The following is a 55,947-nucleotide window of genomic DNA, read 5'->3' on the forward strand; positions in this document are numbered from 1 at the left end:
CGGCACCTGCCAGCCGCCGACGAACGTGCCGAGCACGGCGCCGATCACCGTCGCGAGGATGCAGGTCCAAGTGGCCACACCGAGCACACCAAGGCGCCGTACGACACCCACGGCGAACAGCGTGAAGCAGACCTCGCCGGCCATCGTGAGCAACGCCAGCACAAGGCCGGGACCGTGCCACGAGCCACCACCGGACAACAGCACGATGCCTGCCGCCACCACCACGGCACCCACCACGGCAGATGTGGTGCGTTTGCGGGAGAGCAGCGCCAGTGCGACGGGCGAACCGCCCATGACGGCGGCCACGAAACCCGGTTCCGCGTACTGCTGAGCGGCGATGAGCAGGGCGTTGAAGCCGAGCATGCCCGTGACGACCACGCCGAGCAGTGGCGGCAGATCGCGCCACGACGGCATCGGCAGACGGCGTGCCACCAGCAGCAACACGGCCGCGCCGAGGGCGTAGCGCATGGCCTGACCGGTCAGCACCGGGTAGCCCTCCAGCATCCCCGTGACGGGTACCGACGCTCCGACGATCGTTGCCGCTGTCGCTCCCGCGGCCACCCCGAGTTTCATGCCTGGAAGCCTTGCGTCGAACTGGTCCAGGTTTAAGCTCCACTTCGATGACCACGAACTGGTCCACTTTCCGCGAGCTGCTGCTGCCGGGACACCAGCGGCGCCGAGGCGTGGAGGCCGAACTGCGCCGGGCGATCCGGGACGGGCGGCTCCCGCCCGGCACGCGGCTGCCGTCGAGCCGGGACCTGGCCGCGCAGCTCGACGTGGCGCGCGGCACCGTGACGTCGGCGTACACGCAGCTCGTCGCGGAGGGGTACCTGACCACGCGGCGCGGGTCGGGGACGACGGTCGCGAGCCTCGGCCCGGCCGGGGACAGCGGCGTGCCCGAACCGCCGCCGCGGTGGCGGTACAACCTGCGGCCCGGCCTGCCCGCGCTGGGCGCGTTCCCCCGCGCCGAGTGGGTGGCGGCCCACCGGGCGGCGCTCGCCGAGCTCCCCGACGACGACCTCGCCTACCCCGACCCCGCCGGTTTCGCGGGGCTGCGCAAGGAGGTCGTCGACTACCTGGCGCGGGTGCGGGCGGTGGTCGCGAAGGACGCCGTGATCACCAACGGCTCCGCGGACGGGCTGCAACTCACCGCGAGGGTCCTGGGCGGCAGCATCGCGATCGAGGAGCCGAGCCACTTCGGCGGTGAGAACATGCTGCGCTCGCACGGCCTCGACACCGTGCCGATCCCGGTGGACGACAAGGGGATCCGCGTCGATCTGCTGTCCACAACGGACTGCAAGGCGGTGCTGGTCACCGCCGCACACCAGTTCCCGCTGGGTGTGGTGCTGCACCCGGAGCGGCGGCGGGCCCTCGTCGACTGGGCGCGCGAGCGGGACGCGTTGATCATCGAGGACGACTACGACGCCGAGCACCGCTACGACCGGCCGGCACTGGGGGCGTTGCAGGCGCTCGCACCCGAGCACGTCGTGTACCAGGGCACGACGAGCAAGGTGCTGGCGCCCGCGCTCAGGCTGGGCTGGCTAGTGGTGCCCGAACGCCTGCGCGAGAGCATCGTGCAACGCAAGCAGTACAACGACATGGGCACGGGCACGATCCCTCAAGCCGCGTTCGCACACCTGCTGCGGACAGGCGGCTATGACCGGCATCTACGCCGTACGCGCGCGCTCTACCGCAAGAGGCGTGACGCGCTGCTGGACGCCGTTGCGGAGCATCTGCCCGCGTGGCAGCCCATCGGTGTCGCGGCCGGGCTGCACGTCGTGCTGCGCATGCCGGACGGGACCGACGACCTCGCGTTGAAGAGCAGGCTTGCGGACCGTGGCGTGAACGTCTGGGCGTTGGCGCAATACACGCGCACGCCCACATGGCCGGGCCTCGTGGTGGGATACGCGGCGCTCACCCCCGACCGCCTGCGGGAGGCGGTCAGGGAGATCGCTGCCGCGTCCGTCGCCTAGAGGATGTGCTCGCGGTCGGTGCCCATGATGTGCTCGCGGGGCTCGCTCATGATGTGCTCGCGGTCGGTGCCGGACGCGGCCCCGTTCAGGGCCGTCACGGCGACGGCGGCGAACAGCAGAGCGGCGGCAGCGATCTTGATTGCGTTCACGGTTCGGTAAACCCCCAGGTAGAGCGGTTGACCGAGGCAGCCTAACCCGCTCCTCCAGAAATTGTCAGTGCGCGGGTGCACCATGAACACGTGCTCCTATCCGAAGTGGTCGACACGTCAGCCGCCGTGGCGGCGACCCGGTCGCGCCTGGCCAAGGTCAAGGCGCTGTCGGCGTTGCTGCGCTCGGCGACGGCGGATGTGGTGGTCGCGGTCGTGTCGTTCCTCATAGGCACACCGCGGCAGGGTCGCATCGGCACGGGCTGGCGCACCGTCGTCGACCTGGCCGTGCCGCCCGCCGCCCACGCCGAGCTGACGATCGCCGAGGTCGACGCCGCGCTCGCCGAGGTGGCCACGACGTCCGGCAAGGGCTCGGCGCAACGCCGGGTCGACCTGCTGACGGCGCTGTTCAAGCGCTCGACCGAGGCGGAGCAGGACTTCTTACGCCGGTTGCTCACCGGCGAGCTCCGTCAAGGCGCCCTCGAGGGCGTGATGCTGGACGCCATCGCCTCCGCCGCGGACGTGCCGGGCGAGGTGGTGCGGCGGGCGTTCATGCTGTCCGGCCGCCTGCCGGAGACGGCGGTGGCCGCGCTGGACGGCGGCGCGACGGCCCTGGAGGCGATCCGGCTGGAGGTCGGCCGCCCCCTGCGACCGATGCTCGCCTCCCCGGCGGAGTCGCTGGACGAGGCACTCACCGAACTCGGCAGCTGCGTGGTCGAGCACAAGCTCGACGGCGCCCGCATCCAGGTGCACCGCGCCGGCGACGAGGTCCACGTCTACACGCGCACGCTGCGCGAGATCACCAAGACGGTGCCCGAACTCGTCGAACTGGTCCGCGGCCTGCCGTGCACCTCCGTGGTGCTCGACGGCGAGACGCTGGCGCTGACCGACGAGGGCAGACCCCGCCCGTTCCAGGAGACGATGAGCCGCTTCGGCGCGCAGGACGAACGCGAGCTGCTCCTGCACCCGTACTTCTTCGACTGCCTGCACCTCGACGGCCAGGACCTGCTCGACGACCCGCTCCGCGACCGCCTCACCGCCCTGCGCCGGGTGGCGGGCGAGCACGTCATCCCCGGCGTCCAGGACCCGACACCGGAGCAGGCGGCGGACGTGGTGACGGCGTCGCTGTCCGCGGGCCACGAGGGCGTGATGGTGAAGTCACTGGCCTCGCCCTACGCCGCAGGCCGCCGAGGCCGCGCCTGGCAGAAGGTGAAGCCCGTCCACACCCTCGACCTGGTGGTGCTCGGCGTCGAATGGGGCAGCGGCCGCCGCCGCGGCTGGCTGTCGAACCTGCACCTGGGCGCCCGCGACCCGGACGGCGGCCCGCCCGTGATGGTCGGCAAGACCTTCAAGGGCCTCACCGACGACCTGCTCAAGTGGCAGACCGAGGCCCTCCAGCAGATCGCCACCGAGCAGAACGACTGGGTGGTGACGGTCCGCCCGGAACTGGTCATCGAGATCGAGCTCGACGGCGTCCAGGTCTCCCCGCGCTACCCCGGCGGCGTGGCGCTGCGGTTCGCCCGCGTCGTGCGCTACCGCCCGGACAAGGACCCGTCGGAGGCGACGACGATCGAGGAGGTGAGGGCGCTCCTGCCGACCGCCCAACCGAAGCCGGAGGCCTGACCCGCCGCCTGTGCGCCCCGGGAGGCGGCTGGCGCACGTCTGTCTGAGCCGAATCCGGAGGGGCTCACGCACCTGCGGCGGGACGAGCGGAATCCGGACCCGCCTCGGTCCAGGGCCGCCTGCCCACCACGCGACTGCCCGCCGGCCCACCACGAACCGGGCCTCCGCTGGCTGCCCACCACAAGACCGAGCCCGTCGCCGCGTGCTCACCGCGCGAACGAGCCCATTGCTGTGTGCTCACCGCACCAACGAGCCCGTTGCTGCGTGCGCGCCACACGACCGAGCCCCCGGTGCTGCCCACCGCACCACCAATCCAGTCGCCTGACCTCCACATGGCCAAACCCCCGGCCACCTGGCCCCACCGACAGCTCTGCGCCTCCCCGCACCGCCTCGAACGGCGCAAATCCGCGTGCGGCCGACCCGCCCACACCACTAGCGTCGCCCGGTGCCCGACGCCTCCGCGCTGCTCAGCGCCTTCGACGCCCAAGCCCGCTCCGCCGAGTGGACGTTCCCCGAGCCCGACGCCGTCGTCCACCGCGACGGCCCCGTGTTCCGGGTGACCTGGCCGCAGCGGCGGGGGTTCGTGGCGGGCCCGCCCGACCTGGGCGTCAGCGGCTCCGACCTCGACGACCTCATCGCCCGGCAACGCGACTTCTTCACGGAGCGCGGGCAGAGCGTCGAGTGGAAGACGTGGGGCCACGACACCCCCGCCGACCTGCCCGGACGTCTCGAGGCGGCCGGGTTCGAGTCCGAGGGGCGTGAGACCGTGCTGGTCGGCCTGGCCGAGGAGATGGCGCGGCCGGTCGAGCTCGACGGCATCGTCGTGCGGGAGGCGAGAGGCGTGGCCGACGTGCACCGGCTCGCGCTCACGGCCACGACGGTGTTCGGGCGCGGGCACGACTGGCTGATCGACCGCCTGCTCGAGAAGGCGGACGACCCGAACGTCGTCGCGGTGCTCGCGGAGGCGAACAACCTGATCGTGTCGTCCTCGCGCATCGAGGTCGTGGCGGGCACGGAGTTCGCCGGTCTGTGGGGTGGCGGCACGCTGCCCGAGTGGCGCGGCAAGGGCGTCTACCGCGCTCTGGTGGCGTACCGGGCCCGGCTGGCCGTCGAGCGCGGCGTCAAGTACCTGCAGGTCGACGCCACCGAGGACAGCAGGCCGATCCTGGAGCGACTCGGCTTCGTGCCGGTCACGACGACCACCGGCTACGTCTGGAACCCCCGGTGAGCTCGCGCGCGAGCGGCTCGGCGGACCGCGGGCGCTGACGACAAGCGGACGACGAGCGTCGCAAGATCGCGAGTTGTCCACAGGTTGTGAGCGTTCTGACCTGCGGAGACGTCCAGACAGATAGGCTGTGGACAGACGGGAACCAAAACCGGATTTCCTTCGTTCCGCAAGGTGAGGAAGCGCGGGGGCGGGCGGGCTCAGTGCCCAGATGAGACGCTGCGGGTAGCGTGGAAGCACGTGCGGTTCATCGAAGGGCATCGACCCTCTTACGACCTGACCTACGACGACGTGTTCCTCGTGCCCGGCCGGAGTGCCGTGGAGTCGCGGTTCGGCGTCGACCTCTCCACCTCGGACGGCACCGGGGCCACGATCCCGATCGTCGTCGCGAACATGACGGCCGTGGCCGGGCGGCGGATGGCCGAGACCATCGCGCGGCGCGGCGGGCTCGTCGTCATCCCGCAGGACGTGCCCACGGAGGCCGTCGCGGAGATCATCTCGTGGGTCAAGGAGCGGCACCCCGTGTGGGACACGCCGTTGACGCTCACCACGGGTGACGCGGTCGCGGACGCGTGGAACCTGCTGCACAAGCGGGCGCACGGGGCCGTCGTGGTCGTGGACGACGGCGGGCGGCCGCTCGGGGTCGTCGACGAGGCGGCGCTCACCGGGGTCGACCGGTTCGCGCGGCTCGGCGACGTGATGAACACCGACGTGCTGAAGCTGTCGCTCGACTCGCGGCCGCAGGACGTGTTCGACGAGCTGCACCACAGCGCGCACAAGGTCGCGCTCGGTGTGGACGAGGCGCACCGGCTGCGGGGCGTGCTGACCGAGCTGACGGCGTTGCGGGCCGAGGTCTACAAGCCGGCCACGGACGACGACGGGAAGTTGCGGGTCGCGGCGGCCGTCGGGGTCAACGGGGACGTGCGGGCCAAGGCCGAGGCGTTGGTCAAGGCCGGGGTGGACGTGCTCGTCGTCGACACCGCGCACGGGCACCAGGAGAAGATGATCGCGGCTCTCAGGGCCGTCAAGGACGCGAACCCCGGTGTGCCGGTGGCGGCGGGCAACGTCGTGACCGCCGGGGGCGTGCGGGACCTGGTCGAGGCCGGGGCGGACATCATCAAGGTCGGTGTCGGGCCCGGCGCGATGTGCACCACGCGGATGATGACCGGTGTCGGCAGGCCGCAGTTCAGCGCGGTGGCCGAGTGCGCTGCGGAGGCGCGCAGGCTCGGCAAGCACGTGTGGGCCGATGGCGGCGTGCGGCACCCTCGCGACGTGGCCCTGGCCCTCGCCGCCGGTGCCAGCAGCGTGATGGTCGGCAGCTGGTTCGCGGGGACGTACGAGTCTCCAGGCGATCTGCAGCGGGACGAGCGCGGGAACCTCTACAAAGAATCCTTCGGAATGGCGTCGAAGCGTGCCGTGACGGCGCGGACGCGAGGGGACAACGCGTTCGAACGGGCCAAGAAGGGGCTGTTCGAAGAAGGCATCTCGACGTCGAAGATGCGCTTGGACCCGGTGCGTCCGAGCGTGGAGGATCTGCTGGATGCGATAACGTCCGGCGTTCGCTCGGCCTGCACGTATGCCGGTGCGACCTCGCTGGAGGAATTCCACGACAAGTCTGTGCTCGGCATCCAGTCCGCCGCCGGATTCGCGGAAGGAAGGCCGTTGCCAGGGGGATGGTGAGAAAGTGGACGAAGCGGTCTCGGTGAGAGATCTCCGCAAAGTCTATAAAACAGGACAAAAACCTGCGGTGGACGGATTGAGCTTCGACGTCCGCCGCGGTGAGGTCTTCGGACTGCTCGGGCCCAACGGCGCGGGCAAGACGACCACGGTCGGCGTCCTCACCACGCGCGTCCGCCCCACCTCGGGGCAGGCGCTCGTGGAGGGCGTCGACGTGGTGGCCGACTCGAAGCGCGCGCGGCAGCTGCTCGCCGTCGTGCCGCAGCGCAACAACCTCGACCGGTCGCTCAACGCGCGGCAGAACCTGTTGTTCCACGCGGCCTACCACGGCATCGGGCCGAAGGAGCGCCAGCGGCTCGCCGACGACATCATCGAGCGGATGGGCCTCAAGGACCACCAGAACGCGCTCGTCGACACGTTGTCCGGCGGCCAGGCGCAGCGGCTGATGATCGCTCGCGCGCTGATGCACCGGCCCAGGGTCCTGTTCCTCGACGAGCCGAGCACCGGGCTCGACCCGCAGGCCCGGCTCTTCGTCCACGAACGCGTCGCGGCACTGCACGCGGACGGCGTCACGGTCGTGCTCACCACGCACGACATGGACGAGGCCACCAAGCTGTGCGACCGCGTCGGCATCGTCGACCACGGCAAGCTGCTCACCCTCGACACCCCGGACGAGCTCACCAGGAACCTGCCGGGCAGCAACACGGTCAGCGTCTCGGTGAGCCCGAACGGCCACGACTCCGCCAAGATCACCCAGGTGCTGTCCGAAGTGGACGGAGCGCAGCGGGTCGAGGAGGTCGGGAACATGTTCCGGGTCTACACCGACGCCGACACCGCGATCACGCTGCCGGCCGTGCTGAACGTCCTGCGGGACCTCGACGTCACGGTCAGCGACGTCGCGATCGGCAAGCCCAGCCTCGAGGACGTCTTCATCCACCTGACCGGGAGGGAGCTCCGGTGAGCCAGCTGACGACGTTCCGGGCGATCCTGTGGCGCGACGTCTTCGTCACGGGCCGCGAACTGCCGAGCTTCCTCGCGCAGGTGATCATCCAGCCGTTCTTCATCCTCTTCATCTTCGCGAAGGTGCTGGGGGACATCGGGTACGTGCAGGACGACTTCGCGCAGGTGTTGTTACCGGGCATCATCGCGATGAACGGGTTCCTGGGCGCGCTGCAGAACACGACGCTGCCGCTGGTGCTCGACTTCTCCTGGACGCGCGAGATCGAGGACCGGCTGCTCGCGCCGATCTCCATCCCGCTCGTCGCCGTGGAGAAGATCGTGTTCGGCGCGATCCGCGGCTTCTTCGCGGCCGTGCTGATGGTGCCCGTCGGGTTCGTCATGCTCGACGTCTCCTGGGCGTGGTCGGGGATTCCCGGCGCTCTGCTGGTGATCGTCCTCGGCTGTCTCGCGGGCGGCAGCGTCGGCCTGGTCATCGGCACGTCGGTGCCCGCGCGCCGGGTGAACGTGATGTTCGCGGTGATCCTCACGCCGATCCTGTTCACCGGGTCCGCGCAGTTCCCGTGGCGGTCGCTGAGCGACGACCTGTTGTGGTTCAAGGTGGTCTGCGCGCTCAACCCGCTGACGTACGTGAGCGAGGGCATGCGCGCGGAGCTGGTGCCGGACGTCCCGCACATCCCGTTGCCGATCGTGCTGCTGGTGCTCGTCGTCGCGATCGCGGGCTTCGGCGGGCTCGGGCTGCGCGGGTTCATGAAACGCGCGCTCGACTAGAGAGAAAACGGCCCCGCGCAACGAAAGCGCGGGGCCGTTCCTCGTTCAGGACACTAGGAGGCGTAGTCCTCCAGCATCTCGGTGACGAGGGCCGCGATCGGCGAACGCTCCGAGCGCGTCAGGGTGACGTGGGCGAAGAGCGGGTGGCCCTTCAGCTTCTCGATCACCGCCGCCACACCGTCGTGCCGGCCGACCCGCAGGTTGTCGCGCTGCGCCACGTCGTGCGTCAGCACCACCCGCGAGTTGCTGCCCAGACGCGACAGCACGGTCAGCAACACGTTGCGCTCCAACGACTGCGCCTCGTCGACGATCACGAAGGAGTCGTGCAGCGAGCGGCCGCGGATGTGGGTGAGGGGCAGGACCTCGAGCATCCCGCGGTCCATCACCTCTTCCACGACCGCCTGGCTCACCAGCGCGCCGAGGGTGTCGAACACCGCCTGCGCCCACGGCCCCATCTTCTCGTTCTCACTGCCCGGCAGGTAACCGAGCTCCTGGCCGCCGACCGCGTACAACGGCCGGAACACCACGACCTTGCGGTGCTGCCTGCGCTCCATCACGGCTTCGAGACCGGCGCACAGCGCCAGTGCCGACTTGCCGGTGCCCGCACGTCCGCCCAGCGAGACGATGCCGACTTCGGAGTCCAGCAGCAGGTCCAGGGCGATCCGCTGCTCCGCGGACCTCCCGTGCAGTCCGAACGCCTCCCGATCTCCGCGCACCAGCCTGATCTGCTTGTCCGCGGTCACCCGGCCCAGAGCGCTCGACGTGCCCGCCAGCAACCGGATCCCGGTGTGGCAGGGCAGTTCGGCGATGTGCTCCAGGTCCTCGTACTGGGTGGGGTCGACGACGCCTTCCTTGAACAGGCCGTCCACGAGGGACTGGGGAACGTCCAGATCGGACATCCCCGTCCAGCCGGACAGGGTGACGTCGTGCGCCCGGTACTCCTCCGCCGGCAGGCCGACCGATCCGGCCTTGACCCGCAGCGGCATGTCCTTCGTCACCAGGGTGACGTTGCGCCCCTCAGCAGCGAGGTTGAGGGAGCACGCGAGGATTCGGGCGTCGTTGGAGTCCGTTCGGAAACCTGATGGCAACACCTCCGGGTCGGAGTGGTTGAGCTCGACGTGCAAGGTGCCTCCCAGATCCCCGATGGGGATCGGCGAGTCGAGGCGACCATGCCGCAAGCGCAGGTCGTCGAGGAGGCGCAGGGCTTCCCTCGCGAACCAGCCCAGTTCGGGGTGGTGGCGCTTGCCCTCCAGCTCGCTGATCACCACGAGCGGGAGCACGACCTCGTGCTCCGCGAACCGGGTGGGGGCGAGAGGGTCGGACAGCAGTACCGACGTGTCCAGCACATATGTCGTGATGGCTGGGGCGGCGGACTTGCGCCGGGAGGAAGAACTGCGCGATGAGCCTGAGGTACGGCTCGCGGGACGTCGTGCGTTCACGGCAACTCCCTCACGAACGCGGCACCCGCGTCCGCTCCTCGCTGGGCCAGGCACCACCCTGATCGGTCGTCTCGCCTTCCGCCGGTGTGGCGTCAGGCAGGTCGACCACGAGGGCCGGGTGCCGGCCCCCTCGCGACGTTTTCTGCCACGATCAGAGCCTCCCTGCGCGGTCCGCAGTGGTCGCGTCCCGCCGCTTTCGAAGTTACCTGTGGAAGTGCCCCAACGGCACGAAGCCACACAGGTGAATCCGAATTTGTCATCTTCCGGACAACAACCCGAAACGTGACCGCTTCCGTGTTTCAGCTGGTCAGATGGTGTTCTCGTGGGCGTTGCGCGCGAGCCACGACACTCCGTCCCTCACCTGGGATTCGAGTGATTTCGGCGTGAGGGGCTCGTCGAGAAGTCTCAGGTACCGGGAGTCGAGCGATTCGCCGGGCGCCCGGACGTCGAGCCACGCCCGCACGAGACGCACCCCTTCGACGTATGTCGTCGTGTACGCGCGCCACAGCGGATCCGCCAGAAAACGAACCATCTGCCGTGCGCGGCGGTCCGGAACTAGCAGCCACCTGCGCAGATGCGCAACCACGTCATCCTGGTCCGCACCACGATCGTGTAGCAGCAGGGCGGCGTCCTGCCGCACCGTGAGCAGGCCCGATGCCGCCGCCTCGACCTTTTCGGACAGTTCGCCGTCCATTCGCAACCCCAGGTCGCCGAAGATCTGCTCCGTCCACCGGCCCCAGCCGGGTCCGACGGCGGCGTGCAGGCCGAGGTCCGCCATGCCCTCGGCCATCAGGCACTGCGGCGTGTTGATCAGGAAGATGGACTGCTCCGCGTGGCCGCGCTTCGCGACCAGGCCCGCGTCCTTGCGGCAGTGCTCGGTGTGGTGACCGGGGTAGGACTCGTGCGCGACCAGGTGCGGCAGGTTCGACATGCGGTGGCCGAGGTCGGCGTTGACGGCGACGCGGCTGCGGTAGCCGCCCAGGTAGTAGTTGAAGCCGCTCCACGGCTTGTTCGTCACGACCTGGTACTCGACGATCTCCTGCTCGGGCAGCGCGTACTTCTGGCGCACGCGGTCCCGCAGGGCGCTGGAGAGGGCCTGCACGGCGCCCTGGAGCCTGCGCGCGGGCACCTCGTCGGCCGTGCGGAACGCCGTGAGGCGGTCGGTGAGCGTGCCGGGGCCTTCGAGGACCGCGTCGAGCTCGCGGTGGGCCTGCGCGTACGCGTCCTCGTCGCCGGGCCGGATGCGCACCTGGAAGTACTGCTGCACCTCGTCGACGAACGAGACGCGCTGCCCGTCGAGCTTGCGCGCCGTGCAGTCCAGGGCCCTCAGGTGCCCGTCGAGGAACTGTTTGCGCTGGTCGGCCAGGTCGGTGCCGGGGAGTTCCCTGAGCAGCAGGCGAGCGTGCTCGCCCAGCGCCCTCGGATGAAGGCGCGGTTCGTTGTCGACGGAGCGGCTCAGCGCCGGGTCGCCGGTGAACGAGTCGACGAACCCGGGAACCAGGCGCCCGAGCCGCAGCCCCAGCACCAGATATCCGCGTACGAGCTCGTCAGCGTCCATGAGTCGGAGAGCTTAGGGCGTCTACCACAGCGTCTTACCCGCGACCGAACCGTGAATCGACGACCACCTGATCGGGGAATGTTGTTGATCTTGCCGTCACACAATGGTGTCACTCGTGCGGCCGATTGCGATCAACACCTATAGCGTTTCCGCCCGGAGACCCCACCGCTCCGGAGATCCCCGAAGACTCCGGAAATGACGGGGATAACCCGACATGAAGGAGAATCACATGAAGAAGGCTTGTGCCGTGGTTGCCGCCGCAGCCGCGCTGTCGCTCGCGTTCGCCCCGGCCGCCATGGCCGGCGAGGGCCACGAGGGCCACGGCCACGGTTACCACTGGTCGAACGGCCCCCTGCTGGTCCTCCTGAACGGCAACAACGTCAACGGCACCGTCGGCGCCTGCGGCAACAACGTCGGCGTCCTCGGCGCCGCCGTGCCGATCAACTCCCCGTCGATCACCGGCACCTGCGCTGCCGGCGGCATCGTCGACGAGGGCTGATCTCCCTCTTCGTTCTGCATTTGGGGGCGTCATTCTTGGCGCCCCCAGATCGTTTTACCTCAAGTTAAACCTTCATGAGGAGAAAATCGTGCTGAAGCAGACCGGCGCAGCTCTCGCTGTCGCTGCCGCTTTCCTTGCCGTTGGTTCGCCCGCGATGGCCGACCCGGGCTACCACTGGAACAACGCTCCGCTGCTCGTCGCGGGCAACTCCAACAACCTGAACGTGACCGCCGGCGTGTGCGGCAACAACGTCGGTGTGCTGGGCGCGGCGGTTCCGGTGAACTCGCCCTCCATCACCGAGACCTGCGCGGCCGGCGGCATCGTCGACGGTGACGACTGGAACTGGGGCTGGGACGACTGATCCCGCCTTCCGGCAGTTGAAGGGGCGCTCACCTCGCGGTGGGCGCCCCTTCGGCGTCTCAGCTGCCGTAACGGCGGTGGCGCTTGGCGTACTCGCGCATGGCCCGCAGGAAGTCGGTGCGCCGGAAACCGGGCCAGTAGGCCTCGCAGAACCAGAACTCCGAGTGCGCCGACTGCCAGAGCATGAAACCGGAGAGCCGCTGCTCACCGGACGTGCGGATGATCAGGTCGGGATCGGGCTGCCCGGACGTGTAGAGGTGCTCGGCGATGTGGTCGACGTCGAGGACCTCGGCCAGTTCCTCGATGGTGCCGCCCCGCTCCGCGTGCGCCTGCAGCAGCTTGCGGACCGCGTCCGCGATCTCCTGCCGCCCGCCGTACGCGACGGCGACGTTGACCTGGATGCCCGTGCGGTTCTTGGTGCGCGCGGCGGCGTTCGTGAGGCGCTCGGCGTGCTCCTTGGGCAGCATGTCGAGCGCGCCGACGTGCCGGATCCGGAACGGCTTGTCGTCCTCGGCCAGCTCGTCGGTGATGTCGGCGATGATGTCGAGCAACGGCGCGAGCTCGTCGTTGTCGCGGTTCAGGTTGTCGGTGCTCAGCATCCAGAGGGTGACGACCTCCACTTTGGCGTCACCGCACCAGTCGAGCAGCTCGAGGATCTTGCGCGCGCCGGCCCTGTGCCCGTGCGCCACGTCGGTGAACCCGGCCTCCCTGGCCCACCTGCGGTTGCCGTCGAGGACCACGCCCACGTGCTTGGGGGCCTGTGGCGTCGCGCTCAGCTCGCGACGGAGAATCCACTCGTAGAAGTGGATAGCGACGTCTTTCACACGGGTGCGGAGTGCCACGTCCGAACAGCGTACGCCGTGCGGAGTTCATCACTGAGGCGTGGTGGGAAACCTACGGTCGCGTAACCTAGGGTCCTGTGACCACTGCGACCGTTCCTCCCCAGCCCGGACTGCGGCCGCGCCTGCGTGGATGGCTGCACCTCTGGTCGTTCATCGCCTCGGTGGCGACAGGCGCGACCCTCATCGCTCTCGCAGCGTCCACAGTCTCCGCGCGCGCTGCCCTGGCCACCTCCGTCTACGGCCTGACCGTCCTGGGCCTCTTCGGCGTCTCGGCGCTGTACCACCGCGTCACGTGGAAGTCCGACCGCGTGCGCACGTGGATGAAGCGCATGGACCACTCGATGATCTTCGTGTTCATCGCCGGCACCTACACCCCGTTCGCGTTGCTGGCGATGGATCCCGACACCGGTTCCACCGTGCTGTGGGTGGTGTGGATCGGGGCCCTGCTCGGCGTGACGCTGAAGCTGGCCTGGCCGCACGCGCCGCGGTGGCTCGGGGTGCCGATCTACATCGCGCTCGGGTGGGTCGCGGTGTTCGTGCTGCCCGAGCTGCTGCACCACGCCGGGGTTGCCGCGTTGGTGTTGCTGCTGGTGGGTGGGGCTTTGTACACCGTTGGCGCTGTCTTCTACGCGACTCGGTGGCCGAACCCGTGGCCGCAGGTGTTCGGGTACCACGAGTTCTTCCACGCGGCGACCGTGGTGGCGGCGATCTGCCACTACATCGCCATTTGGCTCGCGATGTACTCCTGACGACCTGGACCGCACGAGTTCGCAAAGGGGAGCGCCTCCACGGGGAGGAGCTCCCCTTTTTGGCAGTCAGCGGCCTCCCCGGGCCATGTGCAGCACATCCAGAGCGGCGTCCAGCTGCTCCTCGGTGAGCTTCGAAGGCACGTGCCCGCGCTCCAGCACCACCTCGCGGATCGTCTTGCGCTCCTTCAGCGACTGCTTGGCGATCGACGCCGCCTCCTCGTACCCGATGTACCGGTTCAGGGGCGTGACGATCGACGGCGACGACTCGGCGTACTCCCGCATCCGCGAGGCCTGGGCCTCGGTGCCGGTGAGCACCTTGTCCGCGAGCAGGCGGGCGACGGCGGCGAGCAGGCGCGAGGACTCCAGGACGTTGCGGGCGATGACCGGCAGCATCACGTTGAGCTGGAAGTTGCCCTGCGAGCCGGCGAACGCGACGGTGGCGTCGTTGCCGATGACCTGGGCGACGACCATCATCGTGGCCTCGGAGATCACCGGGTTGACCTTGCCCGGCATGATCGACGAGCCCGGCTGGAGGTCTGGCAGGGCCAGTTCGCCGAGGCCTGTGCGGGGGCCCGAGCCCAGCCAGCGGAGGTCGTTGGCGATCTTGAACAGCGCCACGGCCGAGGCCCTCAACTGGCCCGAGATCTCGACCACGCCGTCCTGGGTGGCCTGGGCCTCGAAGTGGTCGCGGGCCTCGACCAGCGGGAGGTCGGTCGCGGAGGCCAGTTCGGCCGCTACCAGGGCACCGAACTCGGCGGGCGCGTTGAGGCCGCTCCCGACCGCCGTGCCGCCGATCGGGAGTTCCGCGAGGCGCGGGATCGACGCCTGCAGGCGCTCCACCGAGTAGCGGACCTGCGCCGCCCAGGCGCCCGCCTCCTGGCCCAGCGTGATCGGGACGGCGTCCATGAGGTGCGTGCGACCCGACTTGACCAGGTCGGCCCACTCCGACGCGCGGGACTCCAGCACTTCCAGCAGGTGCCGCAACGACGGGATCACGTCGGTGACGACGGCCTCGGTGGCGGCCACGCGCAGGGTCGTCGGGAACGTGTCGTTGGACGACTGCGAGGCGTTGACGTGGTCGTTCGGGTGCACGTCGCGGCCCAGCGCCTTCGTGGCGAGGGTGGCGATGACCTCGTTGGCGTTCATGTTCGACGACGTGCCGGAGCCCGTCTGGAAGACGTCGACCGGGAAGTGGGCGTCCCACCGGCCGGCGGCCACCTCGTCGGCCGCGGTGGCGATGGCGGAGGCCACGTCTTCGGGGAGGACGCCGAGCTGGGCGTTGACCCGCGCCGCCGCTGCCTTGAGCAGGCCCAGTGCTCGGATCTGGGCGCGTTCCAGGCCTCGACCGGAAATCGGGAAGTTCTCGACCGCGCGTTGTGTTTGGGCGCGCCACAATGCGTCGACCGGCACGCGGACCTCGCCCATCGTGTCGTGCTCGACGCGGTACTCCTGTTCAGACATGCCATCGAGTCTCTATGGTCGATCACAGCACTGCCACCCACCACTGGCAGAAGGGCACCCTCATGGAGCGTGACGTCGACCTCCTCATCGTGGGCGCTGGTCCCACGGGGTTGTTCGCCGCTTACTACGCAGGCTTCCGGGAGATGAACGTCGCGGTCGTGGACGCCCTGCCCGAACCGGGCGGCCAGGTCACGGCGATGTACCCGGAGAAGATGATCTTCGACGTCGCCGGCTTTCCCGCCGTGCGGGGTCGTGACCTCGTCAACGGACTGGTTGAGCAGGCGGCGCAGTTCAAGCCCGCCTACCTGCTCGGGCGCCAGGCGCGCACCTGCGAGTCCACTGAGGACGGTCTGCGGGTCGGGCTGGCGGACGGGTCGGTGATCAACGCGAAGGCCGTGCTGATCACGGCCGGCATGGGCGAGTTCAACCCGCGTCCGCTGCCCGCGGGCGACGGGTGGCTGGGACGCGGCATGGTGCACTTCGTACCGGTGCTGGCCGAGCACGCGGGGCAGCACGTCGTGATCGTCGGCGGAGGCGACTCGGCGTTCGACTGGGCGCTCGCGCTGCACCCGATCGCCGCGAGCGTCAAGATAGTGCACCGCAGGGCCAACTTCCGCGCGCACGCGGCCACCGTGCGGCAGGTGCGGGAGCTCGGGGTGGAGATCATCACCGACGCGGAGGTGCTCGCGTTGCGCGGCGAGCCGCTGTCCGAAGTGGACGTCAAGGTCAAGGGCGGGGACGCGCGGACGTTGCCCGCGCAGACCGTCGTCGCCGCGCTCGGGTTCACCGCCGACCTCGGGCCGATCGAGTCGTGGGGGCTCGAGCTCGACCACCGCGCGGTCCTCGTCGACACCACGATGAAGACGAAGCTGGACCGGATCTACGCGGCGGGCGACGTCGCGCAGTACCCCGGCAAGGTCAAGCTCATCGCGACCGGGTTCGGAGAGGCGGCGACCGCGGTCAACAACATCGCGGTGGCGCTCAACCCGTCGGCCCACCTGTTCCCCGGCCACTCGAGCGACGGCACCTGACTCAGGCCAGCGGAGCCGGGTCGTGCTTCGCCAGGTGCTGGAAGATGATCGACGTGCGAAAGCCGACGATCTCCTTGCGGTGACTCAGCCTGTCGACCAGGAACGCGTGCAGGCGGTCGTTGTCCTGCGCGCTCACGTGGATCACGAAGTCGTCGTTGCCCGCCATCACGAACACCGCCGTCACCTCCGGCAGACCGTGGGCGTACGCCTTGAAGGCGTCGATCACGGCCCGGCTGAGCGGCCGGACCTGCACCGACACCAACGCCTGCACGCCCCGGTTCAGCGCCGCCGGGGCGATGTCGGCGTGGTAACCCCGGATCACGCCCCGTTCACGCAGCAGCCGGGTCCGCTCCAGGCACGTCGACGGGGCGATGCCCACCTTGCGCGCGATGTCGCGGTTCGACTGCCGGGCATCGCGCTGCAGTTCCCGCACGATCGCCGAATCAAGTTCGTCCATGTCGCTTCCCAGCTCGTCGCACCGAACGAAGTTCGGCGCAGCGCCCACAACGGTGACGATCACCCTAGCTTCGACATCGAGAGTTGGTCGAAGTTCGAGAGGGGACGTACATGTGGGAGCACGAACGGCTCGTCGTCCGCACGGGGAAGCGGTCCGGGGTGACCACCATGGTCGCCCTGCACTCGACCGCGGCGGGCCCGGCGGTCGGCGGGTGCCGGATGAAGCCGTACGCGCGGATCACCGACGCCGTCGAGGACGTGCTGCGGCTGTCGAAGGCCATGACCCTGAAGTGCGAGGCGGCCGGGATTCCGCACGGGGGTGCCAAGAGCGTGATCGTGGCCGACCGCGAGCTCACGCCTGAGCTCCGGCGTGCGGTGCTGCTCGACCACGCCGACCTGATCAACGAGTTCGGCGGCGCCTACCTCTCCGGTCCCGACGTAGGCACAGGACCGGACGACATGGCGGTGTTGCGGGAACTGACGCCGCACGCCTACTGCCTGCCCGAGGAACAGGGTGGCACGGGCTCGTCGAGCGGCCCCACGGCGCGCGGCGTGCTGGCGGCGTTGAAGGCCGCGGCACGGCACACGTTCGGCACGAGCGACCTGACCGGCAGGAAGGTCGTGGTCAGCGGGTTCGGTTCGGTCGGTGAGCTGATCGCCAGGGGGCTCGAAGGCGCGAACGTCGTGGTGTCCGATGTGGACGGGAGCAGGCGCACGGACGAGTTCGGCTGGGTGGAACCCGGCGAGGCGTACCGGACCAGGGCCGACGTGCTGGTCCCCGCCGCCGTGGGCGGGGTGCTGAGCCCGGAGGTCGTGCGGGACCTCGACGTGCGGCTGGTCGTCGGGCCCGCCAACAACCAGCTCACCGACGACGGCGTCGCCGCGTTGCTGGAGGAGCGCGGCATCGTCTGGGTGCCCGACCACGTCGCGAGCGCCGGCGGGGTGATCTACACGCTCGCCAGGGAGGACGACGGGGACGACCACGAGACCGCGCTGAAGAGGGTCGACCGCATCGAGGCGACGGTGGAGAAGCTGCTCCGGACGAGTCGGCACGACCTGCCCATCGGGATGTGAATCCCCGGCGGGCAGGTCGTCCGGTGAACGGTCAGGGCAGGACCTGGACCTGCTCGCCGACCATCAGGTTGTCGTAGAACACGAGTGACGCATCCATGGGCATCCGGATGCAGCCGTGCGACTGGACCGCCGTGTCACCCTGGTGGAACGCGATACCGGTCGTGGTGAAGTACACCGCGTTCGGCATCGGGCCGTTGTAGGGGACGCTCCAGTCGTTCTTCACCTTGCGCAGCACCGAGAACGTGCCCACCGGGGTCTCGTACCCCGGTTTGCCGTGGCTGACGGTCACCGGCCCGTAGCTCATCTGGCCGTTGAACACCAGCCACGCCTTGTTGGTGTGCTTTTCCAGGCACGCTCCGTTGTGGACGGTGCATCCCGCCTGAGCCTGTGCGGGAACAGCGAAGCCGAGGATCAGGAGCACCGTCGCGATCAGAACTCGCATCTCACATCACCCCTCAGTAGTGGAGTTGCCACTATGGGGTGATCTCAATCATAGCATTATGGAAGTACCTGGACGCGCTCGCCGGGGAAGAGGTTGTTGTAGAAGACCTCGGAGTCGTTCCACGAGAGGCGCACGCAGCCGTGCGACTGGGAGTTCAGGTCACCCTGGTGGAACGCGATGCCGTCGTCGGTGAAGTAGACGGCGTTGGGCATCGGGCCGTTGTAGGGGACGCTCCAGTCGTTCTTCACCTTGCGCAGCACGGGGAAGGTGCCCACCGGTGTGCCGAATCCGGGCTTGCCGTGGCTGATCCGCACCGGTCCGTAGCTCGTCACGCCGTTGGTGACGAGCCAGGCCAGGTTCGTGTGCTTCTGCACGCACGCTCCGTTGTGGACGGTGCAGCCGGAGGCGTGCGCGGGTGCCGGGAAGCTAAGCAGCAGCAAGGCCGTGACGGCCAGGAGTCTCATGGTCGATGATCATGAGACCACCTGCACGGTCTCGCCAATCGAGAGGTTCTCGAAGTAGTACCGGGCGGCCTGCGGGTCGAGATGGATGCAGCCGTGCGACGGGTCGGTCAGCGAGCCCTCGTGGAACGCGATGCCGCTCTCGGTGAAGTACGTCGACCACGGCATCGGCGCGTTGTACGGCCGGCTCCACTCGTTCTTCACCTTGCGCAGCACCGGGAAGTCGCCGAGCGGCGTCTCGAAGCCGCGACGTCCGTGCGTGATCTTCGACGGGCCGTGGACGATCTTGTCGCCCCGCACGACCCACGACTGGTTCGTCGAGAGCTGGATGCACGCACCGTCGCTGATGCTGCACGGCGTCGGCTTCACGACGGCCGGGGGAGGAGGCGGCGGAGGGGTCTCCGAGGTCGTCTTGGGAGGAGCCGACACGGAGGAGGTCGCCGTGGGGGACCCGGTCGCCTCGGGGATCTCGCCCTGTGCCGCCACCTGCGTGCACCCGGCCAGCGACATCAACGCGACCGCCACGACCAGCATCCTCATCGCGCACCCCCATGCTCGTTCCATCCCTTGCCGAAGTAGACGGCGGGACGACCACGGGGGTTGCAACGCGAAGGCCCGCCTCCCGTAACGGTTGGGAGACGGGCCTCGGAACGCGCTTACCGATCTGCGTCAGAACCTCAGACGGTGCCGGCGTACTGGCTGATCCACGAGCGGAAGTACGGGACGTCCACGTAGATCGACGGGGCCTGGGCGCAGTTCGCGCCACCGCCGGAACGGCTGGTCGCGCCGATGAGCTCCCAGCGGCCGTTGACGGACTTCACCTCGGGGCCACCCGAGTCGCCGTAGCAGGCGCCCTTGTTGCCGTCGGTGTTGTTGGTGCAGATCTCCGACGCCGCGTAGATGCCGGAGCACCGGCTGTCCGACACGATCGACGTGTTGAGCTCCTGCAGGGTGACCGGAGCGCCACAGGCACCGCGGACGGGGCAGGTCTGGCCCCAGCCGATGATGCGCGTGGCCGTGCCGACCGCGCCCGACGACGCCGCCACGGGGGCGGGCGCCTGGCTGACGGACGTGTTGAGCTGCACGAGCGCCAGGTCGGCGGACGGGTGCGTGATGATGCGGGACGCCCCGGTGGTGGTGCCGCCGCTGGTGCGGTTGGTCGTGCCGATCCGGGTGCGGATCGACGACGCGGACGAGCCCTGGACGCAGTGCTTCGCCGTCACGACCCAGTTGGCCTTGATCAGGGTGCCGCCGCAGAAGTGGCTGCCGGAGGTGCTCTGCAGGGAGACCATCCAGGAGTAGACCTGCGTGGCGTTGCCGCCGCCGACGATCATCGGCGAGACGTCGCCGTCGGTGGTCGGAGCCGGAGCCGCGGTGGCCGCGACGGCCGAGGCGAGCAGGGCGCCAGCGGCCACGACGACTGCGGAGAACAACGAACGTGCCCTCATCGTTGAGTGTCCTTTCCTGAACCCGGCGCAGGGTTGCCGGGGTCAGGACGAAAACTAAGGACGAAGGTCACACCGTCACTAGGGTCACTCGTCTGGTCACCGAGCGTTCACAGTTCACAGTGAATGGGACATTTACGGCAGCGGCTGCTGTGCGCCCTCGGGCAGGTCGAAGTCGACCGAGGAGTATTCGCGCAGCTTGTGCAGGCTGTGGAAGCCGTCGATCATGCGCACGGTGCCGGACTTGGACCGCATCACGATCGACTGCGTGGTGCAGCCGCCCGCGCGGTAGTGCACACCGCGCAGAAGGTCACCATCGGTCACACCCGTCGCGCAGAAGAAGACGTTGTCGCCGCTGACGAGGTCGTTCGTCGTCAGCACACGCGACAGGTCGTGGCCCGCGCCGATCGCCTTCTCGCGCTCCTCGTCGTCCTTGGGCCACAACCGGCCCTGGATGGCGCCACCGACGCACTTGAGCGCCGCCGCCGCGATGATGCCCTCGGGCGTGCCGCCGATGCCCACGAGCATGTCCACGCCCGACGTGGGCCGCGCCGCCGCGATCGCACCCGCCACGTCGCCGTCGGAGATGAAGTGGATGCGCGCGCCCGCCTGCCGGACCTCCTGCACGATGCCCTCGTGCCGCGGCCGGTCGAGGATGCACACGTTCACGTCGGAGACGTCGCTGTGCTTGGCCTTCGCGACGCGCCGGATGTTCTCGGCGAGCGGCGCGGTGATGTCGATGACGTCGGCCGCCTCCGGGCCCACGGCGAGCTTCTCCATGTAGAACACGGCGGACGGGTCGAACATCGCCCCGCGCTCGGCCACGGCCAGCACCGCCAGCGCGTTCGGCATGCCCTTCGACATCAGCGTGGTGCCGTCGATCGGGTCGACCGCGACGTCGCACTCGGGGCCCTCGCCGTTGCCGACCTCTTCGCCGTTGAACAGCATGGGCGCCTCGTCCTTCTCGCCCTCGCCGATCACCACGACGCCTCTCATCGAGACGGTGTGGATGAGCTTGCGCATCGCGTCGACGGCCGCGCCGTCACCGCCGTTCTTGTCGCCCCGGCCCACCCAGCGGCCCGCGGCCATCGCCGCGGCCTCGGTGACGCGCACGAGCTCCAATGCCAGGTTCCGGTCGGGGGCTTCGCGACGTCGTTCCGCGGGGGTGTTCACCATTGCGCGCCTCCATGCGACTACTCAGCGTGCCGGATTTTGTGATCGGCAGCTGAATCCTTGCACGGGATCACGCGTCGGAAACGTCCTCCTCGACGACAGCGAGAGCTGCATCGATTCGCTCACGTGCACCGGCGAGATGCTGCTCACACGTCTTGGCGAGCGCCTCCCCGCGTTCCCACAGCGCGAGGGAGTCCTCCAGCGACAGGCCACCGGCCTCCAGCTTGCGGACCACCTCGACCAGTTCGTCACGGGCGGCTTCGTAACCGAGTGTTTCCGAACTCACGCGGATTGGCTCCTCAGACGGCTCAGCACGGTCGCGACGGCCAGGTCGTAGCCGACCAGCGCCTCCGCGAACTCCTCGCCGTCACCCTCTCGCACCGCCTCGTCGATGAGCGCCTCGGCCTCCGCGACGCGCCGGTACTGGACCGTGCCGGCGGTGGCCTCGCTCAGGTCGTGCAACGTCAGGATCAGCGTGCGGCGGCCCGTGGTGTCGCAGTCGCCCACCATCGCCGTCCAGCACTCGGCCGCGGCGCGGTTCGCCGCCTCCGCCTTCGTGCGCAGCCCCGTCGCGCACTCGCCGGCCGCCTCCATGGTCAGGGGCAGGAACACGGCATCACGCATCATCGGTACCTCCCCCTTCCGCAGTGGTGACAGTGGCGTGCACTGCTCCGTCAACGACGCGTACCCGCAGTTGTGTTCCGCTCGGCGCGTCCGTCACAGATCGCAGCACGCCGTCCGGACCGTCAGGTGTGACCAGTTGCACAACGGCGTATCCGCGGGCCAGCGTGGCGGCTGGTCCGAGGGTCGTCAAGCGGGCCTTGGTCCCCGACAGGTGGACGTCCTCGCGGTCGAGTCGTTGCGTGACCGCCCGGCGGCCCTGGTCGCGAAAGCGCTTCACTTCCTCTGACCTGCGCTCCAGCGGGCCGTGGGGGTCCGAAAGCACTGGTCGGGACCTCAGCGCGTCGAGCAGCTTGCGCTCCCGGTCGACCCAGCCGTGCAGCGCGCGCCGGCCGCGGTCGCGCATCTGGCGGACGCGTTCACTCTCTTCGGCGACATCGGGAACCACCCGTTTGCCAGCGTCGGTGGGCGTCGAACACCGCACGTCAGCGACGTGGTCGAGCAGCGGGGTGTCCGGTTCGTGGCCGATCGCGGACATGACCGGCGTGCGGCACTGGGAGACCGCGCGGCACAGCGCCTCGTCGGAGAACGGCAGCAGGTCCTCCACGCTGCCGCCGCCGCGGGCGATGATGATCACGTCGCACTCCGGATCGCGTTCCAGAGTGGACAGTGCGGTCATCACCTGCGTGACGGCGGTGGGGCCCTGCACGGCGACGTTGATGACGCGGAAGTGCGCGCCGGGCCACCGGTTCCGGGCGTTCGTGAGCACGTCCCGCTCGGCCGCCGACGCGCGACCGGTGATGAGCCCGATCTTGTTCGGCAGGAACGGCGGGCGGCGCTTGCGGCGCGGGTCGAACAGGCCCTCGGCGTGCAGCAGCTTGCGCAGCCGTTCCATGCGCGCCAGCAACTCGCCGATGCCGACGGCGCGGATGTCGTCCGCTCGCAGGCTCAGCGTGCCGCGGTTCGGGTAGAAGCTGATCTTGCCGTGCGCGATCACCCTGCTGCCCTCGGTGAGCTGCAGCTCGCGGACCATCGACGCGTTGGCCGTGATCGACATGGACATGTCGACGCTCGGGTCGCGCAGCGTCAGGAACGCCGTCGAGCTGCGCGCGTTGAGCTGCGTGACCTGGCCCTCGACCCAGACGTCGCCGAGCCGGTTGATCCAGTCGAGCAGCTTGCGGGCGACCGTCCGCACCGGCCACGGGTTCTCCGGCGTGGATTTCGCTTCAGTCACGACTGCGCTTTCACCGTCGCGATCCGGCGGTTGAGCATCCCGACGAACTCAGGCCGCGACTCGTGCGCCTTCTCGTAGCGCAGGAGCTCCTCGAGCTGCTCGGCGTCGAGGTTGCGCAGCCGCGCGCGGAGCTGGGCAATCGACAGCTCGTCGTAGGACGGCAGGAACACGGGCACGTCGGCGATGGCGCGTTCCTCCTCCTCCCACGGGTCGTCGGCGGGAGTTTCCTGAGAAGTCGTGACGGGCGTCTCGTCCTCGTCGAAGGTCGCCCACTCCGGTTCTTCCTCGGCGGGGCGCAGTCCGGAGAGGACGTCGTCGCCCTTGATGGCGAGTTCGGTCACATGCTGCTGCACGCGCATCGAGAGCTGCATCGCCTCGCTGACCACCGTCAACGGGAGTCCGGCGAGCTGCTGGGGCAGCCTGCGGGCCTGTTCGAGGGCGGTCACGGCGAGGCCGGCGGCGACGCGGACACCCAGTGGCAGTGGCTTCATGGTCCTAAGCCTGCCGCAACCGCGTCTGAAATGCCTAGGACCGGGCCTGGGTACCCTGAGGGCATGCCCAAGCGAGTCCTGTTGGCGAAGCCGCGTGGTTACTGCGCGGGCGTTGATCGTGCCGTCGAGACGGTCGAGCTCGCCCTCGAGAAGTACGGCGCACCTGTCTACGTGCGCAAGGAGATCGTCCACAACAAGTACGTCGTGGAGACGCTGTCCGACCGCGGTGCCATCTTCGTCAACGAGACGGACGAGGTGCCCGAGGGCGCGCTCGTGGTGTTCTCGGCGCACGGCGTGTCGCCCGCCGTCCACGCGGAGGCCGAGCAGCGCTCGCTGCGCACGATCGACGCCACCTGCCCGCTGGTGACGAAGGTCCACAAGGAAGCGGTGCGGTTCGCCAAGGAGGACTACGACATCCTCCTGATCGGCCACGAGGGCCACGAGGAGGTCGAGGGCACCGCCGGTGAGGCGCCGGACCACGTCCAGCTCGTCGACACCGCCGAGGACGCCGCCACCGTCGAGGTGCGCGACCCCTCCAAGGTCATCTGGCTGTCGCAGACGACGCTCTCGGTCGACGAGACCATGGTGCGCGTGCGCCAGCTCAAGGACCGCTTCCCCGAGCTGCAGGACCCGCCGTCCGACGACATCTGCTACGCCACCTCGAACCGCCAGACCGCGGTGAAGACGATGGCGCCGTCGTGCGACCTCGTGCTCGTGGTGGGCTCGAAGAACTCCTCCAACTCCGTGCGGCTGGTCGAGGTGGCGCTGCAGCACGGCGCCAAGGCCTCGTACCTCATCGACTACGCCAAGGAGGTCGACCCGGCGTGGCTCGAGGGCGTCGAGACCGTCGGCGTGACGTCCGGTGCGTCGGTGCCGGACCTGCTGGTGATGGAGCTGCTGAAGTACCTGGAGACGCAGGGGTACGGCGAGGTCGAGGAGATCACCACGGCCAACGAGAAGATCGCGTTCTCGTTGCCGCGTGAGCTCCGCAAGGACCTCGTGCGCTAGAGCGGAGATGTGCGAAGGGCCGCCACCGGGATCGGTGGCGGCCCTTCGGGCGTTCCGGGGCTTGTCAGCGGTCGTCGCGCGGCGGGCGGGGCCTGCGCTGGCCGGCCGGGCGTTCGCCGCGGGCACCGTCCGGGCGCGGGCGGCGGGCGGGCGCGCCCTCGGGACGCGGGCGACGCGCAGGGGCCCCCTCAGCGCGTTCCGGGCGGGGACGGCGCGGGCGCTCCTCTTCCTCCACCGGCTCCTCGCGGGGCCTGCGGACGGGCTTGGCGCGCCCCTTGACCTCCGCCTTGGCCTCGCGGACCTCGTCCTTGGACGGCCGGTTCGGGTTCTTCTGCAGGAAGATCCGCAGGATTCCGAGGCCGACCGTGACGGCGGTGGTGACGGCCATGACCGGGAAGCTGTCGATGAGCGGCTTGCCCAGGCCCAGCGCCATGGCGGACAGGCCCGCCTTCTGCACGCCGCCGGTGAGCAGCACGAGGATCGGCACCGTGGCGGCGAGGACCAGCGGCGGCTGCACCATCGGCCCGAACAGGCTGCGGCGCTGCACCAGCAGGATCGCGGCCAGCGCGCCGAGGAAGAACACGACGTTGAACGTCCAGCCGACCGTCTTGCTGGAGTTGATGTCGATGAACGCGCCGATGAACGCCGGGACCAGGGCAGCGAGGATCGCGGCCCACCACGGGATGCCCTTGAACTCGCCGAAGATGGCCCGGTAGTTCCACGGAACCGCGTCGTAGTCTTCGAGGTCGTCGTCGAAGGCTGCTGAACGCTCGCGCAACTCACTCACGACGCACACGGTAGCCGTTCGGCCATTCGGTGTTCGTCAGTCCGCAGCTTTCTCACCCAGAAGCAACCTGCGGGCACGCTGAGTGCGTTCTATGCGGACTGTTCGTCCGCCCTTCGGACCAACGGGAGGGGTGTAGGAGTGGCGGAAGCGTCCGTCAAGGGCTCCACGCTCGCCCGGAAACCCTCCAGCGCCTCCAGTTCCCGGCGCCGCGCGCTCAGGAAGCGCTGCAGGTGCGTGGTGGAGAGGTTGACGGCCTCGATGGCGCTGTCGGCCGCCCGGTTCGCGCGGCCCGCGGACAGCCTGACCTGCTCGACGTCCTCGGCCAGCGCGCGTTCGGTGACCGCGAACATGGCGCTGGAGGCGATCACGGCGAACCCCGTCGGGCCGCACAGGAACACGCGGCGGTCGAGCAGCCAGCGCAGCAGTTCGGGGTCGGTGTCGAGGGCGGCGACGACCGCGCCGTCGTTGGGGACGAACATGATCGTGCCGTAGATGGCGTCGGCCCAGCGCTGGTAGCCCTTGCCGGCCAGTTCGGCGGCGCGCGAACGGATGTTGCGGACGTGCACGCGCAACGCGTCCTGGCGTTCCTGCGGGTCGTCCGTCTCGACGGCCTCGGCCCAGGTGGCCATGGACATCTTCGAGTCGACCGGGACCGCGCGGCCGCCGCCGACGTTCAGCACCATGTCCGGCCGGACCGCGCCGCCGCCCGCCACGTCCGTCTGGAGCGTGTAGTGGAGGTTTTCCCTCAGACCGAGGGCGCGCGCCGTTTCGACGAGCACCTGTTCGCCGAGTTCACCACGACCTGAGACGCTGGAGAACGCCACTTCGTAGCGTTGCAAAGCTTGCTGCTGCGTGTCGTAGCGCGCGCGTTCGACGTTGATGGCGGCCAGCGCCTCGTCGGTGCGCCGGACGCTGTCCTGGTACAGGCGCCAGACGAACAGCAGCGCCCCGGCGCTGACGAGCGCCAGGACGATCAGGGCGGTGATGATCACTGCGGTCACGGCACCGATGATGCTCCGTTACTCGAAATGCAGGCAAACGCAAGCCTGCTCTGTTCAAGTAGCCGTCACCTTGCGGTGTCGGCGTTGGCCCGGACCGGCGGGGTCGGGTCTTCCCGTGGCGATACCCGCTGCCCGCACGTGACGGGTCTGACATGGGTTTCCATCGGGCTCGTTTACCGTCGCCCCGCAACTCGGGGAGGACGTACCGCCGGTGGCCTCGTCCACGAGCTGGGCGAGGTTGCGGGCGGCGTTGAGATCACGATCGAGCACCAGTGGGCACTTGTCGCAGTGGAACGTCCGTTCGGACAGGCGCAGTTTGGCTTTCACCGAGCCACATGCCGAACAGGTCTTCGAGGACGGATACCAGCGGTCCGCGATGTGCACCGTGCCACCGGTCCAAGCGGCTTTGTACTTGGTCTGGCGTAGAAGTTCACCCATACCGATGTCGGCAACGTGCCGGGCCAGTCGTCGGTTCTTGACCATCCCCGCGATGTGTAGATTCTCGACCACGATCGTGCCGTGGGTAGCGGCGAGGACCCTGGTGAGCTTGTGCAGGCCATCCCGCCGAGCGTTTGCGACGGCGGTGTGCAGCTTCGCGATGCGGGCCAGGGTGCGCCGCCACCGCCGCGAGGGCTGCCGCTGGACACGGCGGTCTGCGCCGATGCGGCGTGCGGCCTGGCGTTGCAGGCGGCGCAGCTCTCGTCGCATTCCGTCGAAATGACGCGGGTTGGCGATGACCTCGCCGGTCGACAACACTGCAAGAGCCTTGATTCCCAGGTCGACGCCCACTACGGAGGCAGGTCGGGTCGGCGGTGGGTCGGCCCTTCGAATCTCGACCGAGAACGAGCAGAACCAGCGTCCGCTTTGATGGGTGACCGTGACAGAACGGATCCGGGCAGTGCCACGCTCGACGTGGCGAGCCAGCTTTCGGGTCGACTCGTGCGTGCGCACCGCGCCGATGCGCGGCAGCTTCACATGTCGCCGGTCGCCGTTGACCAGACCGAAGGCGCCGGTTGTGAACCGGCAGGACAACGCTCGCCGTTTGCCCTTGAACCTCGGGAATCGCATCCTCGGACCGCGCCTGGCGCCGTTCTTCGAACCGTTCCAGTTGCCCAATGCCGTCGCCAGGTTCGCCAGCCCGGACGCATAGGCCTCTTTTGAGTTTTCGCCCCACCATGGCGCGATTTCGTCCTTCGCGTCGTTCCACAACTTTCGCAGGCCGTACGCAGACCACTGAACCGATGGCGTCAGCTCGGAATCCGGGATGCCGTACGAGGCTTCGGCCTTGCGTTGACCGAGCACAGCCTTCACCAGGGCCAGACCCCAGTTGTAAGCGAAGCGCTGCCCGCCACAGTGCGATTGCAACGCCGCGACCTGTTCTGGAGCAGGGTCGAGTGCGAACCGGAATGCTTGGATCACGCTGCTCACCGGGCGACCTCATAGAGGTTCCCGTACTCCATAAGAATCTTGGCAACCTCGGCGTTGCGGAGACGAGGGGTCAGTGTGGGACGTCGCCCGGGCAATGCCACCTGGTTTCTCCATCTGACACTCTGCGCGCTCGCCAGCCATGCTCGCGGCTCCGCACTCGGCTGCAGCGCCCACTCGGCGAGCTTCACCCGCTCAGTCAAACACATGTTCGATCGCGGTGCTTGCGGTTCCGGGACTGTTCTTGGTCGCCGTGGAATGTTGAACTCGATCGGGTGACACGCCGGGAACCCTCCCGGAGATTTGTCGGACCCCGTCTCTACGGTTGGGGCCATGCGGATCCTGCACACCTCCGACTGGCACGTGGGGCGCACCTTCCACGGCCGCGACCTGCTCGTGGAGCAGGAGTCGGTGCTGAGCGGCCTCGCTGACCTGGTGTCCACCGAGAAGGTCGACGTCGTGGTCATCTCCGGCGACCTGTACGACCGGGCGGTGCCCTCGGCCGACGCGGTGGCGTTGTGCGCGCGGGTGCTGATGTGGATCAGGGCGGCCGGGGCGCGGATCGTGATCACGCCCGGCAACCACGACTCGGCGGCCCGCATCGGCGTGTTCGGGGAGTTCGCGGCGGCGGGCGGGCTGTACCTGCGCACGCAGATCTCGTTGCTGGACAAGCCGGTCGAGCTGGAGGACGAGCACGGGCCGGTCGCGGTGTACGGGATTCCCTTCCTGGAGCCCGAACCGGCGCGGCACGCGCTGGGCGTGGCGGACAAGGGTCACGCGCCCGTGCTCGGCGAGGCGATGCGGCGGATTCGCGCCGACCTGGCATCGCGCGAGGCGCGGTCCGTGGTGCTGGCGCACGCCTTCGTGACGGGCGGGGCCCCTTCGGAGTCCGAGCGCACCATCGCGGTGGGCGGTGTGCAGGACGTGTCGATGCAGGTGTTCGCGGGCGTCGACTACGTGGCACTGGGGCACCTGCACGGGCCGCAGACGCTGGCGGAGAACCTGAGGTACTCGGGATCGCCGCTGGCGTACTCGTTCTCCGAGGCGCGGCATCGCAAGTCGGTGTGGCTGGTGGAGTTGGACGAAGGTGGCCTCGTCGGCGTGGAGCGGCGCGACCTGCCGGTGCCGCGGCAGCTCGCGGTGGTGTCCGGGACACTGGCGGACGTGCTGGAGGACCCGGCGCACAAGCCGCTGGAAGACCACTTCCTGTCGGTCGTGCTGACGGACCAGGTGCGGCCGATGGACGCGTTGCGGCAGCTGCAGAAGCGGTTCGAGCACGCGGTGCACGTCGAGTGGCGGCCGGAGCAGGGCCCGCAGCACGACATGACGTACGCGGAACGGGTGCGCGGTCGCACGGACGAGGAAGTGGCCTGCTGCTTCGTGTCCGACACGCGCGGCTCCGAACCGACGGTCGCGGAGATGGCGTTGTTGCGTGAGGCTTTCGCGTCGGTGGCGAGGGAGCAGGAGCAATGAGACTGCACCGCCTGGAGCTCACGGCGTTCGGGCCCTACCCGTCGCCCGAGGCCGTCGACTTCGACGAGCTGGGCGCGGACGGGTTGTTCCTGCTGCACGGCGACACGGGCGCGGGCAAGACGACGTTGCTCGACGCGGTGGCGTTCGCGCTGTTCGGCCGGGTGCCCGGCGCGCGTGGTGACGTGAAGAAGCTGCGGTGCGAGTACGCCGATCCCGACGTGCCGACGGAGGTGTCGCTGGAGCTGACCGTGCAGTCGCGGCGGTTCCGGATCGTGCGCTCGCCGGAGTTCGACCGCCCGAAGAAGCGCGGCGGCGGCTTCACCACCCAGCCCGCGAAGTGCTCGCTGACCTGGCTCGAGGGCTGGGACGGCGAGGGCATCACCCGCATCGACGACGTGGCGCGCGCGGTCGAGGACATGCTGGGCATGTCGTACGAGCAGTTCTTCCAGGTCGTGCTGCTGCCGCAGGGGGAGTTCGCGAAGTTCCTGCGCTCGGACACGGCCGAGCGCGAGGTGTTGCTGGAGAAGCTCTTCGGCACCGAGCGGTTCCTCGACGTCGAGAAGTGGTTCCGCGACAGGCGCGTGGCCGCCTGGCGCGTGCTGGAAGAGCGCCGCCAGGGCGCCTCGCGGCTCGTGCAGCGCGTGGCGGAGGCGGCCGGCGAGGAACCCTCCGACGAGCCGGGCTGGCTGGAGTCGGTGCTGGAGCGGCTGTCCCTGGCCGTGGGGGAGGCCGAGGCGCTGTCGGAGGAGACGGCGGGCGTGGCCGACGGCGCGCAGGTCCTGCTGGACCAGGCGCGCGTGCAGGCCGACCAGCTGCGCCGCGTGCGCGAGGCCCGCGAGCTGCTGGCCCGCGTCGAGGCGGCCGACTCGGCGTCGTGGTTCGCCGAACGCGACGCGGCCCGGCGCGCGATCCCCGTCGTGCCGGCCCACGCCGAGATCGCGAAGCTCCAGCAGTCCTACGAGTTCGCGGTGCGCGACGAGACACGGGCCGCGGAAGCGTTGGCGCGCTTGGGGTACGAGGGTTCGTCGTTGCGCGAGGACGCCGAACGCCACCGCGAGGAGGCGGGTGGGCTGGGCGAGCTGGCGGCCGAGGCCGAACGCCAGCAGGCCGACGTGCGCCGGCTGTCGGTGCTGAAGAACTCCTCGCACCAGGTCGAACGCCGGTTGCTCGCGCTCAACGCCGAGCTGGACGTCCTCCCCGAACGGCTGGCCCAGTGCCGCGCCCAGCTCGACGCCGCCGTGGAGGCGTCCGCCCGCCTGGAGTCGCTCAAGGCCCGCGCCGACGCGGCCGAGGCGTTGCCGGGGGCGGCGGAGGCGCTGGAGCGCACCAAGAACGAGCTGCACCAGGCGATCGACGTGCACCAGAAGGCCAAGGACGTCCTGCAGCAGGTCCGCCACCAGCGCCTGGAGAACATGGCGATCGAGCTGGCCGCGGCGTTGCAGCGCGGCAAGCCCTGCGCCGTCTGCGGTTCCCCGAGCCACCCCGCGCCCGCGCAGCCGATGCTGGGCGGTGTCGACGCGGCGGACGAGGAGGAGGCCGCCCGCGACGAGCAGGCCGCCCTGGACCGCCGCAACGAGGCCGAACGGGCCGCCCATGCCGCCGAGCTGCGCATCCAGGCCTGCTGGGAGGCGCTGGGGTCCGAGGAGCCGGCGGTCGCGCTGTCCGAGTACCGCGCGGCGGCGGAGCTCGCCCGCACCCGGTCGCAGCGGCAGACCGAGTTCGTCGGCCTCGAGGCCAAGACCCGCGACCTGGGAGCCGAGAAGGCCCGCGTCGAACAGGACCTGGTCGGCCTGCACACCGAACACAAGTCGCTCGTGACGGTCGTCGAGGAGCGCGGTGCCCGCCTCGACAAGGCCCGCGGCGAGCACGAGGACGTCCTGACCCGCCGCGACCACCTCCTGCGCCTCGCGAAGGCCCTGGTGGAGCTGGACGAACGCCGCAACGCCCGCGACAGCGCGCTGGCCCGCGTGCGGGAGCAGCAGGCCTCGGTCGCCGCGCTGGCCGCAGAGGCGGGTTTCGCGGACGTGGACGCCGCTCTGGCCGCGCACCGCCCGGCGATCAAGCTGGAGGCGCTGGACGACCGCATCGCGAAGTGGGAACGCGCCCGCGCCTCAGCCCTCGCGACGCTCGAGGAACTGGCCGGGATCGACCCCGAAGACGAGGTCGACCTGAACGAGGTGACGGCGCAGGCCTCCACCGCCCGTGCGGCCGCCTCCTCCGCCGCGACCGGCCTGGCCCGCGCCCGAGCGGCCCTCGACCGCGTGAGCGAGCTGGCGGAGCGCCTGCGGGCCGAGCGGAAGTCCCTGGAGCCGCTGGAGGCCACCTACGCCGAGCTGGACGCGCTGACCGACGTGATCAACGGCCGCGGCCAGAACTCGAAGAAGATGACGCTGCGCTCGTACGTGCTCGCGGCCCGGCTGGAGGAGGTCGCCGTGGCGGCGTCCGCCCGGCTGCACCGGATGAGCCAGGGCCGCTACAGCTTCGTGCACTCCGACTCGGCCGGAGCCCGCGGCACGCGCGGCGGCCTGAGCCTCGACGTGCTGGACGACTACTCGGGCCGCTCGCGCCCCGCCAAGACGCTGTCGGGTGGCGAGTCGTTCCTGGCGTCGCTGTCGCTCGCGCTGGGGCTCGCGGACGTGGTGGCCAACGAGACCGGTGGGGCGTTGCTCGACACCCTGTTCGTCGACGAGGGGTTCGGCACGCTCGACTCGGACACGCTGGACATCGTCATGAACACGCTGGACGAGTTGCGGGCCGGTGGCCGTGTGGTCGGGCTGGTGTCGCACGTGGAGGAGTTGCGGCAGCGCATCCCGACCCGGCTGCGGGTCCGCAAGGCCCGGACCGGGTCGACGCTGGAGATGTCGCTGGGCTGATCGGCGTCTACCCTCGGCGCGTGTTGTCCCACGTGGAAATCACCGCGCGCGTCGAGCTCACCGAGGCCGCTCACTTCTGGTGGGCGAACAGGATCGAGTACTCGCACGACTGCTTCGTGTGCCGCCGGACCGGCCGGACCGTCACCGTGCACCACGGGGCCGCGCACGGTGTGTGCCAGTCGGCGCAGGGACCGCTGGAGTGGCAGGACGGGCCGGACGAGGTGGGGGACGGCGCGGCGACCGGGGGCGATCCCGCGGTGCCGCCGGGAAGCCACCCCGCCCCGATCCGCATCACCGGCTTCGACACCGTCGGCGGCCGCGGCGACAACACCCTTCGCTGCCGGTTGTCGTTCTGGTGGTCGCCGTTCGCCGACGTCGAGCGCCCGCAGGCCCGGGGCGGCGAGCTGGGCACCGGCCCGTGGGTCCGGCTGCACTACCGCGTCGGTTGCCACGCCTGCCGCGACGCCGGCGAGGACCAGTGGTTCAACGGGGAGCAGTCCCTGCAGACCAACGCGGTCTGGCCGGTCGCCAGCCCGTGCCGCAAGTGCGGCACGGACCTCGTGACCATGACCGGACCTCCGGAGATCAGGCTCGTCGGTTAGCCCTCGTGGGCGAGCAGCCAGCGCTTGACGTCGAGGCCCCAGCGGAAGCCGCCCAGGTCGCCACCGAGCCGGATCACGCGGTGGCACGGGACGAACAGCGCCACCGAGTTGCGCGCGCAGGCCGAGGCCGCCGCCCTGATCGCCGCCGGACGGCCGGAGAGCTCCGCGTACTCGGTGTAGGTGACCGGTTCGCCGGCGCGGACCGTGCGCAGGACGTCCCACGCGTGCTGCAGGAACGGGCCCGACTTCTGGCGGACCGGGATCGTGTCGATCGCCGTCAGGTCGCCCTCGTGGTAGGCGATCGCGGCCTTGGTGACGTCGCCCAGGTCCGGCCGGGGCGTGATCTCCGACGGCATGAGGGTGGCGTGGATCTGGGGCGTCAGCAGGGCCAGGTCGGCGGTCCAGCCGCTCGCCAGCACCGCTCCGTCCGGCGCGACGACCGACGTGAACGGGCCCGCCGGGGTGTCCACAGTGGACGTGTGCGCGACGCTCATGATGTTGCTGCCTTCCTCGTCAGGTGTGCTCCCGCGTAGGAGCGCCACGGCCGCCACTCGGGGCCGTGGGAAGCCAGGTGTCGTGCGGTCTCGGGGAGTACGAGCACGTCCGGTGCGCCCAGCACCCGCATGGCCACCTCGTCGGCCACGTCCGCGCCCACGAGGTGTGCGAGCTCTTCGGTCAGGTCCTCGATCGAGCGGCCCACGTCGATGACGAGTCTCCCGCTCGCGAGCGCCTCGGTGACGGGGTGGTCCCCGGCCGAGTAGAGGTGGGTCAGCGCACCGTCCGGGACCCGCAGCGGCACGCCCTCGAACGGCGCCACCAGCCGCAGCAGCGTCTCGGCGCCGTCGACGCTGCCCGCCACCCGGATCCCGGGTACCGCACGGACCAGCGGGCCGATCACCGGGTCGGCGCCGAGGAACGTGTCCACGGCCACCGGGTCGGCGTCGAGGTCCAGCAGCCGCCGGACGCGGGACACGGCCGCGCCCAGGTCACGCACGTCGGCGAGGCGCAGCGAGCACAGGACGTGGTCCGTCGGGAACGTGAGGCGGACCGTCGCCTCGCCGTGCGGCAACGACATGGTGCGCGCGTAGGAGTCGTCGGTGACCTCCTCGACGCCGGGCAGCGCGTGCGCCCGGAAGTACGTGAGCAGGCCCGCCGCGTCGAACGGCGCGCGGTAGGGCAGGCGCAGGACGATCCGTCCCGGCGTGCCGGCCGGTGCCTTGCCGCGGCCGCGCATGTCGGACGGCGTCGAGGCGAACACCATGCGGATCGTGTCGTTGAACTGCCGCACCGACGCGAAGCCCGCGGCGAACGCGATGTCGGCGAACGGCAGTTCGGTCGTCTCGATCAGCAGGCGGGCGGCGTGGGCGCGGTGGGCGCGGGCCAGTGCCAGCGGACCGGCGCCCAGTTCGGCGGTCAGCACGCGGGTGAGGTGGCGTTCCGAGTAGCCGAGTTTCGACGCGAGGCCGCTCACGCCGTCGCGTTCCACGACTCCGTCGCTGATCAGGCGCATCGCCCGGCCGGCCAGGTCCGCACGGAGGTTCCACTCGGGGGAGCCGGGGGTCGCGTCCGGCAGGCAGCGGCGGCAGGCGCGGAACCCCGCCGACTGGGCCGCCGCGGCCGTCAGGAAGAACCGGCTGTTGCGGCGCTTCGGGGTCACCGCGGGGCACGAGGGCCGGCAGTAGATGCCCGTCGTGCGGACCGCGTGGATGAAGCACCCGTCGAAACGGGCGTCACGTGCGGAGCACACCCGGTACGCGTGTTCTTCGTCGATGACCATGCAAGCGATCCTGCCAGCGGGAACGGTCAATGGCTCGCGGAAATCGGACACGACCGTCGCCTGCCGTAGACTCGCTTCCCGTGAGTTTGACCCTCGGTATCGTCGGCCTGCCCAACGTCGGCAAGTCCACCCTGTTCAATGCGCTGACGCGCAACGACGTGCTCGCCGCGAACTACCCGTTCGCGACCATCGAGCCGAACGTGGGCGTCGTGCCGCTGCCGGACGCGCGCCTCACCAAGCTCGCGGAGATCTTCGGCTCCGAACGCGAGGTGCCCGCCGTCGTGTCGTTCGTCGACATCGCGGGCATCGTCAAGGGCGCGTCGGAGGGCGAGGGCCTCGGCAACAAGTTCCTCGCGAACATCCGCGAGGCGAACGCGATCTGCCAGGTCATCCGCGTCTTCGACGACCCGGACGTCGTGCACGTCGACGGCCGCGTCGACCCGTCGAGCGACATCGAGACGATCAACACCGAGCTGATCCTCGCGGACCTCCAGACCCTCGAGAAGGCCATCCCGCGCATCGAGAAGGAGGCGCGGATGCAGAAGGACCGCCGCGCCGCCCTCGAGAACGCCAAGAAGGCCAAGGACGTCCTCGACTCGGGCCGCACCCTGTTCTCGGCGCAGTCCGAAGTGGACGGAGAGCTGCTGCGCGAGCTCTCCCTGCTCACCACCAAGCCGTTCCTCTACGTCTTCAACGCCGACGAGGGCGTCCTGAGCGACGAGGCCCGCGTGAAGGAACTGCGCGAACTCGTCGCCCCGGCCGACGCCGTCTTCCTCGACGCCAAGGTCGAGTCGGAGCTCCTCGAGCTCGACGAGGCGGAGGCCCTGGAGCTGCTGGAGTCGATCGGCCAGACCGAGCCGGGCCTGCACGCCCTGGCCCGCGCGGGCTTCCACACCCTCGGCCTGCAGACCTACCTCACGGCGGGCCCGAAGGAGGCGCGCGCCTGGACGATCCCGCAGGGCGCCACCGCCCCGCAGGCCGCCGGCGTGATCCACACGGACTTCGAGAAGGGCTTCATCAAGGCCGAGGTCGTGTCGTTCGACGACCTGGTCGCCTCGGGCTCGAAGGCCGACGCGAAGGCGGCGGGCAAGGTCCGCATGGAGGGCAAGGACTACGTGATGGCGGACGGCGACGTGGTGGAGTTCCGCTTCAACGTCTGACGTGCGCGAGGTGGTGCCGGGTCCGTGGGTGGCCCGGCATCGGCGTGTCCGGGCATCGGACGCGCCTTCCGGCCGGCGCACCTAGACTTCCGGCTCGTGAGAGTCGAGTACCGGGTGCTGGGGCCCCTCGAGGTGCTGCTCGACGGTGAACCGGTGACGGTGCCGGCCGGGCGCGGCCGAGTGCTCCTCGCCACACTCCTGTTGCGCGCCAACACGTTCATCTCGGTCGACGAGCTGGTCGACCGGGTGTGGGAGGGCACGCCGCCCGACCTCCACCGCGCGCACAAAACGCTGCAGACGGTCGTCATGCGACTGCGGCAGGCGCTCGGCGAGGCGAACTGCGTGCGGCACGAGCCGGGCGGGTACCTGGCCGAGATCGCACCCGAGCAGCTCGACCTGCTGCGGTTCCGCGCGCTGGTCGCCCGGCAGGAGTTCGGGCCGGCGCTCGCGTTGTGGCGGGGGCCCGTGCTGGGCAACGTCGTGTCGGACTCGCTGCACCGCGACGACGTGCCGCCGCTGGTGGAGGAGCAGCTCGCGGCGCTGGAGATGCGGATCGAGAAGGACCTCGCGGCCGGGCGGTCCGCGGACCTCGTGCCGGAGCTGCAGGACCTGACCCGCAGGCACCCGTTGCGCGACCGGTTCTGGGGCCACCTGATGCTGGCGCTCTACCGGTCCGGGCAACAGGCGGGTGCGCTGGCGGCCTACCGGCAGGTCAGCGAGATGCTCGCGGACGAGCTGGGGATCGACCCGGGGCCCGCGCTGCGCGAGTTGCACGAGCAGATCCTGCGCGGGGAGGTCGCGCCGCCGGAGGAGAAGCGCGTCACGCCGCGGCAGCTGCCCCCGAACCTCACCACGTTCGCCGGGCGCGAGGACGACGTGGCACGGCTCGCGGCCAGTGAGGCCGCGGTGCTGGTCATCTCGGGCACCGGGGGCGTGGGCAAGACCTCGCTCGCCGTGCACTGGGCGCACCGGGTCGCGGACCGGTTCGACGACGGGCAGATCTTCGTGAACCTGCGCGGGCAGGACCAGGTGCGGGCGATGTCACCGCAGGAGGCGCTCACGCTGGTCCTCAAAGGACTGGGCGTGGACGCGGTTCCGGTCGGGATGGACGAACAGGTGGCGCTCTACCGGTCGCTCGCCGCGGACCGGAAGCTGCTGCTGTTGCTGGACAACGCGGCGAACGCCGAGCAGGTGAGGCCGCTGCTGCCGTCGTCCGGCAGGGCGCTCACGCTCGTCACCAGCCGCGGCGACCTGCGTGGACTGACCCTGAACGACGCCGACCTGCTGCGCTTGCCGTCGTTGGGCGACGACGGCGGGCTGCGCCTGCTGGAACGCGTGCTCGGCACCGGCCGCGTGCGCGCGGAGCGGGACGCGGCCGCCGCGCTCGTGCGGTTGTGCGGCGGGCTGCCGCTGGCGTTGCGCATCGCGGCCGCGGACCTGCGCGCGCAGGACGACATGACGATCGCGGACAAGGTCGCCCAGCTGGAGACCGACCGCCTCGGTGAGCTGGCCGTGCCCGGTGACCCGGCGGCCGCGGTCGGCATCGTCTTCGACGAGAGCTACTCCGCGTTGCCCGGGGACTCCCGGCTGGTGCTGCGCCGGCTCGGGGTGCTGCCCGGGGTGGACTTCACCGCCCACGACGCCGCGGTCGTCGCCGGCCTGCCCGACGCCCGCCACCACCTCGACCAGCTCGTCGCCGTGCACCTGGTGGAGCAGCGCGGCGACCGCTTCGCCCTGCACGACCTCCTGCGCGTGTACGCGCGGGAGAGGTGCACGAGCGACGAGATCGACGAGGCCATCGGGCGGTTGTACGACTTCTACCGCCGGATGACCGACGACGCCGCCGAACTGCTGTTCCCCGACCAGCGGCGGTTCCCGCTCGCCACCACCACGACGCAGCTCCCGGACGTCGTGCTGAAGACGTCGGAAGAGGCGTTCGGCTGGTTGAACGCCGAGTACCAGAACGTGTTCGCGGCGGTCGTCGTCGCGACCGAGCGGCACGAGTACCGGCAGGCCAACGAGATCGCCGCGGTGCTCAGCGCCTACTGCTACGAGATCCGCGACGACACGAGCTGGTCGGAGCTGTGCGACGTCCGCGGCCGGGCGGCCCGCGCGTCCGGCGACGAGGTGCTGGTCGCCGCCTCGGACCTCTCCACGTCGATCTACCGCTTCTGCCAGGGCGACTTCACGAGCGCCGAGCAGCTGGCGCGGGAGTCGCTGGAGAGGGGCGTCCGGGCGGATGACCTGCCGACGCAGGCGACCGCGCACAACATCCTCGGCGCGTTGACCCGCCTCCGGGGTGACGTGGCCACCTCCCTGCACCACCAGCGGGAGGCGCTCGCCGTCCACGAGCAGACGGGCGCGGTCGAGAACCAGGCGGTCGTGCTGATCAACATCGCCACCGTCTCGTTCCACGAGCCCGACCTCCCCGCCGCGGAGCGGTCCCTGCTCAGAGCGCTGGAGCTCGCCACCTCGCCCGCGGTCCGCGGTCACGCCCACACCGCGCTGAACAGCGTCTACATCGAAATGGGCAGGCTGCCGGACGTCATCCGCCAGCACGAGGCCTACCTCGCGCTGCAGGAGGAGCTCGGCAGCCCGCGGCGGATCACGCTCGGTGCCTGCGCGGCGGTGCGGGCGAAGCTGGCGATCGGGCAGGCCGACGAGGCGTTCGACCTCGCGCTCGACCTGCTCGACGGGCTGCGGCTGAAGGCCGACTTCGAGGCGGAGATCGACACCTGGGCCGCGTTGACCGACCTGTTCCACGACGAAGGCGCGCACGAGGACGCCCTGGCCGCCGGGAAGGTGATGCTCGCACTCGCCGACCAGCAGGCGTCGGTGCATCAGCGGATGCTCGCCCACTGGACGGTCGCGCGGTCGCACCGCGAGCGGGGCGACCTCGACGCGGCCGCCCACCACCTGGCCGAGCTGCGCGCGAGTCTGAGCGGGGACTACCTCCTGATCGCCGGGGACGAACTGAGGGAACGCGCGCTGTTGCACCTCGCGCTGGGCGAGGGGGAGGAGGCGTTGCGGCTCGCGGAGGAGGCGGTCGCCACGCACCGCCGCCACCACCAACGGCACCTGGAGGCCCAGTCGCTCCAGGCACTCGCGACCGTCCGCCGCGCGACGGGTGACGAGGACGGCGCGGCGGTCGCGGAGGCACTGGCCGCCGATGCCCTGCGGGACTGCGGTGTGCCGGTAGGTTCGGCCGGGTGATCGTTCAGTACCGCGTTCTGGGGCCGTTGGAAGTGCTGCTCGACGGTGAGCCCGTCCCGGTGCCGGCAGGGCGCGGTCGCGTGCTGCTCGCCACGCTCCTGTTGCGCGCCAACGAGATCGTGCCGGTGCCCGAGCTGGTCGACCGGGTGTGGGACGGCAGGCCACCGGCCCCGGACCGCGCGCACAAGACGCTGCAGATGGTCGTCACCAGGCTGCGGCAGTCGCTGGGCGAGGCCAACTGCGTCCGCACGTCCTCGCGCGGCTACACGGCCGAGGTCGGGCCGGGGCAGCTCGACCTCGCCGAGTTCCGCCGCCTGACCGCACGAGGTGAGCACCGCGCGGCTCTGGCGCTGTGGCGCGGCCCGGTGCTCGGCGACGTGACGTCGGAGTCGTTGCACCGCGAAGACGTGCCGGAGCTGGTCGAGGAACAGCTCACCGCGCTGGAACGGCGGATCGACGAGGACCTCGCCGGCGCCACGGACGTGCTGGTGCCGGAGCTGCGCTCGCTCACCGAGCAGCACCCGCTGCGCGAGGCGTTCTGGGCGCAGCTGATGCTCGCGCTGCACCGCACGGGCCGGCAGGCGGAGGCGCTCGCCGCCTACCAGACGGCCCGCAGGCGCCTGGCCGACGAACTGGGAACCGAGCCCGGCGCGCGGCTGCGGGAGGCGCAGGACGAAGTTCTCAGCGGTGAGACGCCCGGCTCCCGTGTCGTGCCCCGGCAGCTTCCCCCGGCGCACCCGCACTTCGTCGGCCGCGAGGCCGAGTTGGCGCGGCTGACCGAGGTGGTCGCGGCGCGGCCCGGCGAGCCCGTGCTGATCTCCGCGATCAACGGCATCGGCGGGGTCGGCAAGACCGTGCTGGCGGTGCAGTGGGCGCACCAGGTCGCACACCGGTTCCCGGACGGCCAGCTCCACGTCGACCTGCGCGGCTTCGACACCCGCGCCGAGCCGCTCGACCCCCACGCGGCGATCCGCGTCTTCCTGCAGGCGATGGGGGTGGGAGAGGACGACCTGCCGTCGTCCGGAGACGCCCTGGTCGCGCTGTACCGGTCGGTGCTGGCCGGACGTCGGGTGCTCGTGCTGCTCGACAACGCCCGTGACGCCGACCAGGTCCGTCCGCTGCTGCCCGGCGGGACGGGCAACCTGGTGCTGATCACCAGTCGCGATCACCTGAGCGGGCTCGTCGACCGGGCGGGTGCGCGACCCGTCGCGCTCGACGTGATGGACGACCAGGCGGCGGTCGCCCTCCTGGCGGGGCGGATCGGCGCCGAGAGGACCGCCGCCGAACCGGACGCCGTCGCGAGGCTCGTCGAGCGGTGCGCCGGCCTGCCGCTCGCGCTCGGCATCGTGGCCGCCCGCGCGGCGTACGGGGACAGGCTCACGGTCCTCGCGGAGGAGCTGGAACGGGAACGGCTCGACGCGCTGGACGTCGACGACCCCACGACGGCGGTACGCGCGGTCTTCTCCTGGTCCCTGCGGTCGGTGAGCGGTGAAGCCGCGACGATGTTCACCGTGCTGGGCCTGCATCCCGGACCCGACTTCACCGTCGAGGCCGCGGCGAGCCTCGCCGCGTCGCCCGTCGCGCGGGCGGGGACGGTGATCGCCGAGCTCGTGGCGGGCAGCCTGCTCACCGAGGTGGGCGGCGGGCGGTATTCCCGGCACGACCTCCTGCGCGACTACGCAGCGGAACGGGCGGCCGAGCTTCCGGCCGCGCAGAGATCCGCGGCTCTGGGCCGGATGTTCGACCACTACCTGCACACGTCGCTGGTGGCGAGCGACTGGCTCGCCGCCGCACCGGTCGACTGGACTCCACTGGCACCTCCGGCCGACGGGGCGGAGGTCGTGGCGTTGCCGGACTTGGCGGCAGCGCACTCCTGGTACGACAGGGAGAACCAGGTGCTGCAACGAGTGGTGTCGGTCATGGTCGCCGCGAACGCCGACGACCTCGCGTGGCGGCTGGCCTACTCGTTGCACCTCTACCTGGTGAACGGAGGCCGTCTGGCCGAGGCCGAGGCGGTCGAGACGCTCGGGTTGGAGGCGGCTCAGCGGCTGGACGACGCCTTCGCCCTGGCCCGTCTGCACCGCTCTCTGGCAGGGGTGCACGTCGCGCAGCGCGACTTCCCGAAGGCCGAGGTGCAGATCCGCGCCGCGATGAGGTGCGAGGTCCTCCTCGGGCGTGAGGACGGCCAGTCGAACCTCGCTCGCGGGCTGGCCTACGTCTACGAGAACCAGGGGCGTGACGGCGACGCCCTGGCGGTCCTGCTCGAGACGTACCGGTTGGTCGAGCGGTGCAGTCCGAGGGAGCAGGCCTCGCTGCGGGCGGAACTGGGCCGCGCCTACCACCGCGCGGGCGACCACGAGCGCGGACTCGCACTCTGCCTCACAGCGGACGAGTGGTTCCGCGAGGAGTACAGGGACCTGCCGACGTCGCCGATGACGGGTGTCCGCCAGACGATCGCCGACATCTACCTGAAGCTGGGCAGGGTGGAGGAAGCCGTTCGCCACCACACCGACGCGGTCGGGATGATGCGGGTGATGAGGGAGACCCTCGACCTGGCTGACGCGCTGACCGAGTTGGCCGGGGCTCACACCGCGGCCGGGGACCGGTCCTCGGCGCGTGAGGCACTCGCCGAAGCACTGGACATCTTCGAGCGGCTGGAGGACAAGCGGGCCGCCGAAGTGCGGGAGCTGCTTATATCACTGACGAATGTATGAAGCGAGGTTTGTACCTACCACGGTCGGGTACCTCTACATCAGGATTCCCCACCTGGAGGTTGGAATGATCGTCCTCGGTCTGATTCTGCTGGTCGTCGGATGGCTGATGGGTATCAGCATCCTGACGACGCTGGGCGTGGTGCTCCTGGTGATCGGCGCGATCCTCGCCGTCCTCGGCGCGGTCGGCAAGCCGATCGGCGGCCGGGCGCACTACTTCTAAAGACTCATCGGTCACCGTTCCTCCCCTCGGAAACGGTGAAGGGGGAGCCTCCTTTGTGGAGGCTCCCCCTTCTTTTTGTCTCACAACGGTTTCACACGTTGTTCTTCGTGCGTGCGGCAGCGGCGAACACTCCGAACGCGACCCCCAGCATGGCCAGAGCGGCGACAGCGGCGACAACAAGATCAACAGACATGATCAGAAAAACTCCCTCTAGCGATCTCTCCCGTCCTTATGACGCCGGGGTACCCCACAACGTTGCCTCGGGTAACGTTTTCGGGGTGAAACTCCGTGCTGTGGAAGCGCGAGTGCTCTCCGTAGCGCCGTGGCTGTTCGCGTTGTCGGTGCTCGGGCACCTGTTCATGGTCGCGTTCCAGACGAAGATGACCATGATCGACCTGCTGGTGTACCGCAACGGCTCGCCGCACCTGTTCTCCGGCGACCTCTACGAGTGGCGGCTCGACCAGTACGCGGACGTGTTCCCGCTGCCGTTCACCTACCCGCCGTTCGCGGCCGCGATCTTCACGCCGATGAGCTGGGTGCCGTGGGAGGCCTCGCGCTGGATCTGGCAGCTGATCTGCCTGGGCTGCCTCTACTACATCGTGCACGTCACGCTGAAACTGCTGAAGCTGCAGGACCCGCGCCGCGTGATGCTGTGGACCGCGCTGACGCTGTGGATCGAGCCGGTCCGCACCACGCTCAACTACGGCCAGATCAACCTGGTGCTGGTCGCGATCCTCATCGGCACGCTCGCCAGCGCGCGCAACTGGGTCGGTGGAGCGGGTGTCGGTTTCGCCGCGGGCATCAAGCTCACGCCCGCGATCTCGGGGCTGTACTTCCTGATCCAGCGGCGGTGGATGGCGGCTGTGTGGTCGTTCGTCGCTTTTGCCGTCGTGTACGGGATCGGCTGGGCGATCTCCCCGTCGCAGTCGGACAAGTTCTGGTTCCAGCTCCTCGGTGACGCGAGTCGCGTCGGGCCGGTCGGCAGCGCCATCAACCAGTCACTGCGCGGTGCGTTGAGCCGCACGGTCGGTTACGACGTGAAGACCGGGCCGATCTACATCGTCGCCGTGCTCGTCGCCGCCGCGCTCACGTGGTTCGCGGTCAGCAAGACTAAGGACGTGCTGGCGTTGATCGTCAGCGTGCAGATGCTGGGCCTGCTCGTCTCGCCGATCTCGTGGAGCCACCACTGGGTGTGGATGGTGCCCGCCCTGCTGTGGCTGGTCTACGAGGGCGGGCACCTGCTCTGCAAGATCACCGCCGGCCTCTGGGTGCTGCTGACCGGCGGCTACCTGATCTCGTTCCTGCTGCTCGCCCAGCCGAACATCTGGGACTTCCCGCGGCCGTGGATCTTCGTCGTGCTCGGCTGGGGCTATCCGGTCGCGGGCGTGCTCACGCTGGTCGCGATCGGGCTAGCAGCCCGGCGTCAGCGGGACGAGCTGCTGTCCGGCGAGCAGGAGGCTGCCGACGGCGAACCCAGCCGAGTCGTCGGCTGACGCGGGCCTCCAGGAGTTGCGGGCCGCCGTCCAGCCGAGCAGGCCGCCGGCGTCGAGCGCGGTCAGCAACGCCTGCCAGCCCTTCTGGGCGTGCGGCAGGTAGGTGGCGCGGTCGAGCACGCCCGCGTTGACGCCCGCCGCGATCGCGTAGGTGATCATCGCGGTGGCGCCCGAGTCCTTGCCGGTGGTGCCCCAGAAGCCGTCGTGGCGTTGCAGGAACGTCAACGTCCGCACGCTCTTGGCCAGCGTCCTGGCGTACTCGGCGCGGTACGGGTGGTCGGCGGGGAGCGCGAGCACCGCCTTCGCCAGGCCCTGCACAGCCCAGCCGTTCGTCTGCGCGTTCAGGCTCCACAGGCCGGTGAACTCGTTGAACGTGCGCGCCTTGAGGCTCTGGTAGGAGCGGAACGAGTAGTCCAGCATCGCCTGGTCGTGGTCGGCGAGGGCGATCCGCGTGAACGACGGCAGCGCCATGTTCAGCGCGTCCGGCGACCTCCAGTACGTGCCACCATCCCGCACCTGGGCGCGCAGGTTGTCGCGCAACGGCTGCAGCACCTCGGGTTCCGGGTGGAAGTACGCCACGTCGAGGTACGGCTCACCGGTCGCCTGCGCGTCCGGGGCGAAGGGGTGCGCCGGGTCGACCGGCAGCAGGTAGTGGTTCGCCTGCACCCACGGCCACGTCTTGTGGTTGCTGATCCCGGTCGTCCGCACCTGGGCGAGGTTGCCGGTGTGGAAACCCGCGTTGGACCAGGTGTTCGCCGCTAGATCGGTTCCCCTGGTCACCCACGCCTGGCTGGCCTCGACCATGGTGTCCGTCACGGCACAGGGCACGGCCTGGGCCGCGGCCGGGACGAGGAGGAGACTGCCGGCCAGCGCCCCGACGAACAGAGGTGTGCGCATCCGCATGAGGGTGTTCCCTCTCATTTCCGCGGGCGGCGGCAGCGCACATCTTGACCGAATCAGGCCAGGGCGTCCAGGACTCCGTCGATCTCCTCGGCGAGACTCACGTCCAGGGCGGTGATTCCTCCCTTGTAGTGCGTGCTCAGGCGGAATGTCAGCGTCTTGTAGCGGATGTCGATGTCCGGGTGGTGGTTGTCGTTCTCGGCGATCTCCGCGATCCGGTTCACGACCATGATCGCCTTGGAGAAGCTCTCCAGCTCGACGGTCTTCACCAGTGCCGCGTCCTGCGGGCACCAGCCGGGGAGTGTGGGCAGCAGGTCGTCCAACTGATCGTCGCTCAACAGCTCGGCCATGTCCTGATCGTCCCACCACGTCACGTAAGCTGCGCGTTTACCACGGGAGTCCGGTGAAGCGCCGGGCTGAGAGGAGGGCTCGCAAGCCCTCGACCGTCCACCTGATCCGGGTCATACCGGCGTAGGGAGAGGTTGCTGTGAGAAGGATTTGTGCTGTTTTCGCTGCTCTGGCGCTGACGGGCTGCTCGGCCGGCACGTCGACCGCGCCGCAGTCGCGCGAGGTCACGCTGGTGACCCACGACTCGTTCGCGGTGAAGCAGGAGGTCCTGGACGAGTTCCAGAAGTCCTCGGGCATCACCGTGAAGCAGCTCGCGAGCGGGGACGCGGGCGAGCTGACGAACAAGCTGGTGCTCACCAAGGCGAACCCGATCGGCGACGTCGCGTTCGGCGTCGACTCGACGTTCGCATCGCGTGCCCTCAGCGAGGGCGTGTTCGCCGAGTACGCCTCTCCGGAGGCCTCGAAGGGCGCCCAGCGGTACCAGGCCGACGACTCGAACCGGCTCCAGGCCGTCGACGTCGGTGACGTGTGCCTGAACATCGACCCGGCCAAGCTCACGGCCGGCGAGCCGAAGTCGTACGAGGACCTGGTCGACCCGAAGTTCAAGGACCAGCTGGTCGTCGAGAACCCGGCGACGTCCTCGCCCGGCCTCGCGTTCCTGCTCGGCACGATCGCGAAGTTCGGCGAGAACGGCTGGCAGGAGTACTGGACCAAGCTCAAGGCCAACGGCGTCAAGGTCGTGAGCGGCTGGGAAGAGGCCTACAACCAGGAGTTCTCGGCCACCAAGGGCACCCGGCCGATCGTGGTGTCGTACGCGTCGTCGCCGTCGGCGGAGGGCGGCAGGACCAAGGCCGTCCTCGACACCTGCTACCGCCAGGTCGAGTACGCGGGCGTGCTGTCGGGCGCCAAGAACACCGAGGACGCCAAGAAGGTCCTCGACTTCCTGCTGGGCGAGAAGTTCCAGGCCCAGGTGGCCGAGCAGATGTACGTGTACCCGTCGCGCGAGGGCGTCGCGCTGCCCGAGTCGTGGGCCAAGGACGCGCCGCTTCCCGCCTCTCCGCAGTCGTTGCCCGCGGACGAGGTGAAGGACAACCGCGAGGCGTGGGTCGAGCAGTGGCGCAAGCTGGTGCAGGGCTGAGCGGACGCGGTGACAGGCCGGCCACCGGCGGGGAGCGGCCGGGTGGCGCTCCCGCGGGCGGTGGTCGTCCGGCGACGCGAGTCCGCCGCGGCCTGATCTCCGCTCGTGCCGGGTGGTCGGCGGCGGCGCTGCTGCCGCTGGCCTTCCTCGCGCTCTTCTTCGCCTGGCCGGTCCTCGCGATCGTCGACCTGGGCCTGCGCGAGGGCGGTGTGCTCGCCGCGGTCCTCGAAGCCGACACCTGGGAGCTCGTCGCCTTCACCCTCGGCCAGGCCGCGGCCTCCACGCTCGTGGCGGTCCTCGCCGGCATGCCGCTCGCGTTCGTGCTGGCACGCTGCGAGATCCGCGGCCTCGGGCTGGTCCGCGCGGCCGTGATGGTGCCGTTCGTGCTGCCGACCGTGGTGGTGGGCCTGGCTTTCCGGACGTTCTGGCCCGACGGCGGCGTGCTGCCGATCGTGCTGGCCAACGCGTTCTTCAACGTCGCCGTGGTCGCGCGGACCGTCGGTGGGCTGTGGGCGCACACGGACCGGCGCGCCGAGGACGCGGCGCGGGCGCTGGGTGCGTCCCGGCCACGGGCGTTCCTGTCGGTGGTGCTGCCCGCGCTGGCGCCGGCGATCGGGTCGGCCGCCGCGGTCGTGTTCCTGTTCTGCGCCACGAGTTTCGGCGTCGTGCTGGTGCTCGGCGGGTCGCGGTACCGGACGCTCGAGACCGAGATCTACCTGCGGACGGTCGAGCTGTTCGACCTGTCCGGGGCGGCCGCGTTGTCGTTGCTGCAGTTCGCCGCCGTGCTGGCGGTGCTGGTGCTGGGGGCTCTGGCCCGGCGTCGGCGCGAGACCGCGCTGGCCTTGCGCGGCCGGGAGGAGCTGGCCCGGAAGCCGTCCGGTGGCGAGTGGTACGTGGTGGCCGCCGCGTTCGCCGTCGTCGTGGCGTTGCTGACGCCCGTGGTCGGGCTCGTGGCGCGCTCTCTGTCCACTCGGGACGGTTGGAGCCTCGCCGGGTACGTGGCGCTGAACACCCGGGGCGACCGCGGAACGCTGGCCGTCACGGGGATCGACGCGGCGGTGAACTCGCTGCGGACGGCCTTCGACGCGACCCTCGTGGCGCTGGTGGTCGGGGTGTTCTCGGCCGTGGTGCTGGTCGGCCTGCGCAGGTCGGGGGCCCGGTTCGCCGAGGTGCTCGACACGGCGTTGATGCTGCCGCTCGGGGTGTCCGCGGTGACGGTCGGCTTCGGCTACCTGATCACGATGGACGCGCTGCCCGGCGACTTCCGGACGTCGCCGATGCTGGTGCCGCTGGCCCAGGCACTCGTGGTGACGCCGTTGATCGTGCGGATGGTGCTGCCGGTGCTGCGGGCCGTCGACGAACGGCTGCGGCAGGCGGCGGCCACCCTGGGCGCCTCGCCGGCGCGGGTCTGGCGTGAAGTGGACCTGCCTCTGGTGGGACGGTCCCTGGTCGCCGCGGCCGGGTTCGGGTACGTGGTGGCGCTGGGCGAGTTCGGGGCGACGAGTTTCCTCGCGCGGCCGGACGCGCCGACGTTGCCGGTGGTGATCGCGCGGCTGATGTCGCGGCCGGGGGAGTTGAACAGCCAGATGGCCTACGCGGCGTGCGCGCTGCTGATGGTCGTGACGGTCGGGTGCGTGCTGCTGATCGAGCGGTTGCGCGTGCCGGGCAGCGGGGAGTTCTGATGGCACTGCAACTGGACTCGATCACCGTCCGCTATGGACGGACGGCCGCGGTGTCGGACGTGTCGCTGGAGGTGGCCGACGGCGAGGTCGTGGCGTTGCTCGGGCCCTCCGGGTGCGGGAAGTCGACGTTGCTGCGCACGGTCGCCGGGCTGGAGAAGCCCTCCGCCGGTGCGGTGCGGTGGGACTCCGCCGACCTGGCCGGCGTCCCGGTGCACCGGCGCGAATTCGGGCTCGTGTTCCAGGACGGCCAGCTGTTCCCGCACCGCACGGTCGCCGGCAACGTGGCGTTCGGCCTGCGGATGAAGAAGACCGAGCGCGAGGCACGGGACAAGCGCGTGCTGTCGCTGCTGGAACTCGTCGGGCTCGAAGGCTATGCCGACCGCCGGGTCACGCAGCTGTCCGGCGGTGAGCAGCAACGGGTCGCGCTCGCACGTGCTCTGGCGCCCTCGCCCCGGTTGCTGTTGCTGGACGAACCGCTGTCGGCGCTGGACAGGGCGTTGCGCGAACAGCTCGCGGTCGACCTGGCCCGGCTGCTGCGCGAGGCCGCGACGACGGCCCTGGTCGTCACGCACGACCACGACGAGGCGTTCACCCTGGCCGACCGCGTGGCGATCATGTCGCGCGGCCGGATCGTCCAAGTCGGCCCGCCCGCCGAGGTGTGGTCGTCCCCCGTGGACGTGGAGACGGCGAAGTTCTTGGGCTGCACCAAGTTCGTGCCCGGCTCGTTCGTCGGGCTCGACGTGGAACGCGTTGGGTTGCGGGCCACGGCGCTGCGGGTCGACCCCGACGGCCTGCTGGAGGGCACCGTCGTCGAACGGGTCCACCGGCGCGACCACGTGCGGCTGCTCGTGGACATCGGCGGCGAGGAGTACGAGGCCGTCGGGCCGGTGTCCGTCGGCGACCGCGTGCGGCTCGCAATTGACTTGGACGGCGTCGCGCGCGTCGGGTAGGCATGGAGCCCTATGGGACTTCTCGAGGGACGCGTCGCGCTGGTCACGGGTGTGAGCCGGCGGCAGGGAATCGGCTACGCGATCGCCTCGCGGTTGCGCGGGCTGGGCGCCGAACTGTTCGTGCAGCACCACGTCGCACACGACGCCTCACAGCCGTGGGGCGCCGACGACGTGGACGAGGTGCTGGCGGACCTCGGCGCTTCAGGGCTCGGCGTCGACCTGGCCCGGCCCGAGGCGCCGGAGGAGCTGCTGGCCGCGGCCGTCGAAGCGTTCGGACGGGTCGACGTGCTGGTGTGCAACCACGCGCGGTCCGGCGGCGACGGCTCGTTGGCCGAGGTGGACGCGGCGATGCTCGACGAGCACTACGCGGTGAACACGCGGTCGTCGATCCTGCTCGCGCAAGCGTTTGCCAAGCGGTGGACCGGGAAAGACGGCGGGCGTGTCGTGTTCCTGACGTCGGGGCAGAACCTCGGCCCGATGCCCGGCGAGGTGGCCTACGCGGCCTCGAAGGGGGCGCTGGCGGCGATCGTCGCGACGCTGTCGCACGAGCTCGCGGACCGGGGCGTCACCGTCAACGCCGTGAACCCCGGCCCGACCGACACGGGGTGGGCCGGGCCGGAGCTCACGGAACTGGTGAACGAGCGGATGCCGCTGAAGCGCTGGGGCCGGCCGGACGACGCCGCCCGGCTGATCTCCTGGCTGTGCACCGGCGACGCCGCGTGGATCACCGGTCAGGTGATCAACAGCGAAGGGGGCTTCCGGCGGTGATCAGTCACGCGCCGGACGGGTACGAGTGCCCGTTCTGCTTCCTGCTCGCCGGTGGGGAGACCGAGGTCGACAGCCAGGACGACGTGGTGCTGCGCACGGGGCGGGCGACGGCGTTCGTCGCGTCCGGCTGGTGGGCGAACAACCGGGGCCACGTCATCGTGATCCCCGACGCCCACCACGAGAACATCTACGACCTGCCTGCCGAGTACGGGCACGCGGTGCACGACGCCGTCCGCGAGGTCGCCGTCGCCATGCGCGCCGCCTACGGCTGCCACGGCATCTCCACCCGTCAGCACAACGAGCCCGCCGGTGGCCAGGACGCGTGGCACTACCACGTCCACGTGATCCCCCGGTACGACGGCGACGACCTCCTCAGGTCGTCGCCGCTCCCGGGTTTCGCCACCGGCGAGCAACGCCGGACTTACGCTGACAGGCTCCGCGCCGCGCTCAGTTGTCCTTCGTGATGAGGCGCATCGCGGCCAGACCCGTCCCGATCAGCAGGTAGCAGCCCGCGAGCAGCGTGCTGTCCCAGATCTGGCCGAGCGGGATCGGGTCGCGCATCACGTCGATCAGGCCGGGGAAGCCGGTCGTGATCAGGAACGGGTGCAGCCAGTCGAGCGACGGGAACTGCGACAGCACCTGGAACACGATGATCGTCGTCATGGTCGCCGCCTGCACCACCAGCGGGTGCTCGGTGGTCGCCGAGACGGCGAGGGCGACCGCGCCGATCGACACCATCTGGAACGTCACCAGGACGATGAACAGCGCGATGCGCAGCAGGCCTTCGCCCGTGCCCAGCGTGGTGCCGGACAACGTCATCATGCCGTCGGAGCCGAGGAACGCGGTGCCGGCGATGATGCCGACGACGGCCATCAGCGTGACGGCGAACAACGACATCGCGGTGAGGCCGAACAGCTTCACGAACAGCAGCCGCACGCGGGACACCGGTGCGACCAGCAGGCCGCGCAGCGTGCCGTGCTGCGCCTCGCCCGCCAGGCCGTCCGCCGCCCAGATCGACGCCACCAACGGCAGCAACAGGTTGAGCGACAGGAACAACGTGAAGATCGGCACGACCAGGCCGTTGCCCTGGATGATCGCGGCGAGTCCCGGGCCGCCGCCACCGCTCTCGTCGTCGCCCGCGGTCCAGATGCCGAAGCTGATGATGATCGGCACCAGCACCAGGCCGAACAGGCCGATGATCGTGCGAGGCCTGCGCAGCATCCAGCGCACCTCGGAACCGAACTGACGCGTGATCATCGCCGTCCCCCGTCCAGGGTGTCCACGGCGGACATCCCGCGCTCGGCCTCCTCGGCCTCGGTGAGCCGCGCGAACAGCTCCTCCAGGCCCGTCTTCCAGCGCGTCGCCTCGAAGACGCGGGCGCCTCCCTGCACGAGCGTCTCGATCACCTGCGGCGCGCTCGTCCCCGCGAGCTCGACGCGCAGGCCGTCACCGAGCGGGCGCGCGGAGATCTTGGCCTGCCTGAGCGCGCTCAGCGCCTTCTCGACGTCCGGCGTGATCACCTGCAGCGCGGATCCCCCCGCCTGCAGGAGTTCGGTCAGCTCTCCTTGCGCCACCACGGTTCCGCGGTGCAGCACGGCGACGTGCGTGCACGTCGCCTCGACCTCGCTCAGCAGGTGGCTGGACACCAGCACCGTGCTGCCGGCCGCGTGCAGGTCCGCGATGATCTTGCGGATCTCCCGCGTGCCGGCCGGGTCGAGGCCGTTCGTCGGCTCGTCGAGCACGACGAGCTTGCGCGGCACGAGCAACGCCGCGGCCAGGCCGAGGCGTTGCTTCATGCCGAGCGAGTACCCCCGGTACCTGCGGTGGGCCGCCTGGGCGAGCCCGACGCGTTCGATGGCGTCCTCCACTGCCTGCTTGATCTCCTTGCGGGGCAGCAAGGGCTCGAACGCGGCACACCTGACGAGGTTCTCCCGTCCACTGAGGAACGGGTGGAACCCCGGACCCTCGACCAGCGCGCCCACGTGGGGCAGCGCCTGCTCGGCTCCCTCCGGCAGCGGCCGTCCGAGCAGTTCGATCTCCCCCTGCGTGGGGCGGACCAGCCCGAGCAGCATCCGGATCGTGGTCGTCTTGCCGGACCCGTTGGGGCCCAGCATGCCGAGCACGGCTCCTTCCGGCAGCTCGAGGTCGACGCGGTCGACGGCGACCGTGCTCCCGTACTCCTTGCGCAGTCCCTTGGTCCGCGCGGCGACAGCGGTCTTCGAAGGCGCTGTCACCGGCGCGCTGGTCGAGGTGGTCACTTCACCTGTCCGATCGTGTCGAACAGCACCTGCTCCGGAACGGCGCCCGCGACCACGCGGCCGTCGTCGGAGATCAGGATCGTGGCGACCTTGGTGGTGAACAGCTGGCCGCTGCCCCAGGTGCCGCTGACCTTCTTCGTGAACTTGTCGACCAGACCCTGTGCCTCGGCCGGGACCTGCGTCATGGCCTGGGCGGGAATCCTCGCGCCGACGACCGTGTCCCAGCCCGTGCCGAAGATCTGCGGGTCCTCACCCTGCAGGGCCTGCTCGAGACCCAGCTCGGGCTTGCGGTCCGCCCGCTGCTCCTTGGCCTCCGGCGTGGTCACCTTGGCGTTGGCGGGCGGCGTGAACTCGAACAGCTTCGAGTCCTGCGGGCCGACGTTGATCTCGCTGAAGCCGACCGTGCCCGCGGGCTCGCTCGTGCCGTTGGTCAGGACGGCGACGCGCAGCGGCATCTTGAGCTCGGAGTCGACGGCGACCCGCACCTCGCGGATCAGCGTCTTCTCGCTGGCCTTCGGGGTCAGCACGAGCTCGTAGGCGGCACGGTTCGCGACGCGCGCCGTCCCGTCCACGCTGATCTCGCTGAACTCCTTGGTCAGGCCGACGATCTGCTTGGCGGCCTCGGCCGGGTCGACCGACTTGGCCTTCTCGTCGGCGGGCTTCGGCTCGTCTGCCTTGTGCTCGGACTTCGTGACCTCGTTGTCCGCGGAGTTCCACGCCCACGTGGTCGTGCCGTCGTTGACGATGGTCTGCTCGGACTGGCCGTTCGGCAGGGCGGCGCGGAACTTGCCGTTGCCGTCGGTCCAGATCCGGGCACTGTGCTTGCCGTCGGCGAGCTGCGGGATCTCGGCGATCGACGGGAGGCCGAGCTTGTTGTCGACCTCCACGGTTCCGCCGAACGCGCCGGGCTTGCTCGTCAGGACCTGCTCGACGAGCGCCTCCGGGGAGACGTCCGGAAGGGTGGGCGGCTGGCCCGCACCCGCCGGCATCGCGAGCAGGCTCAGGCCTGCCGCTCCGGTGATCACACCGGCCGCCGCGGCGGCCAGGGTCACCTTTCGCTTGTTCATCAGTGGTTCCCCTCCTCCAAGGGCTTGTACCCATAGCTTGGTGGTGGGTTGCTGAGATGGTGCTGAGACTACTCCGACCTGCGGGTTCCCGCCTGTGGCCTGCTTTTTTCTGAGAGTCGGCTGAGATCTTGCGGGCAGCTGGGAGCCTCGGGCGGCATGCTGTGCGGTGTGAAGCCTCGAGTGCTGGTCGTGGACGACGAAGCCGGCGTGCGCCGGGCGTTGGAGCGTGGCCTGTCGGCCGAGGGCATGGAGGTCGTCACGGCCTCCGACGGGCCCACGGCGTTGCGGGTCGCGCTGACCGGGGCGTTCGACGTGGTGCTGCTCGACATCATGCTGCCCGGCCTGTCCGGGTACCGCGTGCTGCAGCGCATGCGGGCCGACGGGGTGCGCACGCCCGTGCTGATGGTGTCGGCCAAGGACGGCGAGGTCGACCAGGCGGACGGGCTCGACCTCGGCGCCGACGGGTACCTCGTCAAGCCGTTCAGCTTCGTGGTGCTGGTCGCGCAGGTCAGGGCGTTGCTGCGGCGCGGGGGAGGCGCCCGTCGCAAGCTGACGCTGGGGCACCTGGTGATCGACCGCGGGCTGCGCGAGGTCAGCTGGGGCGGGCAGGACGTGTCGTTGTCGCCGCGCGAGTACGCGGTGCTCGACGTGCTGGCGTCGCGCGCGGGATCCGTGGTGACGAAGGACGAGCTGCTGCGGACGGTCTGGGGGGACGAGCAGGCGGCCACCCGCAACGCCGTCGAGGTCTACGTCGGATACCTGCGGCGCAAGCTGGAGGCCGTCGGGGCGGGTGAGGTCGTGCGGACGATCCGCGGCCACGGTTACATCGCGTCCACCCCCGATCTCGACAGCGCGCTGGGCAACAGGTGAACCCTCGCCGCTGGTGGTTGCGGCGCACGCTGCGCTTCCGCATCACCGTGGTCGCCACCGGGGTGGCGTTGCTGTGCCTGCTGGCCTTCACCGGGCTCGCGCCCGCGTTGATCGGGCTGATCCAGATCACCGCGGTGGACCAGGAGCTCGCCAAGTCGGAACCGCGCCTGCTGGACGTGGCCGGGTCCCCAGTGGACGGTGGGCCGCCGCTTCCCCTGACGGCGCAGGACGTCCGGGCGCTGAGGTCCGGCGAACCGGTGCTGCGGCTGGAGGGGGAGTCCGCGCTGCGGTTCCGCGGGCGCGTGGTGTTCGCGGGCGACGGGACGCCCCGGCTGGAGGTCTACGCGAGCACGTTGCTCGGGTATGGCAAGGCGAACACGCTGGGCACGCGCTGGCTGGCCGTCGCGGCGGTGCTGGTGGCCGGGTTCGTGGGAATCGCGACCTGGCTCTCGGTGCGGTCGTCGTTGCGGCCCGTCGAACGGATGCGCGTCGCGGCGGGCGAGCTGCCGCACGGCGAACGGCTGCCGGTGCCGCTCGCGCGGGACGAGCTGCAGGCGTTGGCCGAGGCGTTGAACGCGCTGCTGGCCAGGCGGGACGAGGCCTCCGACCGGCTGCGGAGGTTCACCGGCGACGCGGCGCACGAGCTCCGCTCGCCGGTCGCGTCGGTGCGGGCGCAGGCCGAGGTCGCGGTGGCGCACCCGGACCCCGACTTCTCCATCGAGGTGCTGGAGTCGGTGGTCGAGGAGTCGATCCGGCTCAGCGCGCTGGTGGAGTCGCTGCTGATCCTGGCGCGCGCCGACACCGGGGCACCGCCGCGCGCCGAGGCGGTGGACCTGGTGCTGGAGGCGGAGGCGGCGATCTCGCGGCTCGACACGGAGTTGCTGGTGCGGCTGAACGCGCCCCCGTCGGCGTGCCTGGTGTCGGCCACGCGCTCCGAGGTCGAGCTGGTGCTGGACAACCTGCTGCGCAACGCCGCCCGGTACGCGTACTCGACGATCACCCTGACGCTGGTGCCGGTGGGCCGGGACGTGCGGCTGCTCGTGGACGACGACGGGCACGGGATCCCCGCCGAGCACCGGACGAAGGTGTTCGACCGGTTCTACCGGGTGGAGGAGGACCGCGGGCGCCGCTCCGGCGGGTTCGGGCTGGGTCTCGCGCTGGTGGCGCACCTCGTGCAGCGCCGGGGCGGGTCGGTGCGGGCCGCGGAGTCGCCCGCCGGTGGTGCGCGTTTGGAGATCCGCTGGCCGTCCTGGTAGCAAGCTCCGGTGCCAGAGTTGCGAGCGTCGGCGCTGGTCGACGCGCCTGTTTCGGTGGTGGCGGGTGCCCTGGTGGACACGTCGCTGATCACGGGCCTCGGTGTCCGGGCCTCCGGTCCGCTGCTGTGCCTGGGAGATGCCCTGGCCGGGCCGTTCGGGGTCCGGCTGACGGTGACGCGCGCCGATCTGTCCGGTGTGTCGGCCGCGGGTGACTTCCTGGAGCTGCACACGGATCTCGTCGTCACCGGCGCCGGGACGATGGTGGTCGACCGGGTCTCGTGGAAGTCCGTGCGCGGCGTCGTCGGGCGGTTCGCCGACGTGACGGTCGCGCGCGGGATCGCGTTGCGGGTGCTGGAGAAGCGTTCGGCGTTGCTGTCCCGCCGGTGCGCGGAACTGGCCGGGGCGCGGGTGGTGGTCGGCGCGGCGGTCGTCCGGGGTGGACGGTTGCTGGCGCAGCAGCGCTCCTTCCCGGAAAGCCACGCGGGGCGGTGGGAACTGCCCGGCGGACGGGTCGAGCCCGGCGAGAAGCCCGAGGACGCGCTGGTGCGCGAGTGCGTGGAGGAGCTGGGTGTCCCGGTCGTCGTCGGCCCGCAGGTCGGCCCCGACGTGCCGCTGAAGCGCGATCTGGTGTTGCGGATCTTCGCCGCGGAGCTCGCCGGCGGTGAGCCGGAAGCGTTGGAGCACAACGCTGTCCGGTGGCTCACCGCCGACGAGCTGCCCTCCCTGGACTGGCTGCCGGCCGACCGGGTGCTGGTCCCGGCCCTTCAGCAGCTCCTCACCTGAAGCTCCTCAACTGAGCCCGGACAGGCGCAGGGCCGCGTTCAGCCGGTGCTGGGCGCGCTCTCTGGCCCGGTCGGCACCGGCCGCGCGGATCCTGTCGAGCTCCGCGGGGTCGCCGAGGAGCTCCAGCGTCCGGTCGCGCACGGGCTTGAGCTCCTCGATCACCGCCTCCGCCACCACGTCCTTGAGCTCGGCGAACCGGCTCGTGTAGTCCTCGGGCTCCTTGCCGGTGCAGGAGGAGAGGATCTCGACGAGGTTCGCGATCCCGTCGGTCGACGACACGGCCCTGCGCACCTTGCGCCGCACGAGGTCCGGCTCGTCCAGCACGAACACGACCCCGGCCGAGTTCTGCGCCGACTTGTCCATCTTGCGCGCGGGGTCCGACAGGTCCTTGATGCGCGCCCCGACCTTGGGCACCACCGCGTTCGGCACGATGAACGCGTCCCCGTACGCGTGGTTGAACCGCCGCGCGAGCG

Annotated in this window: 55 protein-coding genes and 1 riboswitch (2 of these 56 running past the window's edge); of the genes, 28 read left to right on the forward strand and 27 right to left on the reverse strand. The window is 70.4% G+C overall.

The annotated features are described in order from the left end of the window. On the reverse strand, positions 1-573 hold the 5' portion of the coding sequence (locus BMY74_RS04185; RefSeq protein ID WP_089909513.1) for a DMT family transporter. Its footprint begins 306 nt before the window's first position; the window shows 573 of its 879 coding nt (coding positions 1-573); the start codon lies at positions 571-573; the stop codon falls past the left edge of the window. A gap of 47 nt (positions 574-620) precedes the next feature. Between BMY74_RS04185 and pdxR the strand changes: the two genes are divergently transcribed. Beyond that, on the forward strand, positions 621-1,973 hold the full coding sequence (pdxR, locus tag BMY74_RS04190) for a MocR-like pyridoxine biosynthesis transcription factor PdxR (RefSeq protein WP_089909516.1): 1,353 nt from the start codon (positions 621-623) through the stop codon (positions 1,971-1,973). Here pdxR and BMY74_RS44790 read toward each other — a convergent pair. Continuing rightward, positions 1,970-2,122: a hypothetical protein gene (locus BMY74_RS44790; protein ID WP_177229555.1), complete on the reverse strand. Its 153-nt coding sequence runs from the start codon at positions 2,120-2,122 to the stop codon at positions 1,970-1,972. The two genes, pdxR and BMY74_RS44790, sit on opposite strands and share 4 nt — an antisense overlap. Positions 2,123-2,212: 90 nt before the next feature. Between BMY74_RS44790 and BMY74_RS04200 the strand changes: the two genes are divergently transcribed. The 5 genes from BMY74_RS04200 to BMY74_RS04220 all read left to right on the forward strand — a co-directional run bounded on the left by BMY74_RS04200 (position 2,213) and on the right by BMY74_RS04220 (position 8,372). Continuing rightward, the gene (locus BMY74_RS04200; protein WP_089909522.1) at positions 2,213-3,742 is read left to right on the forward strand and encodes an ATP-dependent DNA ligase; all 1,530 of its coding nucleotides are present in this window, start codon (positions 2,213-2,215) and stop codon (positions 3,740-3,742) included. 445 nt (positions 3,743-4,187) lie between these two features. Continuing rightward, a complete protein-coding gene (locus tag BMY74_RS04205) occupies positions 4,188-4,970 on the forward strand; it encodes a GNAT family N-acetyltransferase (protein ID WP_089909525.1) in 783 nt (260 codons plus the stop codon). Between the two features lie 237 nt (positions 4,971-5,207). Then, positions 5,208-6,647, forward strand: a complete 1,440-nt coding sequence (locus BMY74_RS04210; protein ID WP_089909528.1) for a GuaB1 family IMP dehydrogenase-related protein — start codon at positions 5,208-5,210, stop codon at positions 6,645-6,647. A 4-nt stretch (positions 6,648-6,651) separates the two neighbouring features. Next, on the forward strand, positions 6,652-7,605 hold the full coding sequence (locus tag BMY74_RS04215) for an ABC transporter ATP-binding protein (protein ID WP_089909531.1): 954 nt from the start codon (positions 6,652-6,654) through the stop codon (positions 7,603-7,605). After that, on the forward strand, positions 7,602-8,372 hold the full coding sequence (locus BMY74_RS04220) for an ABC transporter permease (RefSeq protein WP_089909534.1): 771 nt from the start codon (positions 7,602-7,604) through the stop codon (positions 8,370-8,372). Before BMY74_RS04215 ends, BMY74_RS04220 begins: the two co-directional genes overlap by 4 nt. A gap of 53 nt (positions 8,373-8,425) precedes the next feature. On the opposite strand, the gene phoH2 is transcribed toward BMY74_RS04220, so the two are convergent. After that, positions 8,426-9,730, reverse strand: coding sequence for an RNA 5'-3' helicase PhoH2 (gene phoH2 / locus BMY74_RS04225; protein ID WP_425434816.1), 1,305 nt, complete (start codon positions 9,728-9,730; stop codon positions 8,426-8,428). Between the two features lie 388 nt (positions 9,731-10,118). Next, on the reverse strand, positions 10,119-11,369 hold the full coding sequence (locus BMY74_RS04230) for a DUF885 domain-containing protein (protein ID WP_089909538.1): 1,251 nt from the start codon (positions 11,367-11,369) through the stop codon (positions 10,119-10,121). Between the two features lie 229 nt (positions 11,370-11,598). Here BMY74_RS04230 and BMY74_RS04235 point away from each other — a divergent pair, with 229 nt between their 5' ends. Both BMY74_RS04235 and BMY74_RS04240 read left to right on the forward strand, forming a co-directional pair. Beyond that, positions 11,599-11,868 carry a hypothetical protein gene (locus BMY74_RS04235; protein WP_089909540.1) on the forward strand — a complete coding sequence of 90 codons (270 nt, stop codon included), beginning with the start codon at positions 11,599-11,601 and terminating at the stop codon, positions 11,866-11,868. An 88-nt stretch (positions 11,869-11,956) separates the two neighbouring features. Next, entirely contained in the window at positions 11,957-12,229 is a 273-nt protein-coding gene (locus tag BMY74_RS04240; protein ID WP_089909542.1) for a hypothetical protein, read from the forward strand. Between the two features lie 58 nt (positions 12,230-12,287). Here the strand turns inward: BMY74_RS04240 and BMY74_RS04245 are convergent, their stop codons facing one another. Next, positions 12,288-13,070, reverse strand: coding sequence for an isoprenyl transferase (locus tag BMY74_RS04245; RefSeq protein ID WP_089909545.1), 783 nt, complete (start codon positions 13,068-13,070; stop codon positions 12,288-12,290). 77 nt (positions 13,071-13,147) lie between these two features. On the opposite strand from BMY74_RS04245, the gene trhA reads away from it, so the two are divergent. Beyond that, positions 13,148-13,819 carry a PAQR family membrane homeostasis protein TrhA gene (gene trhA / locus BMY74_RS04250; RefSeq protein ID WP_089909548.1) on the forward strand — a complete coding sequence of 224 codons (672 nt, stop codon included), beginning with the start codon at positions 13,148-13,150 and terminating at the stop codon, positions 13,817-13,819. A gap of 66 nt (positions 13,820-13,885) precedes the next feature. Here trhA and BMY74_RS04255 read toward each other — a convergent pair whose 3' ends face one another. Continuing rightward, the gene (locus BMY74_RS04255) at positions 13,886-15,280 is read right to left on the reverse strand and encodes a class II fumarate hydratase (RefSeq protein ID WP_089909552.1); all 1,395 of its coding nucleotides are present in this window, start codon (positions 15,278-15,280) and stop codon (positions 13,886-13,888) included. Positions 15,281-15,342: 62 nt separating this feature from the next. Between BMY74_RS04255 and BMY74_RS04260 the strand changes: the two genes are divergently transcribed. Then, positions 15,343-16,311: an NAD(P)/FAD-dependent oxidoreductase gene (locus BMY74_RS04260; protein WP_089910507.1), complete on the forward strand. Its 969-nt coding sequence runs from the start codon at positions 15,343-15,345 to the stop codon at positions 16,309-16,311. Between the two features lies 1 nt (position 16,312). Here BMY74_RS04260 and BMY74_RS04265 read toward each other — a convergent pair whose 3' ends face one another. Beyond that, a complete protein-coding gene (locus BMY74_RS04265; RefSeq protein WP_089910510.1) occupies positions 16,313-16,768 on the reverse strand; it encodes an Lrp/AsnC family transcriptional regulator in 456 nt (151 codons plus the stop codon). Between the two features lie 110 nt (positions 16,769-16,878). Between BMY74_RS04265 and BMY74_RS04270 the strand changes: the two genes are divergently transcribed. Continuing rightward, complete coding sequence (locus BMY74_RS04270; RefSeq protein ID WP_089909555.1) at positions 16,879-17,841, forward strand: Glu/Leu/Phe/Val dehydrogenase dimerization domain-containing protein; 963 nt, start codon at positions 16,879-16,881, stop codon at positions 17,839-17,841. Positions 17,842-17,872: 31 nt separating this feature from the next. Here BMY74_RS04270 and BMY74_RS04275 read toward each other — a convergent pair whose 3' ends face one another. From BMY74_RS04275 to BMY74_RS04315, 9 genes are all read right to left on the reverse strand, one after another. After that, positions 17,873-18,283: a L,D-transpeptidase gene (locus BMY74_RS04275; protein ID WP_089909558.1), complete on the reverse strand. Its 411-nt coding sequence runs from the start codon at positions 18,281-18,283 to the stop codon at positions 17,873-17,875. Positions 18,284-18,339: 56 nt separating this feature from the next. Beyond that, on the reverse strand, positions 18,340-18,747 hold the full coding sequence (locus BMY74_RS04280; protein WP_089909561.1) for a L,D-transpeptidase: 408 nt from the start codon (positions 18,745-18,747) through the stop codon (positions 18,340-18,342). Positions 18,748-18,756: 9 nt separating this feature from the next. Beyond that, positions 18,757-19,284 carry a L,D-transpeptidase gene (locus BMY74_RS04285; protein WP_245785876.1) on the reverse strand — a complete coding sequence of 176 codons (528 nt, stop codon included), beginning with the start codon at positions 19,282-19,284 and terminating at the stop codon, positions 18,757-18,759. Between the two features lie 137 nt (positions 19,285-19,421). Beyond that, positions 19,422-20,192 (reverse strand): S1 family peptidase, encoded by a 771-nt coding sequence (locus tag BMY74_RS04290; protein WP_089909564.1) that lies wholly within the window; start codon positions 20,190-20,192, stop codon positions 19,422-19,424. 132 nt (positions 20,193-20,324) lie between these two features. After that, entirely contained in the window at positions 20,325-21,365 is a 1,041-nt protein-coding gene (gene glpX, locus BMY74_RS04295; protein ID WP_089909565.1) for a class II fructose-bisphosphatase, read from the reverse strand. 67 nt (positions 21,366-21,432) lie between these two features. Next, complete coding sequence (locus BMY74_RS04300) at positions 21,433-21,648, reverse strand: exodeoxyribonuclease VII small subunit (RefSeq protein WP_090099824.1); 216 nt, start codon at positions 21,646-21,648, stop codon at positions 21,433-21,435. Continuing rightward, entirely contained in the window at positions 21,645-21,989 is a 345-nt protein-coding gene (locus BMY74_RS04305; protein WP_245785877.1) for a sugar ABC transporter substrate-binding protein, read from the reverse strand. Before BMY74_RS04305 ends, BMY74_RS04300 begins: the two co-directional genes overlap by 4 nt. After that, entirely contained in the window at positions 21,979-23,217 is a 1,239-nt protein-coding gene (xseA, locus tag BMY74_RS04310) for an exodeoxyribonuclease VII large subunit (protein WP_089909576.1), read from the reverse strand. The genes BMY74_RS04305 and xseA overlap by 11 nt, the downstream gene beginning before the upstream one ends. Continuing rightward, on the reverse strand, positions 23,214-23,708 hold the full coding sequence (locus tag BMY74_RS04315; RefSeq protein ID WP_089909579.1) for a lipid droplet-associated protein: 495 nt from the start codon (positions 23,706-23,708) through the stop codon (positions 23,214-23,216). Before BMY74_RS04315 ends, xseA begins: the two co-directional genes overlap by 4 nt. 63 nt (positions 23,709-23,771) lie before the next feature. Here BMY74_RS04315 and BMY74_RS04320 point away from each other — a divergent pair, with 63 nt between their 5' ends. Further along, positions 23,772-24,716, forward strand: coding sequence for a 4-hydroxy-3-methylbut-2-enyl diphosphate reductase (locus BMY74_RS04320; protein ID WP_177229556.1), 945 nt, complete (start codon positions 23,772-23,774; stop codon positions 24,714-24,716). 64 nt (positions 24,717-24,780) lie between these two features. Here BMY74_RS04320 and BMY74_RS04325 read toward each other — a convergent pair whose 3' ends face one another. From BMY74_RS04325 to tnpB, 3 genes are all read right to left on the reverse strand, one after another. Beyond that, positions 24,781-25,503 (reverse strand): DUF6542 domain-containing protein, encoded by a 723-nt coding sequence (locus tag BMY74_RS04325; protein ID WP_218159507.1) that lies wholly within the window; start codon positions 25,501-25,503, stop codon positions 24,781-24,783. A gap of 89 nt (positions 25,504-25,592) precedes the next feature. After that, on the reverse strand, positions 25,593-26,504 hold the full coding sequence (locus tag BMY74_RS04330; protein WP_089909587.1) for a DNA recombination protein RmuC: 912 nt from the start codon (positions 26,502-26,504) through the stop codon (positions 25,593-25,595). 54 nt (positions 26,505-26,558) lie between these two features. After that, entirely contained in the window at positions 26,559-27,932 is a 1,374-nt protein-coding gene (gene tnpB / locus BMY74_RS04335) for an IS607 family element RNA-guided endonuclease TnpB (protein ID WP_089909589.1), read from the reverse strand. A gap of 330 nt (positions 27,933-28,262) precedes the next feature. Between tnpB and BMY74_RS04340 the strand changes: the two genes are divergently transcribed. Genes BMY74_RS04340 through BMY74_RS04350 form a run of 3 tightly spaced genes read left to right on the forward strand, consistent with a single transcriptional unit; the run spans position 28,263 to position 32,877 of the window. Next, positions 28,263-29,402 (forward strand): exonuclease SbcCD subunit D, encoded by a 1,140-nt coding sequence (locus BMY74_RS04340; protein WP_089909592.1) that lies wholly within the window; start codon positions 28,263-28,265, stop codon positions 29,400-29,402. Then, complete coding sequence (locus BMY74_RS04345; RefSeq protein WP_089909595.1) at positions 29,399-32,275, forward strand: AAA family ATPase; 2,877 nt, start codon at positions 29,399-29,401, stop codon at positions 32,273-32,275. The genes BMY74_RS04340 and BMY74_RS04345 overlap by 4 nt, the downstream gene beginning before the upstream one ends. A 20-nt stretch (positions 32,276-32,295) precedes the next feature. Then, positions 32,296-32,877, forward strand: coding sequence for a hypothetical protein (locus BMY74_RS04350; protein WP_089909598.1), 582 nt, complete (start codon positions 32,296-32,298; stop codon positions 32,875-32,877). Here the strand turns inward: BMY74_RS04350 and BMY74_RS04355 are convergent. After that, positions 32,874-33,371: a methylated-DNA--[protein]-cysteine S-methyltransferase gene (locus tag BMY74_RS04355; protein ID WP_089909601.1), complete on the reverse strand. Its 498-nt coding sequence runs from the start codon at positions 33,369-33,371 to the stop codon at positions 32,874-32,876. The genes BMY74_RS04350 and BMY74_RS04355 overlap by 4 nt on opposite strands. Next, positions 33,368-34,654, reverse strand: a complete 1,287-nt coding sequence (locus BMY74_RS04360) for a bifunctional transcriptional activator/DNA repair enzyme AdaA (protein WP_089909604.1) — start codon at positions 34,652-34,654, stop codon at positions 33,368-33,370. The genes BMY74_RS04355 and BMY74_RS04360 overlap by 4 nt, the downstream gene beginning before the upstream one ends. Before the next feature lie 80 nt (positions 34,655-34,734). On the opposite strand from BMY74_RS04360, the gene ychF reads away from it, so the two are divergent. The 5 genes from ychF to BMY74_RS04385 all read left to right on the forward strand — a co-directional run bounded on the left by ychF (position 34,735) and on the right by BMY74_RS04385 (position 43,454). Further along, positions 34,735-35,814, forward strand: a complete 1,080-nt coding sequence (gene ychF / locus BMY74_RS04365) for a redox-regulated ATPase YchF (protein ID WP_089909607.1) — start codon at positions 34,735-34,737, stop codon at positions 35,812-35,814. 96 nt (positions 35,815-35,910) lie between these two features. Then, positions 35,911-39,027 (forward strand): AfsR/SARP family transcriptional regulator, encoded by a 3,117-nt coding sequence (locus BMY74_RS04370; protein ID WP_177229557.1) that lies wholly within the window; start codon positions 35,911-35,913, stop codon positions 39,025-39,027. Further along, complete coding sequence (locus BMY74_RS04375; protein WP_089909613.1) at positions 39,024-41,741, forward strand: AfsR/SARP family transcriptional regulator; 2,718 nt, start codon at positions 39,024-39,026, stop codon at positions 41,739-41,741. Before BMY74_RS04370 ends, BMY74_RS04375 begins: the two co-directional genes overlap by 4 nt. Before the next feature lie 64 nt (positions 41,742-41,805). Then, a complete protein-coding gene (locus BMY74_RS44795; RefSeq protein ID WP_089909616.1) occupies positions 41,806-41,961 on the forward strand; it encodes a DUF6131 family protein in 156 nt (51 codons plus the stop codon). 278 nt (positions 41,962-42,239) lie between these two features. Further along, positions 42,240-43,454, forward strand: a complete 1,215-nt coding sequence (locus BMY74_RS04385) for a mannosyltransferase (RefSeq protein ID WP_089909619.1) — start codon at positions 42,240-42,242, stop codon at positions 43,452-43,454. Here the strand turns inward: BMY74_RS04385 and BMY74_RS04390 are convergent. Next, complete coding sequence (locus BMY74_RS04390; RefSeq protein WP_245785878.1) at positions 43,371-44,351, reverse strand: glycoside hydrolase family 88 protein; 981 nt, start codon at positions 44,349-44,351, stop codon at positions 43,371-43,373. The two genes, BMY74_RS04385 and BMY74_RS04390, sit on opposite strands and share 84 nt — an antisense overlap. Before the next feature lie 59 nt (positions 44,352-44,410). Further along, positions 44,411-44,704 (reverse strand): 4a-hydroxytetrahydrobiopterin dehydratase, encoded by a 294-nt coding sequence (locus BMY74_RS04395; RefSeq protein ID WP_089910517.1) that lies wholly within the window; start codon positions 44,702-44,704, stop codon positions 44,411-44,413. Positions 44,705-44,736: 32 nt separating this feature from the next. Continuing rightward, positions 44,737-44,851: riboswitch (TPP riboswitch) on the forward strand. On the opposite strand from BMY74_RS04395, the gene BMY74_RS04400 reads away from it, so the two are divergent. From BMY74_RS04400 to BMY74_RS04420, 5 genes are all read left to right on the forward strand, one after another. Then, complete coding sequence (locus BMY74_RS04400; RefSeq protein WP_089909624.1) at positions 44,842-45,840, forward strand: thiamine ABC transporter substrate-binding protein; 999 nt, start codon at positions 44,842-44,844, stop codon at positions 45,838-45,840. Its footprint overlaps the riboswitch before it by 10 nt. A gap of 92 nt (positions 45,841-45,932) precedes the next feature. Further along, positions 45,933-47,522, forward strand: coding sequence for an ABC transporter permease (locus BMY74_RS04405; RefSeq protein WP_425434817.1), 1,590 nt, complete (start codon positions 45,933-45,935; stop codon positions 47,520-47,522). Continuing rightward, positions 47,522-48,472, forward strand: coding sequence for an ABC transporter ATP-binding protein (locus BMY74_RS04410; RefSeq protein WP_089909627.1), 951 nt, complete (start codon positions 47,522-47,524; stop codon positions 48,470-48,472). Before BMY74_RS04405 ends, BMY74_RS04410 begins: the two co-directional genes overlap by 1 nt. A gap of 12 nt (positions 48,473-48,484) precedes the next feature. Then, the gene (locus BMY74_RS04415) at positions 48,485-49,240 is read left to right on the forward strand and encodes an SDR family oxidoreductase (RefSeq protein ID WP_089909630.1); all 756 of its coding nucleotides are present in this window, start codon (positions 48,485-48,487) and stop codon (positions 49,238-49,240) included. After that, positions 49,237-49,704, forward strand: a complete 468-nt coding sequence (locus BMY74_RS04420) for an HIT family protein (protein WP_089909631.1) — start codon at positions 49,237-49,239, stop codon at positions 49,702-49,704. The genes BMY74_RS04415 and BMY74_RS04420 overlap by 4 nt, the downstream gene beginning before the upstream one ends. Here BMY74_RS04420 and BMY74_RS04425 read toward each other — a convergent pair. The 3 genes from BMY74_RS04425 to BMY74_RS04435 are packed head-to-tail and all read right to left on the reverse strand — an operon-like array spanning position 49,688 to position 52,565. Next, positions 49,688-50,497: an ABC transporter permease gene (locus BMY74_RS04425; protein ID WP_089909634.1), complete on the reverse strand. Its 810-nt coding sequence runs from the start codon at positions 50,495-50,497 to the stop codon at positions 49,688-49,690. The genes BMY74_RS04420 and BMY74_RS04425 overlap by 17 nt on opposite strands. Then, positions 50,494-51,498, reverse strand: coding sequence for an ABC transporter ATP-binding protein (locus BMY74_RS04430; protein ID WP_089909638.1), 1,005 nt, complete (start codon positions 51,496-51,498; stop codon positions 50,494-50,496). Before BMY74_RS04430 ends, BMY74_RS04425 begins: the two co-directional genes overlap by 4 nt. Beyond that, entirely contained in the window at positions 51,495-52,565 is a 1,071-nt protein-coding gene (locus BMY74_RS04435; RefSeq protein ID WP_089909641.1) for a LolA family protein, read from the reverse strand. The genes BMY74_RS04430 and BMY74_RS04435 overlap by 4 nt, the downstream gene beginning before the upstream one ends. A gap of 156 nt (positions 52,566-52,721) precedes the next feature. Here BMY74_RS04435 and BMY74_RS04440 point away from each other — a divergent pair, with 156 nt between their 5' ends. Genes BMY74_RS04440 through BMY74_RS04450 form a run of 3 tightly spaced genes read left to right on the forward strand, consistent with a single transcriptional unit; the run spans position 52,722 to position 55,474 of the window. Beyond that, positions 52,722-53,435, forward strand: coding sequence for a response regulator transcription factor (locus tag BMY74_RS04440; protein ID WP_177229558.1), 714 nt, complete (start codon positions 52,722-52,724; stop codon positions 53,433-53,435). After that, complete coding sequence (locus BMY74_RS04445) at positions 53,432-54,691, forward strand: sensor histidine kinase (RefSeq protein ID WP_089909647.1); 1,260 nt, start codon at positions 53,432-53,434, stop codon at positions 54,689-54,691. The genes BMY74_RS04440 and BMY74_RS04445 overlap by 4 nt, the downstream gene beginning before the upstream one ends. Before the next feature lie 9 nt (positions 54,692-54,700). Continuing rightward, positions 54,701-55,474 carry a (deoxy)nucleoside triphosphate pyrophosphohydrolase gene (locus BMY74_RS04450; protein WP_245785879.1) on the forward strand — a complete coding sequence of 258 codons (774 nt, stop codon included), beginning with the start codon at positions 54,701-54,703 and terminating at the stop codon, positions 55,472-55,474. Between the two features lie 6 nt (positions 55,475-55,480). Here BMY74_RS04450 and trpS read toward each other — a convergent pair whose 3' ends face one another. Beyond that, positions 55,481-55,947, reverse strand: the 3' portion of a protein-coding gene (gene trpS, locus BMY74_RS04455) for a tryptophan--tRNA ligase (protein ID WP_089909650.1). The gene runs 457 nt beyond the window's last position; 467 of the gene's 924 nt are visible here — the last part of the coding sequence; its start codon lies off the right edge, out of view — the gene reads right to left on this strand; it ends in the stop codon at positions 55,481-55,483.

It is taken from the genome of Lentzea albida (assembly GCF_900111005.1).
Lineage (GTDB): Bacteria > Actinomycetota > Actinomycetes > Mycobacteriales > Pseudonocardiaceae > Lentzea > Lentzea albida.

Excerpts from the sequence above, each read along its gene's own strand:
- BMY74_RS04425 (WP_089909634.1), bottom strand. The coding sequence starts at position 50,497 with ATGATCACGCGTCAGTTCGGTTCCGAGGTGCGCTGGATGCTGCGCAGG.
- BMY74_RS04440 (WP_177229558.1), top strand. The coding sequence starts at position 52,722 with ATGCTGTGCGGTGTGAAGCCTCGAGTGCTGGTCGTGGACGACGAAGCC.
- BMY74_RS04415 (WP_089909630.1), top strand. The coding sequence starts at position 48,485 with ATGGGACTTCTCGAGGGACGCGTCGCGCTGGTCACGGGTGTGAGCCGG.
- BMY74_RS44795 (WP_089909616.1), top strand. The coding sequence starts at position 41,806 with ATGATCGTCCTCGGTCTGATTCTGCTGGTCGTCGGATGGCTGATGGGT.
- BMY74_RS04230 (WP_089909538.1), bottom strand. The coding sequence starts at position 11,369 with ATGGACGCTGACGAGCTCGTACGCGGATATCTGGTGCTGGGGCTGCGG.
- BMY74_RS04285 (WP_245785876.1), bottom strand. The coding sequence starts at position 19,284 with ATGAGGATGCTGGTCGTGGCGGTCGCGTTGATGTCGCTGGCCGGGTGC.
- BMY74_RS04275 (WP_089909558.1), bottom strand. The coding sequence starts at position 18,283 with ATGCGAGTTCTGATCGCGACGGTGCTCCTGATCCTCGGCTTCGCTGTT.
- BMY74_RS04395 (WP_089910517.1), bottom strand. The coding sequence starts at position 44,704 with ATGGCCGAGCTGTTGAGCGACGATCAGTTGGACGACCTGCTGCCCACA.
- BMY74_RS04305 (WP_245785877.1), bottom strand. The coding sequence starts at position 21,989 with ATGATGCGTGATGCCGTGTTCCTGCCCCTGACCATGGAGGCGGCCGGC.
- glpX (WP_089909565.1), bottom strand. The coding sequence starts at position 21,365 with ATGGTGAACACCCCCGCGGAACGACGTCGCGAAGCCCCCGACCGGAAC.
- BMY74_RS04360 (WP_089909604.1), bottom strand. The coding sequence starts at position 34,654 with ATGGTCATCGACGAAGAACACGCGTACCGGGTGTGCTCCGCACGTGAC.
- BMY74_RS04260 (WP_089910507.1), top strand. The coding sequence starts at position 15,343 with ATGGAGCGTGACGTCGACCTCCTCATCGTGGGCGCTGGTCCCACGGGG.
- BMY74_RS04355 (WP_089909601.1), bottom strand. The coding sequence starts at position 33,371 with ATGAGCGTCGCGCACACGTCCACTGTGGACACCCCGGCGGGCCCGTTC.
- BMY74_RS04410 (WP_089909627.1), top strand. The coding sequence starts at position 47,522 with ATGGCACTGCAACTGGACTCGATCACCGTCCGCTATGGACGGACGGCC.
- BMY74_RS04290 (WP_089909564.1), bottom strand. The coding sequence starts at position 20,192 with ATGAGGGCACGTTCGTTGTTCTCCGCAGTCGTCGTGGCCGCTGGCGCC.
- BMY74_RS04270 (WP_089909555.1), top strand. The coding sequence starts at position 16,879 with ATGTGGGAGCACGAACGGCTCGTCGTCCGCACGGGGAAGCGGTCCGGG.
- BMY74_RS04435 (WP_089909641.1), bottom strand. The coding sequence starts at position 52,565 with ATGAACAAGCGAAAGGTGACCCTGGCCGCCGCGGCGGCCGGTGTGATC.
- BMY74_RS04340 (WP_089909592.1), top strand. The coding sequence starts at position 28,263 with ATGCGGATCCTGCACACCTCCGACTGGCACGTGGGGCGCACCTTCCAC.
- BMY74_RS04315 (WP_089909579.1), bottom strand. The coding sequence starts at position 23,708 with ATGAAGCCACTGCCACTGGGTGTCCGCGTCGCCGCCGGCCTCGCCGTG.
- BMY74_RS04280 (WP_089909561.1), bottom strand. The coding sequence starts at position 18,747 with ATGAGACTCCTGGCCGTCACGGCCTTGCTGCTGCTTAGCTTCCCGGCA.
- BMY74_RS04235 (WP_089909540.1), top strand. The coding sequence starts at position 11,599 with ATGAAGAAGGCTTGTGCCGTGGTTGCCGCCGCAGCCGCGCTGTCGCTC.
- BMY74_RS04265 (WP_089910510.1), bottom strand. The coding sequence starts at position 16,768 with ATGGACGAACTTGATTCGGCGATCGTGCGGGAACTGCAGCGCGATGCC.
- pdxR (WP_089909516.1), top strand. The coding sequence starts at position 621 with ATGACCACGAACTGGTCCACTTTCCGCGAGCTGCTGCTGCCGGGACAC.
- BMY74_RS04255 (WP_089909552.1), bottom strand. The coding sequence starts at position 15,280 with ATGTCTGAACAGGAGTACCGCGTCGAGCACGACACGATGGGCGAGGTC.
- BMY74_RS04320 (WP_177229556.1), top strand. The coding sequence starts at position 23,772 with ATGCCCAAGCGAGTCCTGTTGGCGAAGCCGCGTGGTTACTGCGCGGGC.
- BMY74_RS04345 (WP_089909595.1), top strand. The coding sequence starts at position 29,399 with ATGAGACTGCACCGCCTGGAGCTCACGGCGTTCGGGCCCTACCCGTCG.
- BMY74_RS04390 (WP_245785878.1), bottom strand. The coding sequence starts at position 44,351 with ATGCGCACACCTCTGTTCGTCGGGGCGCTGGCCGGCAGTCTCCTCCTC.